This window comes from Chroococcidiopsis cubana SAG 39.79 (assembly GCF_003991895.1).
GTDB classification, from domain to species: Bacteria; Cyanobacteriota; Cyanobacteriia; order Cyanobacteriales; family Chroococcidiopsidaceae; genus Chroococcidiopsis; species Chroococcidiopsis thermalis.
Genome location: NZ_RSCK01000012.1, coordinates 1 through 57671 on the forward strand (window position 1 = coordinate 1; position 57671 = coordinate 57671).

Below are 57671 nucleotides of genomic sequence, written 5' to 3' on the forward strand. Positions count from 1 at the left end.
CTGTCGAGACTGACGTAAATCTGAGTCTTGGTTTGTATTCTACCCTGATTTCACGCTCTTTCTTTACAAAGTCCCATTAGCATCGGTTTCATTGCCCTATACGCCGCACTCAGCGAACGAGTCATACTAGATGACCAAGGAATTCAGGTGACATATCCCCTATGGGTTCCTAAGTGGTTTCGGCACGGTTGGTCTTTACCTTGGTCGGAAGTCAAAGAGTTAAAACCCCGTACTACCGGACAAGGCGGACTCGTATACTATTTCCTTAGCCAGGAAGGGAAAGCTTATTTACTCCCGATGCGGGTGGCTGGATTTGCCAAATTGGTGCGGGAAGTACAAGCAAAAACTGGAATTGACACCACAAATGTCATTCCCTTATCCCAACCTTGGATGTACTTAATTTTGTTGGTATTTACTCTGCTGTTATTATTAGTTGATGCCTGGACAGTTACCACTGCGATCGCATTAAACTAATTCAACTCTGGGGGCGAGGAGTGAGGAGTGAGGTAGCACAATTAAGACTAGAAGGAGTCAGCCTAGCTGCAACAATAGGTTCTCAGTACTTATTGCAGGATATTTCCTTTGAGGCATTTCCAGGCGATCGCATTGCAATTATCGGTGCTTCTGGAGCGGGAAAAACATCTTTGTTGCGGATTGTCAATCGCCTCAGCGAACCTACAGCCGGATCGATTTATTTAGAAGAGAAAGAATATGGTCAAATTCCCGCAATTCAGTTGCGCCAACAAGTGACGCTAGTAATGCAAGAATCAAAACTATTGGGAATGACAGTCAGAGAGGCTTTGCAATATCCTCTAGTTTTACGCAAAATGCCGCGATCGCAAATTCAGCAGCAAATTGCCTATTGGATGGAACGGCTAAATATCCCTGAAGACTGGTTAGAAAAGACGGAACTACAACTTTCAGTCGGACAAAAACAACTCGTTGCGATCGCCCGTGCTTTAGCTACCCAACCGAAAATTCTTTTACTCGACGAACCAACTTCTGCTTTGGATGCAGGTAAAGCATCTCATTTAATCGAAGTATTAATCCAACTAGCAGATAGCGGTCAAACAACAATATTAATGGTCAATCATCAACTCGAATTAGCTAAACAATTTTGTACGCAAGTGTTATTCCTGCAAGCAGGACGTTTGAGCCAAAATGCGTCCAATTCTAGTCAACTTGACTGGGACAAATTAAAAGCGAATTTAATCCAAGCTGAAACAAAAGCAACCCAAGAATGGCTCTAAAGAAAGCCCCCCTTGTTAAGGGGGGTTGGGGGGATCGTTTCAAATATCACCCCTTGTTAAGGGGGGTTGGGGGGATCTTCATCTCCACCTTGTTAAAAGAGGCTGAGAGATTATTATCAAGCTTCAAAAGTATCTTTCAACACCGTTCTTGCTGCTAAATGATTGCGCGTAGACTTAAGAATATCTGCTTCCCGCTCTAGCCGCGCCGCCGTATCTTGCATTTCTAACAGTGTTTGCTGTTCTGCTGCGACACCGTAAAGATTGCTGGCTACCCAGTAGGATAATTCTGTAGGTAAATCGGGAATATTTTCTGGTAAATCTATCTCCTGTTCTGTCAATTTAGCAGATAGCCTAACCACATCTCGCAGCAGTTGCTCTACTTCTCGTGCCAAAGGTCTAAGGTCTTTTTGTGGTGGATTGTCTTCAATCCATTCCACTAAACCAACTTTGTAAGGTTTTTCTCGCACGTATTCCAAGACCCGAAACCGCTGCTGTCCGAGAGTAGCTACTCTCATCCGGTCGTCCGGTAAACGCTGATACTGAATAATTTCAGCGCAGCATCCAACTCTAGCAGGTTGACCTTGCACGGGATCCCACAATAGTACCCCAAAGCGGCGATCGCTTTCTAGAATTGTATTCATCATAATTCGGTAGCGGAACTCAAAAATGTGTAGAGGTAGGGGGCGATTGGGAAAAAGCACTACCTCTGGCAATGGAAACAGTGGGAGTTCTCGCACCGCTATTTGAGAAGAAGATGTCATTGTCTATTCGTAAAAACGGTAACTGCGCATCCTGTTTTTACTTTAACGGATTTGTTTACAATTAGTTAACAGTTGACGGCTGACAGTTGACGAGCGACCGTCAACCGTCAGTAACTCAACGAGCATTTTACAACTCAAAAAATAGCGTTACAGCTTGACTTCAATATCTACACCCGCAGGTAAGTCGAGTTTCATTAAAGCGTCAATTGTTTTAGAAGAAGGTTGGTAAATGTCAATAATTCGGCGATGAGTGCGAGTTTCAAAATGCTCTCTAGAATCTTTATCAACGTGGGGCGATCGCAGCACGCAATAAATGCGGCGCTTTGTAGGTAAGGGAATTGGACCGATAGCTGTAGCGTTTGTCCGGTTTGCCGTATCAACAATCTTCTCGCAAGAGGTATCGAGTAAGCGGCGGTCAAAAGCTTGTAAGCGGATGCGAATTTTTTGCTGCTGAAGGGTAGCCATTTTTAGTTTTCTTGGTTCGGTTTATTCAGTAATCTCGTTGGAGTTATAAGAAACTCGTTTGGGCTGTCATTGGTCATTGGTCATTCGTCATTTGTATTTACCACCAATGACAAATGATTAGTGACAAACAACAAATTAAAGCAGAAAAGCATTATACCCCATTAGGCTTAGCTTTTCTGCTCTAAGTTAATAGCTGGTCGTTCTACTTCACAATTTTAGAAACAACACCAGCACCAATAGTACGACCGCCTTCGCGAATTGCAAAGCGCATTCCTTGTTCGATCGCGATCGCGTTGATCAATTCTACGGTCATTTTGACGCGATCGCCAGGCATCACCATCTCAGCAGCACTACCATCGTCAGCAGTAAATGCGGTAATTGTGCCAGTTACGTCAGTTGTCCGTACGTAGAACTGGGGACGATAGCCAGCGAAGAAAGGTGTCTTACGACCACCTTCTTTATCTGTCAGCACGTATACCTCAGACTCAAATTGGGTATGAGGTGTAATACTACCAGGCTTGGCAATTACCATACCCCGCTCGATATCTTCCTTCTTCAAACCCCGTAGTAGTACGCCTACGTTGTCTCCAGCCATACCTTCATCCAAGGTTTTCTGGAACATTTCTACACCAGTAACGGTGGTGCTACGAGTGCCTCTGATCCCGACTAATTCTACGGTTTCGCCAACTTTGACTTTACCGCGCTCGATTCTACCAGTTGCAACCGTACCGCGACCGGAGATCGAAAATACGTCTTCTACTGCCATCAAGAAAGGCTTATCAACATCCCGTTCTGGAGTAGGAATGTAGCTATCTACGGCATCCATCAATTCGTAGATTTTATCAACCCACTCATTGTCACCCCGCGCAGTTGTAGGAGCTTTAATCATTGTTTCCAGTGCTTGCAACCCACTGCCTTTGACGATGGGAATATCATCGCCAGGGAAGTCATAGGAACTCAAAAGTTCGCGCACTTCCAGTTCTACGAGTTCCAACAATTCTTCATCGTCTACCATGTCTACCTTATTCAGGAAAACGACGATGTTGGGAACTCCCACCTGTTTGGCTAACAGAATGTGTTCGCGAGTCTGGGGCATAGGACCGTCTGCCGCAGATACTACCAGGATCGCGCCGTCCATTTGCGCCGCACCCGTGATCATGTTCTTCACGTAGTCAGCATGTCCTGGGCAGTCTACGTGAGCGTAGTGGCGGTTTTCAGTTTCGTACTCTACGTGAGCGGTATTGATGGTGATCCCCCGTGCTTTTTCTTCTGGAGCTGCATCAATATCGTCGTATTTTCTAGCTTTTGCCTGACCCAAAGCTGCTAGGGTCATGGTGATAGCTGCCGTTAACGTGGTTTTGCCGTGATCGACGTGACCAATTGTACCAATGTTGACGTGAGGTTTAGTTCTCTCAAACTTTGCGCGTGCCATGAGTTCTCGGTTCCTTTTTTATTGAAAGCGATTAGCGATTAGCAATTAGCGATTAGCAATTAGCGATTAGAAGTCAACTAACAGCTAACAACTAACAGCTAACAACTCCATTTATGTCCCTTTGCTTTTAGCAATGATTGCTTCAGCTACGTTGCGAGGTACTTCTTCGTAATGGCTAAACTCCATTGAAAAGATACCCCGACCTTGGGTCTTCGAGCGGATATCTGTAGCATAACCAAACATTTCTGCCAGCGGAACCTTAGCAGTTACCTTGGATAAGCCTTGATCCGATCCCATGCCTTCGATTTGACCGCGACGAGAGTTAAGGTCGCCCATCACATCCCCCAGGAAGTTTTCGGGGACTTCAACTTCGACTTTCATCATTGGCTCCAGTAGCACTGGCGATGCTTTTGCTACTGCTGCTTTCATTGCCATTGAGCCAGCAATTTTGAAAGCCATTTCCGACGAGTCTACTTCGTGGTAAGAGCCATCGGTCAATGTCGCTTTGACATCAATCAGCGGATACCCAGCTAGTACGCCAGATTCGCAAGTTTCCTTCATCCCCTGTTCTACAGGTCCAATGTACTCTTTAGGTACAGAACCACCAACTATCTTAGAGACAAATTCAAACCCACTGCCTGGTTCGCCTGGTTCTAGGTCAACGACAACGTGACCGTACTGACCTTTACCACCACTCTGACGAATGAATTTCCCTTCTATTTTCGTGACGTGCTTGCGAATGGTTTCGCGGTAAGCTACTTGTGGCGCTCCCACGTTTGCTTCCACTTTAAATTCGCGGAGCATCCGGTCTACCAGAATTTCTAGGTGGAGTTCGCCCATCCCAGCAATTACGGTTTGGTTCGTTTCGGGATCGACACTAACCCTGAAAGTAGGATCTTCTTCAGAAAGGGATTGCAGCGCTTTGGACAATTTGTCCATGTCCTGCTTGGTCTTTGGCTCTACTGCTACCGAGATGACTGGCTCTGGGATAAACAGAGATTCCAAAATGACTGGCGCACTGTCGTCACACAAAGTATCGCCTGTCAAAGTGTCTTTTAATCCTAATGCCGCACCCAAGTCGCCTGCACGCAATTCTTCAACATCGATCCTGTCATCTGCTCGCAATACTACTAAGCGAGAAATTCGCTCTTTCTTGTTCTTAGTAGCGTTGAGGACGTAGCTACCTTTTTTCAGCACGCCAGAATAGACGCGCACGAAAGTCAAGCGCCCGTATGGGTCAGCCATGATTTTGAAAGCGAGTGCTGACAGCGGTGCATTGTCGTCAGCAAAGCGCTCGACTGTCTCGCCATTGACGGTTGTTCCCTGAATTGGCGGAACTTCTGTAGGTGCTGGCAGGTAATCTACAACACCGTCTAGCAAGCGCTGCACGCCTTTATTTTTGAAGGCAGAACCGCATAACACGGGGACAATCGTACCCGCAATTGTGCCTTGTCGCAGCCCTTTACGGATTTCAGCTTCATTCAGTTCTTCACCTTCTAGATACTTCTCTAGTAAGGCTTCATCGGTTTCTGCTACTGCTTCAACTAGCTTCGTGCGATACTCTTGTGCTAGCTCTTGCAGATCGGCAGGAATCTCTACTTCTTGAATATCCGTACCTTGATCGTTGCCGTAGATGTAAGCGCACATCTTGACTAGATCGATCAGACCTTTGAAGTCTGTTTCACTACCAATGGGTAGCTGAATCGGTACTGCGTTGGTGCGGAGGCGATCGCGCACCTGATTGTATACTCGGTAAAAATCTGCTCCAGTCCGATCCATCTTATTGACAAAGATGATGCGTGGCACCTTATACCGATCTGCTTGTCGCCAAACTGTCTCTGTTTGAGGCTGTACGCCACCTACGGAGCATAAGACTGTGATTACGCCATCTAATACCCGCATGGAACGTTCCACTTCAATCGTGAAGTCTACGTGACCAGGAGTGTCGATGATATTAATTTGATGGTCTCTCCAGTTGGTGGTGATCGCAGCAGCAGTAATTGTAATGCCACGCTCCCGCTCTTGAGCCATCCAGTCAGTTACCGCTGTTCCTTCGTGGACTTCACCGATCTTATGGATCATTCCAGAATAGAACAGAATTCGTTCTGTCGTTGTTGTCTTGCCCGCATCAATGTGAGCCGCAATTCCAATATTGCGGATTTTTTCCAGCGGAACGGTACGTGCCACAGCTACCTCCTTGAGTAGTTTTTGCCGCAGGTATCTCTATATTACTCTCTGTTAAGATTCTATACTTTTAGGGAAAGCCGCCACCAAAATAGGGGGATATTGCCTAGTTTTATCGCTTTTTTCGAGCAACTTTTTAGTAGCGGTAGTGAGCAAAGGCTTTGTTGGCATCAGCCATCCGGTGAGTCTCTTCCCGTTTGCGGATCGAACTACCCGTCTCATTAGCAGCATCCATCAATTCGTTCGCCAACTTCATAGACATAGAACGACCGGAACGCTGTCTAGAAAATTGGATCAACCAGCGTAATGCCAGTGCCGTTCCCCGTTCTGGTCTGACTTCCATCGGTACTTGGTAGGTTGCTCCTCCCACCCGACGAGCTTTGACTTCTACTAAAGGTGTAGCATTCCGCACGGCTTTCTCGAAAGTTTCCAGCGGATCGTTGCCAGTACGCTCTTCGATTGTTTTCATCGCATCATAAATGATTCTTGCTGCCAGCGATTTCTTGCCACTGCGCATGACGCGGCGCATCATCATACTAATCAGGCGACTGTTGTATACGGAATCGGAAGGGATGGGGCGCTTTTGCGCTACAGCACGACGGGACATAAGTTATTCTTTACGTTTAGTTTGATTGGGGTTGGCAACAACAGAACTAAGTTTTCATGGCATGGTGGCTTTGAGGTAACTAGCACAAGGCAGTTGAAACATCTAACACCGTTTATTGCGTCGCCGCGATCGCACTTTTGCTTAGCCGAAGCTTTAGCTATTATGACGACAGGTAAAGCTTACTAGTTAGATATACCGTTATTTTGCCTGCTGGCGCTGACTTTCATTCCGATTTTAGGCATCTCACCTCAAAAAAAGTAAAAATCTTATAACCGCAATGATGTCAGCAGCAGAATTACCTTACTGCTTTGGTCTCTTAGTTCCGTACTTCGAGCGTCCTTGTTTGCGGTCTTTTACTCCAGCGGTGTCCAAAGTACCGCGAATGATGTGATACCGCACGCCTGGTAGATCTTTTACCCTACCACCACGAATCATGACGACGGAGTGTTCTTGCAGGTTATGTCCGATACCGGGAATATATGCCGTAACCTCAAAACCAGAAGTTAGGCGAACCCTAGCAACTTTTCGTAGAGCTGAATTGGGCTTTTTCGGTGTGGTTGTATATACTCTTGTACAAACGCCCCGACGTTGCGGACATTGTTTCAGAGCAGGGGATTTTGTTTTCTTTTTCGCTACTTGACGTTCGTTACGAATGAGCTGCTGTATGGTTGGCATGATTTACAGCGCGTAGTTTTAGCTGCTTAAATTTAACGATCTATGATTATACCGATTTTAGTAAATTTATGTCAAACTGGTGGGATTGATAGTGGGTAATAGGTGATTGGTAGTTGACAAGAGTATTTTCACGCACCACTTCCGACTCCCTCATTCCATAGCAAAAGAGTTACCACAACCACAAGTGGCGATCGCTTGAGGATTAGAGAAGCGAAATCCTCCACCCATTAAATCTTCGGAATAATCGAGTTTTAAATTTTGAATGTAGTTTAAGCTGTCGGCATCGATCGCTACAACAATACCGTTGCAGTCTAGAAGGCAATCGCTCTGCTCTGTTGCCTCGTCAAATTTCAAATCGTAAAACAAACCAGAGCAACCCCCAGCTTGCACGCACAAACGAAAGAAAGCATCGGGGTTGCTCTGTTTAGATCGAAGTCGTTGAATTTCTTTAGCAGCAGAGGGACTAATTTGAATCATTGAACTAGGCAGTAGGGAGCAGAGAGCAGGGAGTAGGGTGATATGAAGAGTATAATACTAAACCTTAATCCCTAGCCCTTAACCCCTAGCCCCTAGAATAGTCATCTTGAAATCGGACGATATCGTCTTCGCCCAAGTATTCTCCGTTTTGTACTTCAATGAGTATCAGGGGGATTGCGCCGGGATTTTCTAAACGATGGGAGGTACACTGAGGTACGTAGGTAGATTGGTTGTTACAAAGCATAATTTCGCGATCGCCACACACAACCTTGGCAGTACCAGAAACAACAATCCAGTGTTCGCTGCGGTGGTGATGCATTTGCAGGCTGAGGCGATGCCCTGGTTTAACTTCAATTCGCTTAATTTTGTATCCGCGCCCTTCTTCTAATACCGTAAAAGAACCCCAAGGACGTAATTCCGTAGCGGCGACGCTTTTAGGAGCAACTGCGGTAGGAATCGGTAGAGTAGGCGCGTGAGCCTGGGAAGTTTCTTGAGTTTGAACCATGAATTTTTCTCCTGATAATTGTTATCCACTATTAAAAATAAAAGGAACCAAAGCAAAAGACAGTGACAGTAATAACCGCAGCAATAGCAATGCAATAGCAATAATATGTCGAGTATAGCCTTAGCCCAAGATAGCAGACTTCTTCCGAGGAGTGTCATCAGTAAACTTGCCGATTGGTATGGGCTACATCAATTCTTTACTTACTAGTCGTTAAGCTTTAAATAATCTTCATCAAAAAAGGTAGTTAGTAGTTGGTAATGGGTAATGGGTAATTGGTAGTTGACAATGATTAGCGCTGATAACTGATAGCTAGTCACTGATAACTGGTCACTGCTTTCTGCTTTCTGTTTCTAGAAAAATGCCAAACCCATTGTGAACGCGGGCTGCGGTGACAGGAGAGCGATTGACGAGTTGTCCCCCTAAGTAAAGGCTGGTGGAACTACCTCCGTCGAGATTGAGAGCATCAATACTACCCATTTGCTGCAAGAGCTTGGCAGTTTCCCATAAAGTAGAACCAGTCCCACCAACTCGGTTGTGAACTGTAGCAATGAGCAAATTACCTGTTGCCGTGACACCAATAGCGCTACGCACGGCAGTTTGGCGGCTGAAGGCATCACTGAATCCTTCTGCTTTGGCGTTAAGAACGATTTGGCGGTTTTGAACTAATAATGGTCCAGCACCGATCGCGTGAGGATATTGGGCAAACTCGCTAGGAACAGTGCCATCGGTCAAGCGTAACAGCGTACCAATAGGTAGTAGATTAGCAGTACTACCAGTCCTGAATGCAAGTAAATAGCCGTTGAGGGGAATGGGAAAGGCTGTTTTTCCGGCTAAACCGCCTGACAGATTAGCGGTAACTTGATTATTTTGGACGATCGCGATCGCTTCATTATTAGTTAAGGGCGTATAGGTAGTTCCCCAGTCAGAGGTATAACGGGAAATTCCGGCTTGAATGTAGCCGCTATTCAGATTGACGATTGGCAAACTTTGCCCCGTAGAGGCGATCGCTGTTTCTTGGCGTTGCAAGCGACCGATTTTAAATTGCCCGGCATCGTTCCAAGCGATCGCGCCTCGGTTGAGAATTGGACTAGACAGCCAGCGCCCCTCGCGACGAATTGCTCCCAAGGGTAATTTATTGTTGCGGTTGAAAAATCCAGCATTAATGGCAGCAGCAGCTGTATAACGTTGAGCGGTGGTCACAATCGGCGCAGTCCCAATCAGAGAATTTACTGCACTCCAAATTGGTCTAAGGGCTAGTCCTGTGGTGCGGGGGTTGACTTCTAACCATGTCACGGGAAAGCGATCGCGACCTAACTTAATATACTTTTGTTGCCAACGCACGCCTCTAGCCCACAAAATATTCCGTTCCACTATCGGATCGGGGCGCAAATCGATAATGATGCGGTTGGGTTGGCTGAGGGTACTGACGCGGGGGAAGATGCCTACAGGTAAATTGAGATCGATCGTGGTGAGATTGGCAGTCGTGCCTAATTTAACGAGAGGAGTCGGTGAAATCTGGCTCTGTTTTGGCAATTGGATGGCTAGATTAGCGTTTAACTGCTGGGCTAATTCAGGATTTATCGCAGCGTCGATTGCTATCTTCCATTGTTGATATGGAGGTGAGAGGGCAGAGACTGCCTGAGATGGTAATTGCTGTTTTGGATCGTCTGGGAGTTCGGCAAGCGGCACTTTTGGTTTAGTGACTGGAGGCTGTTGCGTTAGCTGCCAGGGCGTAGGGCGATCTAAATCTACTACCAAGCGATCGCCCCAAGTTTGTTTACCCTGGCGTAGTCCTGTAATCTTTGCAGCTGGCGTAGTAATCCGCAGAACGTCACCTTCGCTTTGCAGTTGCCAACCTACTTTTGCTGCTAATTGAGATAGATCTAAATAACGATACGCGCCACTGTGCCAGATGCTTGAGACGAGTGGTGGAGTATCAGGAGTCGTAAACCACCGAATCGGTTGTCGGGTTACATCCTGAGTATTCAGTAAGTCTACGCCCAGTTGCATCAATCCTACATCGCTAATTGCCGTTTGAATCCTATTTGTGGCTGGCTGCGCTTCCCACTGTCGCCAAGCTGCGGATAGAATGCGACCGTTCAAGGAGATGCGATCGCCTGCTGCAAGTAGCCCATTTGGTGTGGTGGAACGGCTGGGGGTATTTTGCGGTACGGATGATGGCGTAACAGGTGGGGTTACAGGCGCTTGAAGTTGAGCATTAGCAGCAGTGAACGTCAGCCACGGTGCTGTAGTTAGCAACCATAATAATGCTGAAGTTGGCAGCAAACAAAATTTTCGTTTCACAGCAGGAGTCAGGATCGAGCAGGAATTTGGGTGCATTAGCACAAGTAGCTATTCCTAACATAAAGATAGCTAACGGTCAATTGTATGACAGTTATCAGTTGTCAGTGTAGAGACGTTACATGTAACGTCTGTGGTAAGAATTCTTCTTAGCTTTTTACCGATCGCAGAAAAGTATCTCATCAGCGATCGGCGATCGCGAAATGACTTTAATGTCCGACGATCGATTGACGACCGATCGGGTTACTGTGAAAGGAGAGTATTTTTTAATACTTAATACTCGTAAAATTTTCTCCAAATAAACTGAGTAGCTCTTAATGATAGTTTTGTCTTTTTATCGATCGTATAAATATTTTGATAATTTAGTTTCATTAAAATACTTTTGATACACAAATTACTACGGAAACCACCGAAGCTATTTTAGTTCAACGAGGTAAGCTATTTAGCTATATTGTTCTATGCGATCGCAACTTTGTCACGCTAAATATACAAAAAGACTAACTCAAGACTGCCTTGACAGGAAGGCTATGCGAATAAAAGCTATGCCAAGCTAGGCTTTGTAGCAATCTTTTTTTTCTTCGCTAACAGACTATAAACTGCACGATTTAGCAGAAATAGCCCCTAAAATTAGAAATTCTCTTCAACAATAGAGAAAATAAAGAGGTATAGATAGTAGCTAGTAGTGCTAGACAGATTGAACTAACGTTTTGAGCGAACTACTGTTGACGAGAACGTTAAGTTTTGTATTTTCTAGTAATAGAGAAATTTTTGAGGTTGATGAAATGGAGGCAAATTCCTTCGACTTCGCTCCCAAAACTGCTACAGATAAGTACAGTCTTACCTATCGTAATATCTATCGTAACTTTAGAAGATCGTCTATCGATATTGATATTTCAAATAGTTGTGGAGCGAGTCGATCGCGCAAGCAAACTTACTTGCGCGATCGAGAAATTCTCAACAAAATTTTATCGCTTGCGATTCAATCGCTCAATCGCGAAGATTGTTTAGACAACCTACTGTTAGAAATTAGACAAGCAATCCAAACCGATCGAGTCCTCGTCTATAGTTTCGATCGCGATTGGAGTGGCACGATAGTAGCAGAATCGGTAACTGCTCAGTTTCCCAACGCCATTGGTTGCCGGATAGACGATCCTTGTTTCCGAGAAGATTACGCACGACAATATAGTGACGGACGGATACGGGCGATCGCTAATATCTATGCTGCGGATTTGACTGAGTGTCACATCAAAACTTTGGAACAACTTGCAGTTAAAGCAAGTTTAGTCGTACCAATTACAAGCGACAATGGACTGCTAGGTTTGCTAATTGCCCATCACTGCAACGCACCTCGTCACTGGCAGATAGAAGAGGTCGAGTTGTTTAGACAACTTGCCACTATAGTCAGCTCGATCCTGCAACACAAGATCTCACAACAAGAGCGGCAATCTGCTGTGGAGTATGCCCAGAGATTAAAACAAATGACTCAGGTAGTGCAGCAAGCGCGCTCATCATCCGATCTGTTTAATGCTGTCACCACAACAATGAGACAGATATTTCAAGCAGATAGAGTATTAGTTTATCGTTTTGTTACAGATGGTAGCGGCATTGTTGTAGCAGAATCAGTTGCTCCTGGTTTGCCTCAAACCCTAAATCATCCGCTCGATCGCTTTTATGGGTACGAAAGCGAGATTCAACAGAGCGATCGTCAGGGAGTACGAGCGATCGCCAACATTCATACTGCTGGACTAACGATAGATCGAATCGATGCCTTAGAACAGTTTGCCGTCAAAGCTCAATTAGTTGCACCAATTGTTAGTAACGGTAAACTGGTAGGTTCGCTCATTGCCCATCAGTGTACTGCACCCCGTACTTGGCAACCAACAGAAATCGATTTATTCAAGCAGATTGCCGTTCAAATTGGCTTGGCACTGGATCGGGTAGCGCTGCTAGAGTATCGAGCCACAGCAGCCAAGCAAGTACAGATGCGGCAACAAATAGCGTTACGGTTGCGACGATCGCTCGTACAGTCGGATATTTTGACAACTGTGACAGACGAACTCAAATCTGCTCTACAAACCGAGCGCGTGGTAGTTTATCGCTGCGATCGCGATCGCGGTAGCACAGTTATAGCTGAATCAGTCACCCCTGGCTTACCCCAAGCTTTAAATCATCGTCTTGACGATCCTTTCTGGCGGAACGATCGCACTGCATACGAGCAAATTGGTTACGCTCGTGCTGTTAACAATATTTATACAGCCGGACTCAGCGATCGCTGCATTCATAATTTAGAGCGCTTTGCCGTTAAGAGTAGCCTCATAGCACCTATCCTGATGCAAGATGAGCTATTTGGCTTGTTAGTTGCCCATCAATGCTTTGGTTTTAGGGAATGGCAGCAAACTGAAATTGACTTCTATACCCAAGTCGCGATCGATGTAGGTTTTGCTTTGGAACAAGCACAATTACATGGCAAACTAGCTCAAATCGCCCAAATTGCCATGCATCTTGATGGCTGTATTCCAACAACAGCGCAACAACCACCAACGGCAAAGTCATCATCACCGCAAACAAATTGCTTCAATTCTGAAGACAAAGAACATGATGCTACGGTTGCATTCTAGTTATCAGTTATCAGTTGATTTTGACTTTTGACTTTTGACTTTTGACTTATCCCCACACTCTACTGAAAAAGCTATGTCCACACCAGGTAAGCTAGAACTAACTGTCAAGATCGAGCGCCTACCAGATAGTGTGAGAACTATTGCTAATGGCTGGAAGCAGTTTGAAATCGATCTAGATGGTCAAATAGTTACGCTAACATTAAAACCTCATGTTTATAAAAAGCTAGAACAAGCTCAGGAGAATTATCATCAGTGGGTGGCGAAAATTATCGGACAAATGGGTGCAAAGACAGATAAAGGTTTTTTGCTAAAAGATTGCAATGTAACAGTTTATTCTCAAACTCAATCTTCGCCATCCAAGCTTAAGCAAAAGCCGCCCGATCGCCGCGATAAACCTAAAAAAGCCAATAGCAAATTTGTGGAGAAGTATCGGCTATATACTGGAGAAACCTTGAATTTGTTTCAGATTGTGTTTCGCCTGACTCAAGCTGTTTTTCCTGGGGTTTTGCCTTGGGTACTTGTTTTAAGTAGTTATGGCTTTTTAATATCTGTACTTTATAGTTTTGGCATTCCTGTATCAATACCAGAAGAGAGCGATGCAATTACGCGAGCAGTATTAATTTTCAATATTGGCTTACCTTTACTATTAGTTTTTCGTACTAATACAGCCCATGAAAAATTTTGGGAAGGGCGCAAGCTATGGGGTAGTTTAGTGAATACAGTGCGCAACTTAACTCGTGATTTGTGGATTGGTGTCAAAGAGGAGACACCACAAGACCGGGCGCAAAAAGAGTACACTCTTAGATTAATTGTGGCTTTTGCCGTGGCGATGAAACTACATTTAAGAGGCGAACACGTCACTGATGAGCTAAGTGGTTTAGTAGCAGAAACTCAGTTTTTTCGGTTGAAATACACAAACCATCCACCCCTACAAATTGCTTTTTGGATTGGAGATTATTTGCAGGAGCAACACGATCGCGATCGCTTGAATATTTATCAGTTAACGTCGCTACAAAAATTGGTAGACCAGTTAGTAGATATTTTAGGAGGCTGCGAACGCATTTTAAAAACACCACTACCTTTAATTTATCCGTTAATTTTGAAAAATTTAGTTTTTGTCTATTGCCTTGTTATTCCCTTAGAAATTGTGAAGGAGGTAAATTGGTTTACTAGCAGCATTATTACTTTTGTGAGTTTCATTTTATTAAGTATCGAACAAATTGGTTCTGAAATTGAAGAGCCTTTCGGACGCAACTCTTGCGATTTACCACTCGATATCATTTGCAATACCATACTGCATAATGTGGAAGATTTAATTGCTCTAGCTCCTCATAATGGTAGTAATAGTAGGGTACTCTAACATAGTCCGTGTAGAGACGTTACATGTAACGTCTCTACACGGTAAACTACGTAGCACACCCTAAAATCTAAAATTTAACATGAAACTATTCTGCTACCCGAGTTCGAGGTTGATAGTAGTAGTGATGGTAAGAAGTTGTAGCTTTGTAATCTTTCACCCCGTTACAAATTGCACCTAAAACTTGAGTGCGAGATAGTTTTAACTGATCGAGGGTCTGCATTAGCAGCGCACGGTCAGTTTTACCCATCCGCGTGACGATCGCAATTCCTGCGGTTAGAGGAGCCAGCAAACTCGCATCTGCTAAACCTAAAAGTGGTGGAGTGTCGTAAATCACTAAGTCATACTGCTGCCGCAACTGCTCCATGATGTTGCGCATCTTGTGAGAGGATAACAGTTTGGTAGGGTCGGGAGGAATTTGACCTGCGGTTAAGACAAACAAGTTCTCCCAGGCAGGCGATCGCTGAATTAAATCGGCAACTGGTACGTTAGTTGTTATTGCATTACTCAATCCCGTGTCATTGGATAAATGTAGAATGTGATGAATCTGCGGTAAACGTAGATCTGCATCGACTAGTAACACTCTGCGTCCCATTGCTGCTGCTGCTTGGGCTAAGTGAGTTGAGATAGTAGATTTACCGTCAGCATGGACGGAAGAACTGATGACGAGAGAGTGGATCGGTGTATCGGAACCTAAAAAGCCGATGTTAGTATACAGCGATCGGAAAGATTCTAAGAAAGGGAAATAGTGATAGCCATAAGCATTTCTGTGGGAACGCGACCTGCTGTTCTCTTGCCTCTGATTCGTTTCTCCATCTGCCAGATGCTTAGCTAGGTTTTTATGGAAAGGAATTATACCTAATATTGGTAGCTTTGTCGCTTCCTTCAACTCATCGGGTGAATGAACCACATTATCGAGCCTTTCCACGAGTAGCGCTGCTCCAATTCCAGCTAAGATACTAGCTACCATGCCTAAGATCAGGAATCGTGGAATATTAGGAAATATCGGGATAGAAGGTAACTGAGGTGGTGAAATGAGTTGCCAAGGAGTCTCTTTTTGAGCATTTTCGATTTGCAGCGATTCCCGCCTTTCTAGAAAACGGTTCAAACTTTCAGTAGCAATAACTAACTCTCGCTGTAAGTCAGTGTAACGACGTGCCAAATTTGGCATTCCGTCGATTTCTCGATTTAAGCGATCGAGTGCTTGGGCGTTCTTGGCGGCTCTGACTTGGAGTATGGAAAGTTGGCTTAATACTGACGCACGTTGATTTTCTAGTGCCTGCACTCCCTCTTTGTGTAATAGTGGCAGCAGACTTTCCCGTTTCTGTTTCAGCGACTGAATGTACGGACTATCTACTCGATAAATAGTTGCATTCTTGGCAATTTCAGTATCTATATTCTGCAACTGAGCGAGTAAACTCTGATATTGAGGAGCATCTTGCTGGGCTTGCGGTGATATTGCACGACTGGGCGTAGAGGATTCATCTATAGCCGCGATCGCTGGCGATTTTTGAGGGTGGTCAACTGTCGATTGTTGCTGCAAAGTTCCCACCCCATGACGAGCTTTTGCTTCTAGTTCTAGCGCTAACTTAGTGCCAGATTTACTTTGTAAGGCATTGTAGAGTTTTTGAGCTTCCGCTAAATCTTTTTGAATCTCTAATTTCTGAAATTCTAAAGTGCTATATTTTTCAAATAGCTGTCCTGTTTTTTCTTCGGGAGAAAATAAGCTGTATTGTTCTCTAAATCTTTGTAATTGCAATTGCAAGCTGTTGACTCGTGCTTGCAATTGAGGTAACTGAGTATTAACAAACTGAATTCCCTGGCGTAGATTTGTTTGTTGCTCCTGTAAGCTGTATTTTAAATATCCTTTAGCTAGCTGTTCTAAAACAAATTGAATTTTCTGTGGGTCGGAATCTCGATAGCTAACTTCTAAAATTTTTGTTTCTTGATAGCGAGAAACCTTCAAGCCTTCTAGTAAAGAAGCATAATTAATATCTGGATACCGCACAGAAATATTTTTAGCGATAGGAATTAGAATTTCGGGGCTACGCAAAACAATAATCTGTGTACTGTAATCCAAAGATTCTTGCCCTTTTGGGCTAGCATTCACAACTGGAACGTTCGATAATCCCGATAATTTATTTTCAGCCTTGACTGGCTCTACCAATACCGATAATTTTCCTTCATACTTGGCTGGTTGAGTTAATGTCCATACCCAGGTAGTCACGCAGCAAGCGATCGCTACACTAGCGATAATCGGCGCTCGACGACGTACAACTGCCAGAAGCTGAGACAAACTCCATTCTTCTGCCTGAGGTAACTCTGAGTAATGTGCAACATAGGATGGCAATGACATCTGCGAATACTTACCATTTCTTTCTGTTGCTAAATGCTGAGTTCGATATTGCTCTTCCATATTTATGTCGTTATTAGGCAGTTGATGAAGGAAAAAACAGGAATAGCCCTGCTGGTGAGCTTTAGCTTTCTTCTGTCACGGCTTCCACGCTCTTATTTCTAGAACGAACAACTCGTCTTTTTGCTGTTAGAAATGCTTGTTGTAATACATTTGAGTACTGTTTGGCAATAATTTCTGGCGTGAAATTGAATTGGAGATATTGCCGACCTGCCATTCCCATCTGTTTCACAAGTTCGCGATCGCTCTTTAGACGGCGAATAAACTGAACTAAACCACTGGCATCACCTGAATTAAAAGCAGCACCGCAACCGCTTTCTCTTAAGAGATGCCGTAAATAGGAATGGGTTTCGCAAATAGCAGCGACGGGACGACCAGCTGCGAGAATGCCATAGAGCTTGCTCGGGGCGACAATTCCTTCCATTTTGGGACTAATACTGACCAAAGATAAATCGCAAGCTGTTAGCGAATATGGTAAGTCTTGTTTATCTTGATAGGGCAAGAAGCGACAATTATTTAAACCTAGTTTTTTGACACATTCAAAACTAGATTGAAATTTTGCTCCTCCGCCAATAAAAACAAACTGAATTGGTTCGTCTTGCAATTGTCTAGCTGCTTCTAGAATTGTCTCTAGTTCGTGACAGCGACCCATGTTGCCAGAGTACTGCACGGTGAAAGTATTGACCAATTCGTACTTTTGCGCAAACCAATTATTTTCTTTTTCTAGCGGTACAATCCAGTTGGGATTAGCCCAATTATGAATGACTACAATTTTGTCACTCATTTCGGGAGAGTGAGATAAAACTTTCTCTCGCATGGTTGAGCTGAGAACAATTATTTTTTCTGAGTTGCGCCAAACTTTTTTATTGAGTAATCTCCACCATTTTACCAACCAATTTTTCCTAGAGAAAATATCTAGCTCAATTGCAACATCAGGATATAAATCGTACATTAAACAAACGTAAGGAATCCCAAATAATAGTTTGGCTATGTAGCCGACGATTGGTAAAAAGGCTGGTGCAGTGGTTAGAAGTAGGAGATCTCCACGGTTCTTTTTATTTAATAAGTGTAAGATAGCTCGGAAAAAGAACAGGCAACCATTAATGGCTTTGCCTCGAATCCGTGCATTCCACATTCGAGAAGTTCGCGATCGCCGAATCAGAATTTTTTCAGAGCGTTCTATACTAGGAGCTGCATTTTTTTTAAATGCATATCCTGGCTGTCCGGTAAAAACCCTTACTTGAATCCCTAGTTGTCCTAAATTCAGTGCTAGTTCTTCAATGAGTTGCCCTGTAGCAGCATAGTCTGGTGGATAAAATTGCGTAATAATATTTAAGTTGAAAGAAGGTGCGAGTTCTTTACTTTTGCTCTGAGCCGGCAAAAATATTTTGAGTTTTTCAATTTGCTCTTGCTGTACGTATTTATCTAGCATCTGAAGCTCTGCCTACCTCTGCCAATGCGATGATTTTGTTTAAACAGTGAGGAGTGCAAAGGAAAAGCACTCAATTTAAGTGAAAGGCAAAGCTACACAAAAGACTATTTAATAAAATTAAAATTCTCTCTTAACTCAAAAGGCTATTTCGCTAGGTAATGTAAGGTAGCTTTACACGATCGAACTTGAAAAAATCTAACTTTGACCTAGCTTTATGTCCAAGTGTGGTTTTACTGAGAATTCAATTAGAGTTTAACAATCTTCTTAGTTTTTTCAGTAAAAATACTGAAATTTAAGTGTCTATACTAATTCTAAATCTGCTGCAAATAACCCAAAATTTTCTAGTCGCGTCACACACCACAGACTTAGAGTATTGCGTTACGCCATCATGCTAACGCACCTTACATATATTTCAAAAAGTAAGAGCCAAAAAGATATCGAGGTGTTTATCTAGAAAATAGAAAAATTATTAATTTTTCATAGGTCGAATTTTGGCAATATTACCGAGCTGATAAATTTACCGATCGCAAATTGCTCGTTGTTTGATTGGTTGTGCGGGATTGCCCGCGTAAATTGTCATGGGCTGAAGCGATCGCCCTGCTACGCTTCCGAGACTCAACACCGCGCCTTTACCGACAGTGACACCAGGACCAATCGTCGCCCGCGCCGCAATCCAACTACTCTGCTCGATGTGAATTGGGGCTGGGATCAGCTTGAAGTCAGAAGCACTCCAGTCGTGATTGCCAGTACACAGATAAACACCCTGAGAAATACAGACATGGCTTTCAATGGCGATCGGCGCAACATTGTCGAGCCAAGCATTTTCTCCAATCCACACGCAATCACCTACAGTTAGCCGCCAAGGAAACTTTACCCGCACTCCAGGCTTAATACAGACAGAGCGACCAACTGTAGCACCAAAACTACGTAGTATCCAGACTTTTAACTGAGAGATAGGTAGCCAATGACAGCGAAATAAAGGCTCTGCGAGAAAATACCACAGGAGTTGTTTCCACACGGGAGCGCCAGGAGTGTAAGTACCGAGGGTGTAACGATCTAGATACATGTAATTCCACTATCGATCTTAAATTTCAGATTTAAGGCTAGCTCCAGTACGACCTGTAAACATCCATAACCAAGTACGACAAACATCACGACTAATATGAAACCAGGATTCAGGTTGTTGGTTTGATGGAACTGATATAGGAGTTACAGCAATCCCCTGGCTGCCAAAGACAAAGAAGGCGATCGCCTTTGCTCTTGCCATGTGAAAATCGGATGTAATTAAGTAAACATGTTGAAAATACCGTTGTTTGAAATCGGCAACTAGAGAGGTAAAGTTAGTTACGGTATCGACAGCGCGGCGATCGATATGTATTCGCGATCTAGAGCTACTCGGATCTGGAAGATTGAAGGCTTTGAGATAAGGGGAAGAAATCCAGATTTCTAAAGGTGGATGCCGTAATGCAAAGTCAACAGCGAAAGATTCGCGCCTCGGATCGCCACCTAAAGCAATAATTGCTTGGGGCAGCGGCGATCGCTCTAAAGCAATTGCTAGTCGCAGAGGAATAATCCCGAACAGTACGAATAACACAGCAGCAGTTGACAAACAGACAAAACGGTATCTCTTGTACTGAAAGCGCTGGTTTTTGCTCGAACTGGTAGTTTTTACTCTTGACATTGTTGACGTTATATTTCTGCGTGTTGCCGCTTATGGCAGCGTGACAAAATTCTCTGGGTTTGAGAAGGTTGTAGGAATTGGTTGTCGCTCGATCGCCGCCGTGTAAATCGAGATCAGATTCTGGGCGATCGCTTGCCAAGAATACTGTTGACTTGCCAACAGCCGACCATTCTCTCCTAATTGCTGCCGGAGTTCTGGAGATGATAGTAGTTGTGCGATCGCATTTGTTAAGGGTGCGATTTGACCTTCAACAACTAGCCCAGCCGAGGCTGCGGCAATTTCTGGTGAAATTTGGATGTCGGGAGTCACAACAACTGGTAGCCCTACTACCATTGCTTCTGCTACGGCAATCCCAAAATTTTCGGAGAAGGACGGCAAGACAAAAAGATCTGAGGCTTGTAGGAGGAGATCTTTATCTCGACCCACAACGAAGCCAGTGATGGATGTACGCGGAGAAAGTCCGAGGGATGATACTAACTCGGTCAAGTAGTTGAGGTACTGCGGCTCTCCCGAACCTGCCAAAATCAGATGAAAGTTGTGATTCTGAGCTGCTAGCTGGCTGAGGGCTTGAATTAACAAATCTGGGCGTTTTTTAGGGTGAAGTCGCGACAAGAATAGGACAACTGGTGTAGTGGTAGGTATACCGTAAGTTTCGTATAGCTTTTGCTTAGCATCAGGTAGTTCTACTGGGCGATCGACTCCTAAAGGCAAAGTAAAACTAGGTGTTTGAATGCCAAATTTTCTCACATCCTGGGCTTCGCCTGGAGCAGTGCAATGAATCATTTCGGCACAATTGAGATTGTGACGCTCGATCAGAAATGAATATATCTGTTTTTTTAGCCAACTTTGAGACAAAGCCCAAGGCGTTAACTGTCCCATAGTACGCATGGTGTAGGGAATTCCTTGCAACCTGGCAATTAGGGCAGCGCAAGCGGGTGCATAGGAAAAAAGATAGTGAGTTTCGATCAAATCGTAATCTCGGGCGTGTTGCCAAAGCCAACGAGTCAAAGCTGCCGAAAAAATAAACTCTTTAAGTGGTGGTGAAAAACGCGGAAAAAACCAAATTGGGACTTGCTCGTACTCAACCCGCTGATGGAGCGGCACGTCTAACAGTTCTGAACCGCGATCGTTCGTGGTGGCAATTTCGGCATCAATTCCATTTTCGCGCAAAGCTCTGACTAGATTAAGGACAACCTCAGTTGGTCCACCCAAAGCAGGATCGATCGAAGGAATAACATGTAAAACTTTCATTGACTGCTCAAATTGAATTTAATTAAGTTATTCATCGTTTGTTTAAATTGCTCGAATCCGAAAGTATCAATAACTCTCTGTCTTAAAACTTCAGGTTGATAAATAATGGGATGCGAATAAGTGCCTTGCAAAATCTGAATTAAAGTTCGGGCGATCGCGTTTGTATCGTCTGGATCGACTAATGCCCCTAGTTCTCCATGACAAAGGGCATCAATGGCTCCATCTCGATCTCCTCCTAAAGTGGGTTTGCCACAGGCTAGAGATTCTAGATATACAATGCCAAATCCCTCACCTTTACTTGGCATGGCAAAGACATCACACAAGTTATAGTGATCGCCCAGTTCGACATCGGGAATAAATCCAGCTAAGGTTACACAATCTTTTAAATCGAGTTTCGCGATTAACTGTTCGATCCGATCGCGATCGCTACCCTTACCAGCGATCAGATAACGAACGCCAGGAATCTGACAGCGAATCTCAGGCAAGGCTTGCAGAATTTGGTCGTATCCTTTGTAACGTTCGCGGCAATCTAACCGAGCGACAGTCAGAATGACTGGTTGTTCTGGTGTCAGTCCGTAACGCTCTAGTAAGTATTGCGGCTTTGGTTGAATTTTAAAGCGATCCGCATCAAAAGTGTTGGGTAAAAGCGAGACTTTTGCCGGATCGAGATTTTGCTCTTTGAGCAAGCGATCGCGTGTATAGCTACTAACAGCAAGAATGCGATCGGCATGGTGCAACGCTTTTTGTAAAGCAGGTTTGTGAATATCCCAGGCTTCTACACCGTGAGCGATCGCCCAGTAACGCATACCAGTTAGTTGTTTCAACCAATAGGCTGCAACTGTAAAATTCAGGTGAGTGGCGATCGCTAAACTCGGTCGCTGTCGCAGTCCTGCTCCACAGATCTGAGCGGCAAACCCAAATGTTCGCAATGGCAAAGGTAAAGCACCAGTACAGTGAAACTGAGTATGGCGCGATCGCGTCAGATCGGATGGCGATCGAGTGTCGTGCTTGAGAAAAACCTGGTAGTGCCAATTCGGATATAAGCTTTCTAAGGCATCGAGCAAGAAAGCCGAATAGACTTGAATGCCACCTTTAAATTCAAAAATATTCGGAAACCACAAGTGGCAGTTAGTTCGACCTGCTAATTCTGGCATAAAAGCTCCTGGACGCGACTGGCTAATTGCTGTCGATACAATCCCCAAGTTAATTGCTCGGCTTTTTGACGAGCCGCTTTTCCCATTTGGGCTAATTCTTCTGGGTGGGAATAACACCATTCCAGCTTTTCCTTTAGAGCTGCGACATCGCGAATCGGGACAATGAAGCCTTCTACCCCGTCTGTCAGAATATCTGGACCAGCAGTATTGGGTGTCGTGATGACGGGAATTCCACAAGCCATTGCCTCTAGCAGTACGAGTCCAAATCCTTCTACAAGCGAGGGAAAAACAAAGACACTTGCGGTACTGTAATATTCGTTCAACGCCGCATGAGGCAGAGATGGAATGTAGCGAAAAATATCTTGATATTGAGTCAGCCAGTTATTAGGAAACTCGTTAATCCCGATCGCTAAGAGTTCGGCATCGGGTAGGTGTAGTTCTTGCCAAGCTTGTAATAAGTAATGAAAGCCCTTGCGAGGTCCGACGCGACCGACAAACAGAGCGCGAAACAGTTTGTCAGTTTTAGTTTGCGGGTGGAAATAATCAATTGGTGCGCCGTAGGGAATGACACTAATTTTTTCTGGTTTGACACCCACATCTAACAGCGATCGCTGGGTGATGGAAGATGCGACAAATACGTGGTCTGCCAGTTGAATTTCCCGTTCCTTGCGCTCGATCTTCCAAGCAGGCTCCTTGACTGCTTGTAGTGCTGGCGCTAGTTCTGGAAAACGTTCGGCTTCTTGGGCTTGGAGATCTCGACTCATGCGATAGAAGGGAATCGGGAGATCGTACAAGCAGAGAATCCCGCGTTGTTTAGCAACTTCAAACGCGATCGCCGCACCATCTTCGTAAGCATAAACTGCATCTAGATTTTGTAAATGATGTTGGGAAACGTGGCGATCGAGAGAGGTATACACCCAATCGATCGGTCCTTGACGACCTAAGTTCAGCAAATGACTTAATTTAGTTTTGACTAATGCTAAACGTATGGCTTCTTGCCAAGGGTGCGATCGCATGGGTACATTTACAGGCGCAGTCCACGCCCTCCTGCCTAATTCCAGCGCCACGCGAGTGCTAATTTTCTGTGGTAATAAGTTTAAGTAGCGCGATAAAACTCCCTTGGGATTGTAGGCAATTGTCGTGATCGCTTCTTGGAGTAAGTTAGCTTCCCCCAAAGCTAGTGCGGCATTGCGGGCAAAGGGATTACTGGTAGGGTGAATCAGGGAGATACGCGGATGAGACATTGTGTTGTTGCAATAATTGTTGTTCTCGATACCAATTTTCTATCGACTCTAATTGAGGTAAGAGAAAGATAAAGCCACTCAAAAACCAGTAGTAAGCCAAAAAGGTAGGTTGAGTTACTAGCTGGTCGTAGATTGCAAGTGTCTGGATCAGTAATGCTGTCAATGCTAATTGACGCAAGAATGGTTTCTTTAATTGACAGAAAACCCGTAAAAGCGCTACGAGAAGACTCAATCTAAGTCCGTACCACAGAAAAAACCCAATCGGACCTAACTCCAAAACTATTCTGCCTGGTTCTTCTTCAAAGTAAGTTGGAATGGTTGCGCCGTCTGGTAAATTTAGCGATCGGCGCAGGGCTTGACTCCCCGGTTGGGTTGCTCCAGTGCCGTAGCCGTCGAGTCCTTTATATTGAATAAACTCGAAAGGTTGGGTAAAAGTTGCCGTAATGCGTGCCGTCACATCTTGATTAGAATTTGTCCGTAACAAGAAGGCATCAATTGCGGGTTTAAACCAGATAAAAGAGACTAGAGAAATACATATAGCTGGTAATAAGAATTTACTGAGCAGAGATATACTCTTTTCAGGCTGAGTGAATCCTTTAACAGTTATAAAACTAACAAAAAATAATAATAAGGCAAAAACAACGCTACGAGAGCCAGTCATACAAGAGTTAACAGTTACCAGAATTAGTTCAAAAATAGAAACCCATTTCCAGAAAGGTGATTGGGAGAGTGAGAGGAGAGAAATCAGTAAGCCAAAGCAGATTAATAGATATACTGCATAACCGTCTATGTAGGAAAATGTGCCTGTGACGCGAACAATTTGGGTTGCTCCTGCAACTCCAAATGTAGCTACTTCTTTCAATTGACTGGGAGCATATACGTTGATTGGACTAGTAGCAGGACTAAAGAACTGAGCAATACCTAAAAAACCTACAGGAATGACTAATAAAAGATGAGAACGCAAAAATTTATATAAATCTTGCTCCGATTGAAATAGAGTTGGTAGTATCCACATTAAAGGAATATAAAAGATATATCCTCTGAGTCCAAAAAGACCTACTAGTGGAGAACCTAAACTGGGATTAAAGACTTGCAATACACACCATATGCTTGCAAAAATAATTAGGATAGAAATAGGGCGATTTTGAAGTGAAAATCTTCTCGTTGAGAAGACATAGTATTGCAGGTAAGCTCCCAAAAGCACTAAGTCTTTTAAAAAATAAATTGTGTCGCTTGCTTGAGGTAAAACCCATTTACGCAATGCACCCTCAATCACAAGAATGAAGAACACAGCTTTAACAGAGTTACGCCAATTTAATGCCGAGATCCCAAAAATAGATAAAATAGCGATCGCAGCAATTACCAATTTCACGCGATAGTCCTCTTAAGAATATGTAAATATACCTTGATAATTTGCTTTGATGTATTGAGCAAAGTCATCCTAGTTTTGTGCATACATTACCCAATACCTGTGTGACAAAGTTCTGAGCCTGAACTGATAAATTGTGAGACTGATACCAGGTGTAGGCATGACTCGCGATCGCCTGCGCCTCGACAAAATCTGTTATTTCTGTAAGGCGATCGCTGAGAACCCAGTAATGTTTTCCCGGTTCTATGCCATCTTGTAATGATGTATAAACTCTAGGACTCACAGTTAACATTCCATGAGCGCAGTAAGCTGCAAATATACCAGATTTGGCTAAATATTCTAGATGGTAATTAAAGAATCCTGCGAAGGAGTTCAAAAGAATATGACTAATTTCAGCAGCAGCTAGTTTACCTGTTTCCACTATTGGAATACCTTGAATTGAAGATAGTTCTAAATCTGTTGGCGCTCCGATATCCAAGATTTCTTGAATGTCGAATAACCGACACGCTTGACTAATTTCTTTTAAAGATTGACGATAAGCTCTTTTGCGAATGCTAGGACTACCGAACAATACTAAGCGTCGAGAACGCTCTAGCAGGGGTGGTACTTGCTTTGGTTCGCCTACATTAGAAAAGACGGGTAGTGTGGGAATTTGAGTCTGTTTTCCCTGACTTAACTGATATAGAATCTCCGCATAATTTTGATTACTTGTCAAGCAGCGATCGCTCAGTTTTGCTAAACGAGTTGCTAAATTTCTTTGCTGTCCAGATAACCAAAAAGAACTCGTCCAGGGTAAATTTCCAGAAGCATAAACTTCATGGAACATCGTTACTAAATTTGAGTTAGGAGTATTTCTTTTCCAAAGTTCTAAGCCTTCAACTAACCAAACCGGACACCCTCGCTTGGCATAACCGTAGCCGACGTAATGTAATAAGACTATAGTTGGTTTGCTCGCTAATAAGGATAGTAAAGCTGTGGTGGAACGCTCGTCTACTGAATTAATTAGAAAATCTTCAATTTGAGTATTTCCAGTCCAAGCAGCATCACCAATCGCAAAATGAGTTTTGAGATTGAAATCATTGTAAAGCTGCCGTGCCAGATTTAATGCATAATCTCCCAAGCCATCTATTGCTGGAGGTAGTCGTGGAACAATCTGAATGATATCCATTAAAGTAGCTGCACTAATTTAAACTATGCTATACGAGTCAATAAAATAGCAACTCCAGTGTGAATTTTTTTACGCAAGACTAAGGGCAAAGATTGCGTCAAGTTTTCACAAGTATCAACCCAACTAGGAGTAAGAAAATTTAATAATTTTCCTAGTTTGATATGACCGTTAGTTAATGGATTTGTAAAAATTCTTGTCTCGTGAATCGATAATCCAGCTTGATGAACTATGCTTTCTATCTCATCTAAATGTAATAAAAAGATATGACCGTCTGAATTAGGCTGAAATTGGATTGCTTCAAACTCGCTGGGATCGGGACAATCCGAAAATTTAGGTAGACGATTTTGAAAATATTCGCCATTTGGCGTACTCATGACTATGTGACCTCCAGGCTTCACCATCTGAGCTATTTTCTTCAGAAATAGATCGGGATGAGCAACGTGTTCGATAACTTCAGTAATTAAAATTACATCAAATTCAGCATCAAACCCTAATGTGAAAACATTTCCTGGTTTGTAGCGAATAGTGCCATATTCCCATTTTAGTTTGACGTAATCAACTAATTCTTCTCGTAAATCGTTCCAGGTAACTTCATAGCCGAGTTCTGCCAAAGCCAAACTAAAGTTTCCCTGTGCAGCAGCTACATCTAAAACTTTTGCTCCTGGTCGAGCAACTTTCTGAACTAGCTCTAAAGTATGTTTATATCGATGGGCGTATGCATAACTATATCCGCGATAGCTAGTCTCCCCATACATTTCTAGTAAATCGTATGAATAACTTTGCTTCCAGCTTTCTAACCAGTGATTTTGAAGGGTAATAGTTTTCATATCTCAAACAGTTTTGTTTTTAGTTATTATTAAGTGTTTTCACGTTTGCGAATCTATACTGCCAAAGTAGTACGCTTATCTGTAAGTGGGCAAAATGTTCTAAAAAAGCTTCGTTAATTCCATTTAAATTAAATCTTAAAATTGCCGGAACCGTCTGATTGACAAAACTCCGTAGAGCAAACAAGAAATAATACACGGAATTAATATTTACCAATTCTTCTGCATGAATTGATAAGTAAATAAATGTTGATTCTCGATGTTGTTTAATTTTGTTCCATCCTCCCTTTGCTCTCCAGGGATGGCATACAGAAGCAGCTGGCACAAAAGAAAACTTATATCCATTCTTTAAAAGTCTTAATCTGAAATCTACATCTTCCATTGCAGCGTAGGGAAATCGTTCGTCAAAACCAGATAGAGACTCAAAGAGTTGCTTTTGTACGGCAAAATTACATGACCATAAATAACCACCTGTCTCGTTAATAGGTGAGGTTTCGGCAAGGCTTTGTCTTGGGCGATCGACATAAGTTCGCCCCTCAAAAACGAGATAAGATTGTTGAGTTATCTTAGCTTGGGCATAGGCTGCTAACCACTGAGGATCTGGCAGACAATCATCATCTGTAAAAACTAGCCACTCACCACAGGCGTATTTTGCCCCATTATTACGGTTAGCAGCTGGACCTTTACGGGAACCAGCTACCCATTTTGCCCAAGGATAAAACTCGCGAATCATCTGCTGTGCAGTTGTTTGGAAACCATCATCGGTAACAATGACTTCATACTGCTCAAATGGTAAAGTTTGAATATCAGGTGCTAGACAATGTAGACATTTTGCTAGTAAGTCATTGCGCTGGTATGTAGGTATAATGATAGAAAATAAAGGCATCGAATTCATGCTTTTACTAAGACTTGTAAGGCACGGTTATACTAATTTTGAGCTACACTCTATAATTACAGTCAGAAGCTAAAAATTTGTTGCCTGAAGATTTTTTGTTTTGAGTATGCGATCGCGTCTGATATTTTGACTAAATATCTGCTTCACGTATGACTGAAGTGTCTCAGTCACTATGGTTTTATCAAAATTATCATTTAAAACATTGAAAGCCACTTCTACTATTTTTTTATGTAAGGCTTTATTTTGGATTGTATCTATTAAAAAGCTCTCGATTTCATTAACTCTATTTGTTTCACAGACGAGTCCACAATTCCATTTTTTCAGAAATTGATTGCAAGCAGAGTAATCTGGACCGCAGGCTAAAATTGGTTTACCAGCAGCCATGTAGTCAGTCAATTTAGTTTGCACTGACGAGCGAGTCATGTGTGCGTATTCAGGTAAAAATGATGAAGCCACAAGTAGTAGATCGGCACGCTGGAGATAGCTATTGAGTTCTTGATAGGGAATTATATCGCCATACGTTACTTCCCACTGCTGCCATTTTTCTCTGTATGGATTCCAGAAGCATTTGTCTGTATGTACCACGAGTTCAATATCTTTTCCATCACATCTGAGTTGAAAAATTGCTTCAGCGATCGCTGCCAATGCATCATAGTGCATTGACCAAATGGAGCCAGCATAGACAACTTTAAATGTACCTTCATGAGTTCTTGCTGTATCAGGTGGCTGTTTGTCTGATAAGTCAACAGGGTTATGAACGATTAGCGAACTTTGAGGTTTTATCTGATAGCGATTTGATAGTTCAGTTTGTAATTGTTCGCTAATCATTAACCAACCATCTGCCTGTTTTAAAAGTTGATTAGCCGTTTTTTGAACGCTGTTCGACAACCATCGCGAGTTATCGATCGCTATCCAATCATCCATGAAGTAAATTAAGGATGGACAGTGAAAGTGTTGAGTTAACTTATAACCCATTAGCAAACATAAAGACGTAACTGGACAAATTAAAATAATTTCTGGATCGAATTCCTCTAGTTTTTGTAAATTTGAAATTGGAAACCAGTCGAGTAGTTGTAGATTTATCCAATTGATTAAAGAATTAAGAGATTTTCCTAATCGATTGTGTACTATGGGTAAACGATGTCCAGCAAAGGAAAGTACTTGGCGATCGAATGGCGAACTTGTCGGGTTAGACTCTAATTCGTGTTCGGGACAAAATAACATCAGTAATTCAGCAGGGTAGTTATCAAATAAATTGACAAGAGTTCGATTAACTCCCTTGCCTTCTTGACTTAAAGTCGCTTCAGTAACTAATAAAATGCGCGGTAGATTGTCAACCATAATCCGAGCTATGCAACCTCTTGAAGTCTTGTTGTCCAAGTTGTAACAATTTCTGAAAATATCAATTTCAAGGGTTTTGTAATAGACCAATTAGAGTAGTGATTCTGCATTTTACGGAGATCGCTGTAGTAGCAAATATGATCTCCTTCGCGATTTTTATCTACATACTCGTACTGCATCTGTTTATGAGTTAGCGAAGCCACAAGCTCGAAAGCTTCTAAAATAGAGCAAGTATTATCCTTGCCACCACCTAAGTTATACACTTCACCACAACGGGGTGCTTGGATAAACTCTTCAATGAAACGAGCAACATCGTAGGAGTGAATATTATCTCGTACTTGTTTTCCCTTATATCCGAAAACTTTGTACGTGCGATTTTCTAAATTACATTTCACTAAGTAACTGAGAAATCCGTGCAGTTCTACACCACTATGGTTCGGTCCTGTCAAACATCCACCACGCAGGCAGCAAGTTTTGAGTCCAAAATATCGACCGTACTCTTGAACCATGACATCAGCGGCAACTTTAGAAGCACCAAAAAGAGAATGCTTCGATTGGTCAATGCGGAACGATTCAGGAATACCATACTGATAAGTTGGCTCGGCATATTCCCATCGGGTTTCTAACTCTATCATGGCAATCTCATTCGGTGCATCTCCGTACACTTTGTTAGTAGATAAATGTACGAAAGGAGCTTCCGGCACAAATTGGCGCGTTGCCTCCAACAGATTTAGCGTTCCTACTGCATTGGTATCAAAGTCATCGAAAGGAATTGCCGCTGCTCGGTCGTGACTGGGTTGTGCTGCTGTATGCACGATCGCCTCTGGTCTGAGGCTTTCAATCAGATCCAAAACTCGTTGGCGATCGCGAATATCTATTTCATGATGCACGAAGCCTTTAATCAGAGATTCCAAGCGCTGTTGATTCCAGCGAGTATCTCCTTGAGGTCCAAAGAAAACAGCTCTTTGATTGTTATCAACACCATGAATTGCCCAACCTTGACTCGCAAAATGTAGGCAAACTTCAGATCCAATAAGTCCCGACGATCCAGTTACCAATAATTTCTTCATTCAAAATTATGCCTTTTTGCTCTTTAAGAGACCTTTGGTTTCTAATATAAAAAAGCCTCAGTTTCACCTTGAAACAAGGAGAATAATTTAATATTTTTCAGTTATTTCAACTACTTATAGCCATCCAAATTAATTTGTGAATGTTTCTTGTGTAGAGACGTTAAATGTAACTTCTCTACACAAGCTATATTTACTAAAGCTATATACATTGAAGTCGTAGAGATTGAAAATCTCGCAGAGATATATACTTCAGATGTAAGTGACTTACGTATTGAACGAAATCGTTGATTTAGTCCTTACTCGCTCGATTTACGAATAAACTGTAATTCTTTCTTTTCCGCGTGTCCAACCGCAATTTTACTGATAATTCTATCTGGCGCGATCGCAACCGTAAATCTACTTAAGTAAATGTACGGCAACTGAATTGTATATATCTCAATAAAGTCCTAGCCTACAGAATTGCTGCACGATCGCTGCATCGAAGTACAAGTTAGTAGCGATCGTAGCTAGTGCATTTAGCATCCATATATTAAATTAATGACCTCATAGTCTAGTAGGGTGTGTTATCGCGTCGCGTAACGCACCCTACGTATATTTCTACGCTTCCATAATGTTACGTCTTTTCCCTCAATCCCTTTATACAATCGAACTCGTACAACCTACCAAGCTACTTTCTTTACAGTTTATTTAACATTTAGCTTTGCTTCTTCACCATTTTTTGCTTTACAAGTCAGTTTTTTAGTATTTAATGTAACTATCACTAGCAGTAAAAACACTGAAGGTAAAAATGATATTTTTCTATTTTAGATAAAAAATATACCTCTATAATTTCAAGCTATTGACTTCCATGAGGAAGGGGTTGCAATCTTCTCAATACATTTATCTCTGTATAGTTTGCATGAAGTTTATTTACGCGATCGCCGAATCATTAATAGGGCTTTCTTAGCACAGTTAGACGAAATCAAAACGAATATTTTGCAAGCGCAAAGATAAGGTTTCTGAATTAAGAAATTACATTTGCGATTGTGGCAAGAAGCATTATGTATCGATTGCCAAAAAATAATTTAGTACCGTCGCTTACTCCTTGAAACATAGAGATTTCAAGTCAAAGATGAGGAGGTTGTAAGTACTGAATTATTTTCAACGATATCTCCATTAGCTTTAAGTTTAAATTCTGCAAGCGACCTAGCATTAAATGCCTGCTAAGTAGGCAAGCTTTGCCGTGGGAACTAAGAAAAAACAGACGAACAATTCTGTTTAACCTATTTATTTCTATTCATATTTGTAATTTGGTAAGGATTCCAATGAAACGACAACTCAAGTATTTCACATTATCTCTATGCACATTTCTCCTGAGCGCAGGTCAAGCATCTGTACTCATGACAACACTACCCTTGCCAGGGTTACAAACATCAGCTGCTGTTGCTGCGCCATCACCTAACGCAGAACCCGGTGGACCGATCCTAGTCATTACAACGACTTCCGACCCTTTCAGCAAATACTACACCGAGATTCTGCGAAATGAAGGGCTGAATACATTCAGCGTCAGCGATATTTCTTCAGTTTCCTCAGAGATGCTTGCTAACTACGACGTAGTTATCCTTGCCAAAATGACTCTTAGTCCTGCTCAAGTAACGATGTTGAGTAACTGGGCAGCTAGTGGAGGTAATTTGATTGCAATGCGTCCTGACAAGCAGCTTAGTAATTTGCTTGGTATTACTGATGCAACCTCCACACTCTCAAACGGTTACTTACGCGTAGACACGTCAAAAGCCCCTGGTAGTGGCATCGTTAACCAAACTATCCAGTTCCACGACACTGCCGATCGCTACACTCTCAACGGTGCTACCAGTATCGCCAATCTTTATACAAATGCAACGACTGCAACTTCTAACCCAGCAATAACTTTGCGTAGTGTTGGTAGTAGTGGTGGTCAGGTTGCTGCATTTACCTACGACTTAGCGCGTTCGATCGTCTACACTCGGCAAGGAAATCCCGCTTGGGCTGGACAAGAGCGCGATGGGATGCCACTGATTCGCTCCAGTGACTTGTTTTTTGGTGCTGCCAGCAACGATCCTCAACCAGACTGGATCGATTTAAACAAGGTTGCTATTCCACAAGCCGACGAACAACAGCGCTTGCTAGCAAACTTGATCCTGACGATGAACCTAGATAAAAAACCCCTACCCCGTTTCTGGTATTTTCCGCATGGTAAGAAAGCAGTTGTGCTGATGACTGGTGACGACCATGCCAACGGAGGGACAATAGCTCGATTCAACCAATACAAAGCTATGAGTCCAGCTGGTTGCTCTGTAGAAGATTGGGAATGCGTTCGCGGCACTTCATATATCTTTCTCAATACACCAATAACTAATGCGCAGGCAAGTGCTTTCACTGCTGATGGTTTTGAAGTAGGGTTACACGTCAACACTAACTGTGCGAATTATACGCCTACCTCACTTGAGACTTTCTACGCACAGCAGCATAGGACATTCAGTAACCTTTTTCCGAGCGTGCCTGTCTCACCAACCCAACGACATCACTGTATTGCTTGGAGTGACTGGGCTAGCGGGTTCAAAGTAGAGCTGAATCATGGAATAAGGCTCGATACTAACTACTACTTCTGGCCGCCTAATTGGGTAGGCAATCGCCCAGGATTTATGACTGGTAGTGGTATGCCGATGCGCGTTGCAGATCTAGACGGGACATTTATTGACGTATATCAAGCAGCTACACAGATGACCGATGAGTCGGGACAGCAATATCCTTTCACAGTCGATACTCTACTCGATCGCGCCCTTGGAGCAGAGGGATACTATGGTGTCTTTACTGTCAACGCCCATACTGATAGCAACATCTCAGCCGTTTCTGATGCAGTAGTTGCCTCAGCACAAGCCCGTGGTGTACCGATTGTTTCTGCTCGTCAAATGTTGACCTGGCTTGATGGTCGTAACAGTTCCTCATTTAGCGGGTTGGTATGGAATAACAATACTTTAAGCTTTGCGATCGCCCCAGGTACAGGTGCAAGAGGATTGCAAGCAATGATTCCATTGAGAGCGGCTGCTGGAACAGTTGCCAGCATTACGCTTAATGGTACTCCAGTGAGTTACACAACCCAGCAGATCAAAGGTATTGAGTACGCCTTATTCTCAGCTGCTAGTGGAAATTACGTTGCTACGTATACTACAGACACGACTCCACCCAGTATTAATTCTACTTCTCCCAGCAACGGCGAAACAAACGTCAGCCTTGGATCGAGTTTCACAGCTACCTTTAGCGAGGCAATCGACCCAGCAACAATTAATGCAGATACTTTTGCATTACGAGATTCCACCAATGCGATCGTACCCGCTAGCGTCACCTACAACGCCGCGACCCGCACCGCTACATTGCAACCCAGCAGTTCGCTGCTGGCGGGGAAAACATATACTGCTACCGTTATGGGTGGGACGAGTCAAGTTCGCGTTCAAGATTTAGCAAATAACTCTCTAGCTGCTAGCTTTACTTGGTCTTTCACCACCACAACATCGAGTTCATACAGGCTATGGAATGACACGGCAACGCCTACCACAGCATCTGCTCCTGACGCTCAAGCTGTGGAATTAGGAGTCAAGTTCAAGTCCGATCTCAACGGTTATATCACTGGCATCCGCTTCTACAAAGGCAGTGGCAATACCGGGACGCACGTTGGCAACCTCTGGACGAGTACGGGACAGCTACTAGCAACAGCAACATTTAGCAACGAAACTGCTAGCGGTTGGCAACAAGTTAACTTTTCTCAACCAGTAGCAATTAACGCCAACACCGTATACGTCGCCTCCTACCACACCAGCAGCGGTCGTTACGCCATCAACGAAGGCTATTTTGCTACTGCTAGCGTCGATAATCCACCATTACGTTTTCTGCGCGATGGCGAGAGTGGCGGGAATGGAGTCTATAAGTACGGTACAACTGGCTTCCCCATCAACACCTATCGCGCTAGCAACTACTGGGTTGATGTCACCTTTACCACCAATGCTACCAATCCCACTCCACCAGTTACAGATACAACTGCGCCCAGTGTCAGTGCGACTTCTCCTGGCAACAGCGCGACTAATGTGAGTACTAGCACGAGCATCGCTGCAACTTTTAGCGAAGCGCTCGACCCGGCAACGATAAATCCCAATACTTTTGTGTTGCAGGATGCCAATAACGCGCTCGTCCCTGCCACTGTCACCTACGATGCCGCTAGCCGCACCGCTACACTGCAACCGAGCAATCTACTGGCAACTGGTGCAACCTATCGCGCTACCCTCAGAGGTGGGACAACTCAACCACGGGTACAAGACCTAGCAGGTAACGCCTTAGCAACAAACTCTACTTGGTCTTTCACCACCGCAGCCGCAGCATCGACTTCTGCTTATAGTATTTGGAGTTCTAATGCAATGCCTATTGTGGTAGCCGACTCCGATACCGCAGCCGTGGAACTCGGCATTAAGTTTAGAACAGATGTCAGCGGCTATATCACTGGCATTCGATTCTACAAGAGTACTGGAAATACGGGCGTACATACTGGTAAGTTGTGGACTAGCAGCGGACAACAACTAGCAACGGCAACATTTACCAACGAAACTGCTTCAGGTTGGCAGCAAGTCAACTTCGATCGCCCCGTAGCAATTAGCGCCAATACTGTCTATGTTGCTTCTTATCACACCAATGTCGGGCGCTACTCTAGTGATGAGAATTACTTTGCTGTTTCTGGCGCTGACAATGGACCGTTACACTTTCTAGTCAATGGAGCCAGCGGCGGCAATGGAGTTTACAAATACGGCTCCAGTGGTTTCCCCAACCAAACATATAAGGCAAGTAACTACTGGGTTGATGTTGTTTTTACTCCCAATAACTAAATCCTATCTGGGCAGTTATCGTTTCACGCTTTTCTAATCCAGAGTAATTCTCGATTGCGTGCGTGACATTTGTAGGGGCGCACGGCTGTGCGCCCCTACAAACCGTTTGTTTTACCCAATTAAAAACTGCTATCAAAACTTCCTTTCAAGCGATCGCATTCCTCCTTGAGTAAATGCGATCGCTTTTACTTTGCAATAACAAACTTGCCAGATTTCAGAATGTAGTTAACTGTTACAGTTGCAGGAATTCTTGGATAGCAGACCAACGAGCCTCAAAAGTATGGCACGCTTGCATTAAGGTGAGGGCATTGCTGCGGAGGCGATCGAGTTCGCCAGGGATACTATAAAGGCGTACTAGTGCTTCTGCCATTAAGTCGGGGCGATATCGAGGTACGAGGATACTATTGAAGTTGTCTTGGATCGTTTCGCGGTTGCCAATAATGTCAAACGCAATGACAATACATCCAGTGGCGAGGGTTTCAATTACAGTTCTAGGACAGCCTTCTCCCCACAAGAGATCCTTACCAATATTCATACTGAGGAAAACTTCGCAAGAACGCATCCCAGCAAGAACCTCTGCTTCAATGCCCTGAATTCGCTGAAATTCTAAGTCGAGACCCTTCGCTCGAATGGCTTCTTGTATAACTGTGAGATAGGCTTCTGTGTGAGAACCTTCAACCATGTAGCCAATGCGACGAGGTTGCCGTTGCTCTGGAGTCGGAAACCAAAGGGTGCGATCGATCAAATTAGGCAAAAGGGTACAGGCACGCTGGAAGTGAGCCATGTGCCAAGCCTGAATCGTGCGGGAAATAGCAGCTACACCTTTAAGTTTGCCTTGATACAGCTCTGCCAAGGCAGCAAAATCTTGATGCTCGGTAATTGCTAGCTCCATATCCCAAAAGTAAATCTGCTGGCTGGGTTGTATGAAAGCTTTAGCACCTGCAAGGGAAGTCACGCAGCGTACATTCTGAGCCGACTTAAGTTTCTCCTGATATTCAGCTATGGAAAGATGAGGTTGACTATCGAGCAACCAAGGTTCGTAGCTACCGTCATAGGTAACCATGTAAGCTTCGTAGCCTTTTTGACGCAGCAGTTTCACTAGCAGATCGAGTTCTTTAGTGCCACCACAAAATTTTAAGTTGCCTTGGAAACTAGCATCGATACAATAGGAAGCAAAAATAATCGGTTTGCTCACTGGAGTTGCCAGTTGTTGGATTGGTGACTCGTCTGAGATATAAGGGATAGTATTTTCTGGAGCCTTGACAATACCAAGTTTCATTCCAAGACGTTTCATGTTGGCATGAATGCCAGTGAAGCGAAGGAGATTGCTGACTTGATGAATTAATCCGCCACGTAAATCCTCAAAGAAATAGGGGATGGAACGGGCAATTGCAAGTTTGATCCGAGTACTGCCATTACGAGTACGCCAATATGTCCACATAATTTAGGAAAAATTTTTATCTTCAGGGTTTAGAAATTTGAATGGGAAGATATTGGCAAAGCTACTTTTTAATTGAAATACTCCATTTTTGTAAGCGGCGGTAGTAGTGCCAGTAAAACCATTCCGGTAGTAAGACGTTAAGTCGTCCAAAACCATGCTGCTTGACGAGTTCAACCCAACTATAGAAACGCTGCTTTAAAGGCATTAGTCTCAGGCGAGATTGAATGATTTCTTCAATTTCAATGTCTCTTGAGCTAAAAACTTTTTGCAAAAAAACATCTGGCTCGCCGACAAACATTCGATCTGTCGTTGGAAGTGATGTTACAGTTAACCCAGGCACAGTTGTTGCACGACAGTACACATCTTCTAAGTAGCGCTGCCAATGACTCCCCACGTGTCTCTCTATAATTGTTTGTCGAGTAGCTTCCCCAAGAGATAGCCGAAATTCTTCATCTTCAACCAAGCGGGATAGCACTGTCGTGTACTCTGGAAGATTGCGTGCAAGGATCAGCTTGTCAGTCAAACCTGGTGCATCAGCACTCAGTATTTTGGACGCATGAGAGTAGGGATAGCGGCTGACCAGAGGCGTACCATAGCTTCCTGCTTCCAATAGCGATGTAATCGAGACGAAAGGAAATGAATCAACATAAATATCGGCAGCTTGGTAGAATACGGCAGTATCTTCGCGCTGCCCGAAAACTTTAATTCTCCCCTGCGATCGCTGGATAGCTGCCGACCATTCCTCGGGATCGACTGGACCAATTACGATTAGAATCGCTCGGTCGTATTTTTCCAATAATGGGACGTGTGCATCCGCAAAGCTAACCCCATCAATCGTTCTGTACTTAAGCGACCTAGCGATAGAGAGCAAGACAATGCTGTCTTCAGCAAAACCAAGTTGTCGTTTAGCCTCCGCGCGGGAAAGCATTCTTTGGATGGGATTTAAAATAATCGGTAGGATAGCGGTGCGATCGCTCGCTATGCCTCTACGCTCTTGTGATAGATGCATACCAGATTCGCGAAGATTAGCTACCACATCGCTGATACTCACTCCTTGCCAAAAGCAGTGATCGCCGTAATCTACAAAGACAATTGGTGGAGATTGTTCTCTATTTGCAAATGCAATTGTTGGAATCACGTCGTAACTCCATATATGCAGTACGACCAGATCCGCTGATGCAGCAATTTCGCATAGTCTTTTCGCCCAAGAGACAAGGTTGCCGATGCTCTTGTCTAGCACGTATATTCTACCCTGGCTATTATTTACGGCATCCTTCAAAAATTTAGGAACCTCGTGCAGTCCCTGCCGCGTTAATACAAGCGAGTGGGAACGCTCGGTATCTTGCCCAATCCAGCGCCAAAGCATTCTAGAATGTCCGCCAATGCCCATGACAGCAGTGGAAACATGCAATATGTTTCTTGGTGCTTTATTGCATGAGAAATTTTTATTCAGAGTAACGTCGATCGGTATAGTTTGTCGTCCGATTGTCAAGAGAATTTGCTCTAGCTCAGGGCTAACAAAAAGACCGCAGTGTTGCTCAGTGGCATATAAGGCTGCAATCTCTGCATACACTGCTGCTGCGTGATATTCACCCCTTTGGACAAAGTCTCTCGCTTGAGCAACTAGGTTGCGAAATACCTCGAAATTTTGTGGAATCAGGCGGCTACCTTCTTCTTGCCAAAGATTGAGTGTATCGCTAGCTATCCTCTCCATACAATACTCTTTGCGATCTCCTGCTATTCTTTCCTATAATTACAATCAAGCCTGACAAGCAGTTTTCAAAACCGCGATCGCCCGATCTTGTTCCGACTCAGTCATCTGATGAAAAAGTGGCAAAACAATAGTCCGATCTTGAGCTTGTTCGCTTTCGATGAGGCGATCGCCACCACAAGACCAAGCCTCAATTTGATATGCCGCTTCGCGGTGAGCGCACATAATCCCGCGTCGCGTGGAAATGCCAGCATCAAGCATCATCTGCATGACTTGTACCTGGTTGCATTCCTTTGGCAGACGGACACAGTAACCCTGCCAATTACTTTGCGCCCAAACTGGCTCTGTTGGTAATTTCAATCCCCGCACAGCCGCCAGCTTTTCTCGATATTGCTCTGCCAACAACCGACGGCGTGCGACGATCTCCGGCAAGCGCTTGAGCTGTTCCCGTCCCACTGCTGCTTGGATATCAGTCATCCGGTAGTTGTAGCCCAACATCGGGTAAGTCTCGAAAATCACTTGTTTCGCACCGTGGCGCACCGTGTCAGAAACACTCATGCCATGTTGTCGCCACAGACGAAACTGTTTGTCCCATTTAGGATTGCTGGTGGTTAGCATTCCACCATCACCGGTCGTAATTACCTTGCGGGGATGGAAGGAAAAACAGGCAATATCGCCGTGGGGTTTGCCGATTTTTTCCCACTGTCCTTCCCAGAGAATTTCACTACCAATGGCGCAGGCTGCATCTTCAATAACTGGCAAATTGTAGCGCCGCGCAACCTCCACAATCGCTTTGAGGTCGCAAGGCATTCCCATTTGGTGGACGACCAGAATCGCGCGGGTGCGATCGCTCACGACTGCTTCGATTAAAGTGGGATTAATGTTGTAAGTGTGCGGCTCGATATCGACAAATACGGGGATCGCGCCGCAATAGCGAATGCTATTCGCAGTGGCAATATAAGAATGACTGACGGTAATTACCTCATCCCCAGGCTGCACGCCTACGGCTAACAGAGCTAGATGCAATGCCGTGGTGCAATTAGAAACCGCACAAGCAGACTTTGCCCCTACATAAGTTGCAAATTCCTGCTCGAAAGCGGCGACTTCGGGTCCTTGCGTTACCCAACCGGACATAATCGCTTGCTTAGCGGCATCTGCCTCGGCTTCACCCATCCAAGGTTTGGCAATTGGAATATTCTGCATCTGCTCAGACATGGCATATTTCCTTTGCTTGTTTTTCATCGCGCCACCATTTGACTAGCTGATGCAACCCCTCTTCCAGTGAAACCTTTGCCTCAAAACCCAGCAATTCTCTTGCTTTGCTCGGATCTGCTAGTCGGCGCTGTACGGGGTTGACTTTGCGTTCTGCACCATACTCTGGCTGCAAATCCGATCCCATCACTCTAGCCAAACTGTAAGCAAGGTCGTTCAAACTGCTTTCTACACCGCTAGCAATGTTAAAGACTTCATCCGTCACATTGGCTTGGGCAGCTAAAATGTTGGCTCTGGCAATATCTTCGATATAGACGAAATCCATTGTCTGCTCGCCATCACCAAAAATCAGTGGTGGCTGACCTGCGGCAATGCGTTCCATCCAGCGAATCAGTACCTCGGTGTAAACACCATAAATATCCATGCGCGGACCGTAAACGTTGAAGTAGCGTAATGCTACGTAATCCAACCCGTACATGTCGTAGAAGCTGCGTAACAGTCCTTCGTTAAATGTCTTGGCTGCACCGTAAATCGTGCGGTTGTTGTAGGGATGGTGCGCTTCTGTGGTAGGAAATGCTTCTGCCATGCCATAGATTGAAGCTGAGGAGGCGGCGACTACCTTTTTGACTCCAGCATTCACCGCCGCTTCTAGGACGTTGAAAGTCCCATTGGCAAGAACTTCCATTGCTAGGCGCGGTTCTTGAGCGCATTGCGTGATGCGAATCGCTGCCTGGTGGAAGACGAGATCGACACCTTGCATCACATCGGCAAGCAGTTGGCGATCGCGAATGTCACCTTCGACAATCTTCACCGAACCACGCTCTAGTGACGATCGCAGATTTTGCCGATCGCCGCGCGTAAAGTTATCAAGCACGACGATTTCAGCTACTCCCTGCTCAACTAATAAGTCAGCAATGTGAGAACCTACTAAACCAGCTCCGCCCGTAATTAGTACTTTGTCAACCTGCATTTTGCTAAAAACCTAGTAGAGTACTTGTGAGATTGCAACTTTAACTCGGAAGCGATCGCAGTGTAGTCCGACCGTCTCGTCTAATGGCGATCTCTGCTCGTAAATAACTTTGTTGTATTCAATCAGAAACTCCAGCACCAGCCAGCTACATTGCTAAACTCCGTAGCTACTTGCATGTTTTGCTAAGTCTTCTGATGATTCGTATCCATCACGCCAGCGAACAAAACGAGCTGGAACGCCAGTAACAATTGCAAATGGTGGTACGTTCTTGGTAACAACTGCGCTTGCACCAACAATGCTACCTTTGCCAATTGTGACTCCAGGCAAAACAACCGCATTCATACCAATATCGGCTCCAGCTTCAATTTTGACTGATTTGATTTCTAGGTCTGTTTGAATAATGGGAACGTCAACGGGTAATCCAGTATGGGTTGAACCTAGAACTTTTGCACCTGGTCCCCACCCAACATTGTCTTCAATTATTAAGTCACGCGCATCAAAATAGCTTTGGGGACCGATCCAAACTTGGTTACCAATTACGCACCTACCATCAAATCGTCCTTGAATGTAACTTTGCGATCCAATAAACACGCGATCGCCAATCTCAAACGTTTCTAAATGTTTGAAGCCTACTCCACTACCAATCCGAACTCCATGTCCAAATCGCTGCGCTACCGCTCGCCAAATAGCTCGTCGCATCAGTCCATCAAAATCTCCATCGCCGATCGCAAAGCGCGAGTGCAGCTCAAGCAATCCCTTTTGTCCATACTGGTTGAGGAGATATTCTGCCAATCCAATTTCAAAATCAGGATCTGGCTGAAAGTCTTTCAAGCCATGAACGGCTTGGACAGTTCTTATCCTATCTAGTTCAAACATTGTCTTCCTCAACTATTTCCTTACTAGCTCTAGGATCGCGGCAAACATAGTACAGACGACCTGTATTGTATAAGTTTTGCCGTTCGCGAAAATTGTCAAGTATCAGACATATTCAGCAATCACCGCATTGATAATTTGGGTTTGTGAATCTGCGCTCAATTCTGCATACATTGGTAATGACAACACTTCCTTTGATGCCGCTTCTGAGTGAGGAAACGCGCCAGCTCGATAACCCAGGTCGGCATAAGCTGGTTGCAGGTGTACGGGAATGGGGTAGTGAATGCCTGTTTGAATCCCTTTCTCTTGCAGCTTTTGTTGTAAAGTGTCCCGTTGCTGCGATCGCACGGCATAGACATGGTAAACGTGATGGCTGTAAGGCATCGCCGTCGGAGTTTTCACACCTGCATTTGCTAGCGGTTTGTCATATCGTGCGGCGTGCGCTCTGCGTGCCTCTGTCCAGGCATCTAAATGGTGTAACTTCACCCGCAAGATCGCTCCCTGGATGCCATCCATGCGGTAGTTGTATCCCTTAAAGACATGGTGATACTTGCGTTCTTGTCCCCAGTCGCGCAGCATCCGCATTTTGCGCTCGTATTCGGGATTGTTGGTGACGACCATACCACCTTCACCACATGCCCCTAAGTTCTTCCCGGGATAAAAGCTGAAACAACCAATGTCGCCAAGACTACCAACTCGCTGTCCTTTGTACTCGGCTCTGTGTGCCTGTGCTGCATCTTCAATCACTACGAGACCGTGACGGCGAGCGATGTCGAGAATCGGTTCCATGTCTGCTGGTTGACCGTACAGATGCACTGGTAGGATCGCTTTGGTGCGCTCGGTGATTGCCGCTTCAATCTGGGTTACGTCCATCGTGTATGACACGGGATCGATATCGACGAAGACAGGTTTAGCTCCGGTGTAACAAATGGCGGCTGTGGTAGCAACGAAAGTAAAAGGCACGGTAATCACTTCGTCACCCGCACCAATTCCAGCGGCTAATAATGCCAGGTGGAGAGCGCTAGTGCCTGTATTGACAGCAATACCAGAATCGGCATTACAGTAATGAGCAAATTCTTCTTCGAGAGCAACAACTTCGCTGCCTAGCACAAATTGCGTACTTTCTAGAGCTTTGATGACAGCCGTATCGATTTCGTCTTTAATGCTCAAGTACTGTGCTTTTAGGTCTACAAATGGAATCATACTGCTACCTCCGTTGTGTTTAATTCAATTAATCGCCCTTGCCGCTTGATGGACTGAGTAGCAGCCTCCAGAATTTTCACGACTCGCAATCCTGCTTCCCCATCAGAGATCGGGCGATCGCCTTGCTGAATACAATCAATAAAGTGCATTCCTTCTGTCCGTATTGCCTCTGTCATATCCAGGTGCGGAGCCCACATATCTCCTGCACGGTAGCCAATGAGCATTTGATATACGCTTTCGGCAGAGTTGCTATTGAGGGTAATTCCCTTGTCGTAAATCTTCACCTTCTCGCTCGGTTCTAAGTCATCGTAGACAATCATGCGCTGACTACCACCAATTAACGTACGGCGAACTTTGACTGGTGCTAACCAATTGACGTGGAGATGAGCCATTAAGTTGTTTTCAAAAAATAACGTTAAGTAGGCAATATTTTCTGGTTCTCTGGGGACGTGGCTGATCCCTGTGGCAGAGACAGCATAAGGTTTGTATGGCAGTAGATAGTCCATAATCGAAAGGTCGTGAACTGCCAGATCCCACAATACGTTCACGTCATGCTGAAACAGTCCAAGGTTAACGCGCACCGAATCGTAGTAATAAATCTCGCCTACAACCTTAGTTGTAATCAGATCGTGCATCTTGCGAACAGCACCCGTGTAAACAAAGGTGTGATCTACCATCAACACTAGGTTGCGCCGTTGAGCTTCCTCAATTAACCTCATTGCCTGTTCGGAAGAGGTCGTCATCGGTTTCTCTACCAGGACGTGCTTGCCAGCTTGCAATGCGGCTAGAGCTAAATCGAAGTGAGTGGAAACTGGTGTGGCGATCGCCACGGCATCGATCTTTGGATCTTTTAATATGTCTCGATAATCGGTCGTGACTTTCAAGGTAGGATACCGTGTCTGCGCTTTTGCCAGCAATTCTGGTTTAAAATCACTCACAGTTCTTACCTGCGCTCCTGGGATTTCAGAGAAATTTCTCACCAAGTTAGGACCCCAGTAACCATAGCCAATTACACCTATAGAGATCGCATCTTTCATTATTGTTACCTAACCAATTTTTCAACTAATTAACAAGTGCTGTAATTCACGTATAGTCAAAATGACTTTTTTTCTCGTCGCGATCGCATACAACTTTGAAGTAGAATCAAACTCATAATTCGTCCAAGATAGTTACTATATTTTTTCGCATTCCAAATCACTCAAGCGATCGGCATCTATTGCAGTCAGTAGTGTTCTAGCGCGATCGGTTTTCTTTAAAATGGCATATCCATTTCTGAGAAAAAGATTTTGAGCAACTATGGTATAGCCCGATTGTGCTAGCAATCTATGGAGTAAGTTGTGATTAGATAAGGAGTTGATACTGTCAATTACAACAAACTTAGCTCCATAAATCTCATCGAATTCAGTAGAGATATCAAATTTAAGATTACCAACTAATACCATGTCAAAATAGTTAACTTGCTTTTCTTGCTTAATAGTTTTAATGGTATTTTTAGCAGGTTTTATAGCATTTGAACTTTCATTATTTTGACGTAAGGCATTCAATAAAAGTTTGCGATCGTTTTTATTTGACTTTTTTTGAAAAATAGCAAACCTTGAAGGTTCTTCCGTATCAAATGTATTTTCTCGATCGATTAAAACATTATAAAATTCAATTGGAGAGTCATGTAAATATCGCCTCTGTAATTTTTGAAATTTTGTCGTATGTAAATCGACACAAAATATTTTTATTTTATTCAGATTTTCTTGTATTCCTGCAAACAAAATCTCAGTTATTTTTAATTTAGTAAATGCACCGATCGCTAAAAACGTTTTGATGTTCTCCTCCTGTATCAGTTTTTTAATTACAGAGACAAACTCGTCATTTTGAAATCTTGATAAACGATAAGGTAGAAAATAGCCAAGCGATTTTTCTACAACGTTTAATAATCGAACTCTTTTTGGTCTTAACTTAAACTTTAGTTTTGATATCAGCCGTCTAGCAAATCGAAAATCAATATAATTTTGAGTAGGTAATAAATTATTATACTTTCTCAGTTTCAGTCTAAGAAAGAGATTCAATGAATTATTAAAAATACATCTGAGCTTCAACGATTCTTCTTTAAAAAATCGCTCTTTTGAACCAGGTACATTATTCAGTTTTGCTGCAAAAGTCAACTGCTGGCAAGCTGTTAGCATGGTACAAACATTAGTAACCCAGTCGCTAAAGCTCCACTTCGGTAATTGGTGAACGCTAATTCGATAGTTTGACAAATTATTGTCAGGTATGGCAATTTGTTTCTCTGAATTATTTAAAACCTCAATTGCCCAACGCACGCGATCTAGTTCGGGATGGTTAAGGGAGGGAAACTGATTAACACGTTCTTTCGCCTCGCTTAGCTTTCCTTGGCAAAGGAGGATAATAATCAGGTAAGCCCACTCTACTGGATCGGGTTCTGAAGCTTTGTTTAAAATTAGTATGCATTCAATTGGTTGTAGAATCCACGAGAGTGCCTGCTGAGCATTTCCTTTATAAAGGCTACATATTGCCAAACGTAATTTTGGTTCAGGTAGCATTTGGATTAAAGAATTTAGGCAGCACAAATATAGAGATTCTGCTTCATCATATTGACCCGTCCAGAGCTTTTCATCTCCTTGGTATAAAAGAATTTTATCTAATGTGTTACTAATAATATGAGCATTTTTGATTCCTGAATTTTCCTCTACAAGAGTCAGCGAACCGAAGGGATTATTTTGAACGATCTTTTGACCAGGCTTAATTATTTTATTTAGATTAAACCATTGAAAGATTTGATCTCGCTGTTTGAAGGTATGGTGAGAGTGAACTAGTTGATAGCCTGCATTAGTAATTCTTTCAAGTTCTTCTAGGTTTTGAAATAGGTAATCAATTTTATCTAACACATCAGTTTCGTCAGCAAAGACACAATTTTGCATATCGACGAAACCAGCAGCTTCTAAAGCTGGAGTTTTTTCTGTAATTAGACAAGATTTACATGCGGGAATTTCAAAATGTTTGCGCACAACCTCTTTAACTATTGTGCCGCAAGCTGGTACAAACCAAGAGGCATTGATCGTGCGTGCGTACTGCTGACCGTAAAGCATTCGGAATGCTGTTTTCTCTTCATATCCAAAGTGCGGACTGATCAAGGATGGATAAGCTTGAGATACAACCTTCAAAATTTGTTGTCGCCAAGGATAAAAAGAACTGTTACTGCCTGTAAAAAGCACTGGTATAGTTTTAGGACATTCATAGTCTCGATATAAATTGGGGTCGATAAAATTAGACCATGTAAATATGCGATCGCCAAGTTCGGGCATATACTCAGCAGAACGTACAGATAGACTGAATAATGTTTGTATACCCCAATTATCTATATCAGAAATAAAAGCGGATCGAGCCTCACAAAAACAATCTGCATGATAAAAACCCAATTTAGGTATTTCTGGATAAACAGAAGTATTTTGAATATTTAGACGAGTATATCCCCAAGCCGATATGCCAATTTCAAAAAGCGTAACTTCCGGTTGATACCGATCGCAAATTTCTTGGTAGTCGCAGTCTTCATTAATTACAGTGACATCAAAGAATTCAGCTAAACAATTAACTTGTTGTTGATAGTGCAACCGCACAAATTTAGCTATATGTTCGTATCTTCTTTGAAAATATACGAGTTTCGGTTTATTTGCTAACTCGGTAATAGCATTCATTAAAAGTGTCTCTCTAAAATTTTTTTAGGCGATCGCGCTACCTTGATACAGCTAAAATATCAACTGTCAAGCACCAATTCTAAGTTTTGAGAGCGATCGCGCACGTCACCGATGATACGCGCAGGTACTCCGGCTACAATTGCATAGTTAGGAACATCACGAGTTACTACTGCACCAGCTCCAACTATCGCTTTTTCTCCAATAGTTACGCCTGGTAGAATAGTGGCATTACTGCCAACAGAAGCACGGCATTTTACTAAAGTCTTGACTACACTCCAATCAGCTTCAGTTTGCAAGCTTCCATCTTCATTTGTGGCTTGCGGATAAAGGTCATTAGTAAACATGACTCCATGACCGATAAACACCTCATCTTCGATCGCAACACCTTCACAGAGAAAACTGTTAGATGAAATTTTACACCGACTCCCTATAACAGTATTTTTCTGAATCTCTACAAAAGTACCAATTTTAGTATCGTCACCAATTGTGCAACCATAAAGATTCACAAGTTGAGGATGAAAAATACTCACATTTTTGCCAAACTTTACATCATCTTTGACTGGCATTTCTTATCTACCTATCGCTCTCAATATAGAATCAATTCTTTTCCACACTGTGCCAAACTGCTTCTTCTAAATACATGCACTCATGAGATTGCCATTGACACTCTTCCCGTTCAATACCGTGCATAGTGACTTCAAAAGGACAAATATTAGAGATATTTTCTAATACGGTATTGCTACGAATTTCAGACAACCATGTAGTTATAGTATACGAACCCATGTATAACTTAAACTTTGGGATTTCACATCGCACAATAAAATCTCCTGGCTCTCGGCGAAAAGGAGCTTTAGCATCGTAAAACCAGAAAATACAAATAGATTGTTGCAACTCATTAACTACATTAAAAGAGAACCACAAAGTTTCATGGGGTTGAGTGATATGTAATGCAAACTCGAACGTAATGAATTTACCCCAGCAGTGAATTCCTTGTTCTTCAGAAGTATGCACCCGCGCCCAGGCTATATAGTTGTTTATTTTGTTTGCAGGAGCTTGGTAATAAGGAAGTTTTTCAGAATCATTTTTTTGCTCAGATAGATATAACCGTACTGCTTTATCGCTGTGACCGTCAAATTGAATATTTCCTTGGGAAAGTAGTATGCAACGCTTAGTTAGTTGGGCAATAGCTTGCATACTATGGCTGACGAATAAAACTGTGCGTCCTTCTTTATTTGACACATCGCCCATCTTCCCCAAACATTTCTTTTGAAATGCTGAATCGCCTACTGCTAAAACTTCATCCACAATCAAAATTTCTGGTTCCAAGTGAGCAGCAACAGAGAAAGCAAGGCGAACGTACATTCCAGAAGAATAACGCTTGACAGGAGTATCTAAAAACTTTTCAATTTCAGCAAAGGCAACAATTTCATCAAACTTTTTCTTAATCTCGGCTCTACTCATGCCTAAAATAGAACCGTTGAGATAAATATTTTCTCGTCCAGTTAGTTCGGGGTGAAATCCCGTTCCTACTTCTAGCAAGCTTGCTACTCGCCCTTTAGCAATTATATTTCCTCTAGTAGGTTCAGTAATACGACTCAAAAGTTTTAATAGTGTCGATTTTCCTGCACCATTGCGTCCGATGACACCAATAGCCTCACCTTGTTTAATCTCAAAAGAAACGTCTTTTAATGCCCAAAATTCTTCGCGAGTTGGATTATAAGTGTGGCGATCGCGAGGTTTTAAAAAGCGACTTTGAAAAGCTTTAGCTTGCTCGGTCAGCGTATCTCTGAGTGTGGTGTAACGTTCTTGCTTTTGATGACCGAGAATGTATTTCTTGCTTAGATTTTCGACGCGAATTACTGAATCTGCCATACTTTAAAATTCTGACTTAAATTACGTCTGCAAACGATCGCTCTACCTTGCGAAAATACCAAATGCTACTAGCAAATAGTAAAACGACTAATCCGACAGACAACATGAATCCTTGCCAATAGAGTTGAGTTTCTCCACCAAGAATTGCCCAACGAAAACCATCAATAACACCCACCATTGGGTTAAGTGAATAAACCAAACGCCATTGTTCGGGTACGATACTGCTACTAAATCCAACCGGAGAAATATACAAACCGAACTGAACGATGAACGGCACGATAAAGCGAAAATCGCGGTATTTAACATTCAATGCTGATAGCCATAATCCGCCGCCGATAGCAGCGACAAAAGCGATCGCCATAAATAATGGCAGTGTTAAAATTCGCCAGGAAGGAATAAAGTTATACCATGCCATCAGACCTAACAAAATCATGCCTGAAACTAGAAAATCTACAAAACTGACAACAACTGCACTAGCAGGCACAATTAAACGGGGGAAGTAAACCTTGGAAATCAAATTAGCATTAGAAATGAGGCTATTGCTACATTCTGCAAGAGCGCTAGCAAAAAATTGCCAAGGTAACATAGCTGCAAACACCATAATTGGATATGGTGCGCCCTCAGCAGGTAGTTTTGCGAGTTTGCCAAATACGACTGTAAAGACAATCATGGTTAAAAATGGGCGTACTAATGCCCACGCAATACCAATCGCAGTCTGCTTGTAACGCACTAAAATGTCTCGCCAAGCCAAAAAGTAAAATAACTCGCGGTAGCGCCATAAATCTTTCCAGTACTGGTGTTCTGTTCTACCAGCTGCAATAATTAATTCAGATTGACCGTGGTTTGTCACAAGTAGTCAGAGTAATTACTTAGTAAATGTTTAATGTAAGCTTGTATGAAAGGCAGGCTAGAAGCCTACCCATAAACGATTGATGTTCTTTTCGATCGCAACTTCTGAAGTTGTTCTCTAAAAAACTAGGGGCGGGCATTAGCTTTTGGAGAATTAGCTTTCGTCAAAGCTTCTGCTAGTTGTAATAGGGCTGCTTTTACCGCTTGCAATTGTGGCGCAGCAACTTGCAAAAAGTTTCCATTCCCACTATTAACTAAAGCATTGTAGGCTTCTATAGCCCCTACTAATTTACCTGGAGAAATGACATTTCCAGCAGTTAGCCCTTGCAAACTTTTGACAAACCCTGCCGCTAATTTTGAATCTGCGCCTGCCGCAACTAAAGTGTTTTGGAATTGAGTGACAGCCAAGGTAGGATTTCCAGTTTCAGTCAGTATGCTTGCTAGTGCTTGCTGCGTCTCTTGGGGAATACCAGCGATCGCTCCTTTTGCCAGTAAACCGTTAAGCGCAGCAGCAGCCCGATCGATCGCAACTTGAGCAGCAGGATTAAAACCGCCATTCCTCCCAGGAACAAAAGCACCACTAACAATATCACCAGTAGTGATAATAAAGTCTGTGACATCTGACTGGTTGTTCTTCTGAGCTAGAGCGGGTAACGAACCAACTAGCAGAAACGACCCTAAAGCTAAACTAATACAGAGCTGGCGTTGAACATTCATGATTTTGATTCCCTTCGTCACGACTTAAAAACGACCGACATAACCGACACCAAGAACAAATCGGACACCATCACCAGCATTGCCAGTGACATCGGCAAGAGATGGAGTAATGACTATAGGTAGACTTCGGAAAGGTACGACAGATACACCTAAGTTCAGATCTTGACCCGTCCAGTCTGCGATGAGGGAAAGTTGTTCAGTTGCTTGCAAGCCCATGCTGCCAAAAACATTAACCGTATCGTTACCATCTTCTACGTCCTCTTCGGAACGGAAGCGACCACCACCTAGACCTACTGAGGTCGTAATCTTACTAAAAGGCTTTGCTGCATCCTCTGTGAGACTGAAAACTTTACTGACTACGCCGTAAAGACTGCTACCACCGTCAGTCTCGCCCCAAATAATTGCATTTTCTACCCCAACTGCAATTCCAAAGTTTGCTGGTAGGAGGCGATGTAGTTTGAAACTAATAGTCCCATCCCCGAAAGTATTTCCATACAGATCGACAGTTGTAGCCGCAATTTCTAGACCGACAGCTCTACTTGCATCGCCTAAACCAAATCCAAATGAAGCCGCTCCATCTGATTTGCTAGTATCGCGCGCTCTACCTTGAAAGCTCGTACCGAAGAAGGCACTACCCCAACCCGCACCAAATGCCGTGGGCGAACCAACACTCGATCCGCCACCTGGTACTGACGGTCTGATCAAAGCTGTTAACGGTGTCGCTTCGATGCGATACTGCTGACGCAGTTTTGCGACTTGCTCGGGTGTCAGTGGCTGTGGTTCTGGTGCGGATGCTGCTGGAGTTGCTGGCTGCAAACCAACGATATATTCAGATGCCGGATCTTCAGCTCTCAGTTGCGGCATTTCACCCTGGCTAGCTAAAGCTTGGTAGATAAATGCTGCGACATCTGCACGGGTTGCCGTTTGATTTGGACGCAATACATCTTTACTGGGATAGTTTACGACCAAGCGATTTGCTGTTGCCGCTGTTACTGGACTACGGGCAAAGTCGGGAATTTCTGCTGCGTCTTGATATGAAGTATCGAGCAGGGTGGAAGATTCTGCTTTTGCAGTCAAGTTCAGTCCGTTGGCTAGAGCTACCAACACTTGGACGCGGGGAATGTTTTGCTCCGGTAAAAAAGTGTTGTTGGGATATCCAGCCAGAAAACCTGTTTGGTAAGCTGTCTGAATTACATCCTTTGCCCAGTAATATTCCGGTACATCTACGAAAGCGATCGCGTTGCGGTTAGATTGTTGTGGAAATGCTTTACTGACAATTGCGGCAAACTGAGCGCGAGTTACTGGTTCGTCTGGGCGAAAACTACCATCGGGAAAACCTTGAATAATACCTCGCGAGACTAATCCGGCAATAAAGCTCTGCGCCCAGCTACCCTGAATATCATTTAAAGTCGATGCTTGCGCTAAATCGGAGGCTTTAAACTTTTGATTATGCAACACCTGTTCTAATGCAGTTGCCCTATTTTGCTGCACTGCCATAGCGCGATCGCCTAACTGTTTTTGGGCGATTGGTCTAGGATTGGCATTGGCTTTGTAGCTCAACTCGCAACAAGCAAGAGTCGCTAAGAGAATAGTGGTTGTAGCAGCTTTAATAATACACATTACAAGTAGCTCAATGACCTAGAGAAAGTTACCAACTTCAAGACAGACGTATCCGCAGGAATTACCTTGAGTTAGTAACTCCTCACACACCTTTGAGGCATAATTTACTGATGAAATGAGCCTAATTTTTCAGATAAGTTGTCTATCTAGAAGAAGTTAAAAGTTAGCCTGAACTAACTCAACTTCAAACGAAGTTTAGCCGCCTTTTTCCGTATCCCCATGCGTGGTTTCACGGAATTAACTTTTGGTTTACGGAGCGATCGCAGTTACTATCAGTAGATCCACAGGATGAGCTTCATATATACGTAGGGGCGTACAACATCTATTGCACGCCCCTACATACGTAAGTGAAGAATAACTTTTCTGCGTGCCTCCTACCTGCTTCAGCGATTGTAAGGTTTTACGCTACTCCAACAGCAATACAGTTCAGATAAGAAGATCCCCCCCAACCCCCCTTAACAAGGGGGGCTAGGGGGGATATTTGAGGATCGAGCGCTTTTAACTAAACCGTATTGACTCCAACAACGCCGCAGCGATTCAAATTCAGTAATCATTTCAAATCCAGCTTTGACGTAATCTTGTCCCGTCCATTTTGCCGCTCGTGCTAACCCTCGTTGTACCAACGTTTGTCGCAAAATTGGGTCATCGTAGAGTGACTTAATCGCCAAAGCAACCTGCCGTTCGTCTCGCTGATCGACTAGTAAAGCGGCATTTCCCAGCTGCTCTAAAGCACCTGACACGTTGGCAGCCACAACCGGACAACCTAAAGCAAATGCTTCCAAAGGAGGTATGTTATCAGGTCCGCAAAAAGACATGAAAGCTAGAGCAAATGCATGGCGATACAGGGGAACTATATCAGCTTGCGGTACAAACCCTAAAAAGTGAACTTGGCTCGATAAGTCGAGATCGGCAACAACTTGCTGAATATATTGCTTGTTGCCCTTTTCCGAGCCAACAAATACTACGGGAAAAATTAAATTGTATTGCGATCGCAGCCATTTAACCGCCATCAACAAGGCAACATGGTTTTTGTGCGCCCAAAACTGTGCGGGATAAAATAGGTAATTTTCCGGTATATTGTACTTTTCTAGTATGTAGCGATCGTCGTTATGCGGAGCATTTAACGCCCATTCAGGTGTGGGAAAAGGCAAGATCTTAATTCGGTCAGATGGCACTTGATAAAATCGTTCGACTTCGGCTCTACCTGCCTCTGTACCAGTCACGATAATGGAAGCACACCTCAGTACTTTTGCGTAAAACTGTTCTCGCTCGTCCCATTGTCCTTGGGTACTGAGTTCAGGAAAGCACGGCTGTACGCGATGTTGTAGATCCCAAAGTGTAGTAATGTAAGGAATTTCGACTGTGCGAGTACTTGGTTCTAAATACCAAACTAGATCGACTTCTTTACCCAATATCGCGACTAAAATTACGTCTTTAAATACGCTGTTAAGTTCGAGTAGGTTTTTTGATTGCCGTAGTCTTTTAAATAGTTCTTTGATAAGTTTTAGCGATTGAGACAGTAATAGTTTTTTGACGCTGTGATGCAGCGATCTATATTCAATATGTTGTCCTAATAAAGGTGCTTGAGATAATTTTTTTGTCCCAGCTATATACAATAAAAGTATGACCGCTTGTCCCACCAAATTCAGCGATCGCTCGAAATACTTCGTTTTCAAACGTAAAGCCTCCCCCAATTTGAGGAGTAAAATTTGATAAAAAAATTTCAACCCTCATTTAATCTCCTATAACGCAAGAAATGCTGTAAATGAAAATCAAATATAGGGTAGGCAATGCCCACCCTACTATCTAATTAATTTGGCAAAAATTATGGCGATCGCAAAATTTCTTTGACGACCTCGACGACTCGTTCCATCTGTTCGTCAGTTAAAGCTATACCACTAGGAATGTAGAAGCCGCGCCGAGCGATATTTTCTGATACTGGATGCGACTCTTTAGCAAACAATCCCATTTTGTGAAAAACAGGTTGTTCGTGCATAGACCAAAAGAAGGGACGGCTACCAACTTGATGATGGTGCAAGCGCCTCATTGCCTCTTTAGCATCAAATGGAACTTCATCTTTTAGGACTAATGCATAGACCCAGTAAATATTATCGGCATAGTCAGTCTGGGGGATTGGCAATTGTAAGCCAGGTATATCTGATAATAACTCGGTGTAACGTTGTCCCATCCGGCGTTTACGGGCAATGAATTCGTCCAATCTTTCGAGTTGCGCTACACCCAAAGCAGCTTGAATGTTACTCATCCGCAGGTTCCAGCCGAGTTCTTCATGGATGAAACGCTGCTGGGGTTGAAAACATAGATTTCGTAGAGAACAACAACGTTCAGCTAGGCGATCGTCATCGGTGAGAATCATTCCACCTTCGCCTGTAGTAATGTGTTTGTTCGGATAAAAACTAACGGTACTAATATTACCAAAACTACCGCAGGGACGATTTTTATAAGTTTGTCCGTGCATCTCGGCTGCATCTTCGATAATTTGCAACTTATACTTTGCCGCTAAAGCAAGTATTGGCTCCATATCTACAGGTAATCCATAAATATGAACCACCATGATTGCTTTGGTTTTGGGTGTGATTTTAGCCTCAATCTGGCTCACATCCATATTCCAGGTATGAGAATCGCAATCTACAACAACGGGTATAGCACCAGCACGAACAATTGCTGCCGCGCAGGAAATAATCGTGAAAGTAGGTAGAATGACTTCATCACCCGCACCAATACCTAGTGCTAATACAGCAGCGTCCAAAGCTACGGAGCCATTACTAACAGCAATGCCATATTTACGTCCTACTCTTGCCGCAAATTGTTCTTCAAATTGTTTAATAAATGGTCCTTCTGAAGAAATCCAACCAGTATCAATACATTGATTCAGATACTTTTTTTCATTACCATATAATAGTGGTTCGTTGACAGGAATATAATCAAGCATATGTTTGTCATTCGTCATTTGTCATTTGTTACTGATTATTAACAAGGAGTAAGCGATCGTCAGCTAGCTGAGCTTGTTCTGTTTGAATTCCGACAAATCGAGTTTTATCTAGATCGCCTACGTAGGGTCCTTGTTTGACTTCAAACATTTCGATTTCTTCTAATACTTCAAAGCCATGCCCACCTGCAATTAAAAGAATCACGTCGCCTGCTTCGAGGATATAACTTTCTAAATATTGCTGAGACTCATTATAAAAATCTACTCGTAGTTTACCTTTTTTGATCAAAAGTACTTCTTGGGTATACTGCACTTCCCGTTTGACTGGATTGTGGACGTGAGGCGGAATAATTTTTCCAACAGGATGACGCATATAAGCTAATTGCTGAGAAAAATCACCTAGAGTAAAAAAATGAATTCCAGGTGCTTGAAATTTATGAGAAACAATCATCGCTATTAATATATTTTCGGACTTAATTTCTCGGATCATACTGCTGTTCTAAATAAAATATATGGTTGATATAATTGCGATCGCGCTCAGCTATAGCAATGTCATTTGTAATGCACGCAACTCACGCTGCTGTGAAGATAGTCAAAGATAGCCATCGACCGTCTAGCACGATCGCGAAATCTGCCTGAAGTCAACACAAATTGCTATGTATATTTGAAAAATTCCCATGCCAAAGCGATCGCTTGCATGAAGAGATAGTTTTTCCAGTAGATACCCTTAATTCAGTTGATGTAAGGTATTGTTTGTACTAAGTAATAATAGTTACTCTGCCGCAGCTTAGAGCTGCATACAATCTAACCAAATAATTTCATACAAGTAAAATTACAGAAATACGTTTCTTTTAGGTGCTGTCACTTACCGTATATTTAGTTCGATCTTGTCACCAAAGCATAGAGTATTTTCTGTTTCCTCGCATCGGAATGAATGTTTAACTTATGTGTAAATCTTATCACGCTCAACTAGCGAATGTCATCCTCGCTGACATAATTGATACTATATTAGATTTTAAGTAATTAGCCATAACTATACCGAACGAGCGAGAAAACTCAACGATATACATCTATCACCAACTACCAACTACTAACTACCAATTACCAATTACCATTTAACAAATCAAGATTCTGCTGTACTATTTGTTGAACTTTGAGCGTAACAGTATTCACAGTGTTAGCACGATCGCGTTGATATTCGGTAAAGAAATCTTTAAGATTAATCGGCTCTCCAATTTTAATTCTGGCGTGACGATATCCTTTAGCTGGGGGTTTATCGATATCAAATACTTCTCGTTCTAGGCGAGTGAGAGTGTCTAAAAATCTTTCTGGTGTAGGATTTTCAGCTACGTAGCCATCGTAAATCGCATCAAAGTTTAACAAGCGTTTAATTGATTTTTCAATTAAACTATATTTATTAGCGCGATCGCCTGTTGCAGTTTCGGTTTCTGCTGTTGCTTCTGACTCTAGTGTGTCTACTTGAGTTTTTAGTACATATTCAACTCTATAGGTTCGTTCTCGCACTGGTTCTTTAGGATTAGAAGAAATGCCTAGCTGTTGTTCGCAGGATTCTAAAATATGCATCCGTAGCAGAGAAATGCGATCGTTCCAGGTTAGTTCGTCTTTAGTAGGTGAATAAATCTCATATTCTCGTTCCATACGGACTAAAACATGTTGTGCGATCGCTTGCAGGCGATCGTAATCTTTGAGACTAGATTCTATACTTAATGCTTGTTCTAAACGGTTGAGAGTTTGACGAATAACTCTCTGCATATCTTGTGTATAGCGGTATTTAATACTAACTGGTAGAGCATATAGATCGGGTATTTCTCCTTGCTTAGCTAGCTTACTCATAGCCTGAAAAGCAATTTGGATAGCACCAGCACGGAAAGGCATAACCGTATCGTTTTGAAAAGAGCATCCTCCTTCTGGAAATATGACTAAACGACAATTCGGTTGAATTAATATGTCTATTGTTTTTGCAATACTGGGGCGATCGACTAAACCACGCCGGATAGAATAGACTCCTAATCTTTGAAAAATTCCAGTCATAAATCCTTGAAATAATTCATATGCTGATAAGTAGTAAAATTTTTGGTTTACCTTACCAGAAAGAGCAAAGATTGCAATTGGATCTTGAAATGTGGGATGATTTGGCAATAAAAGTAATCTTCGCTCGTTTAAAGCCTGAATTTTTTCGATGGATTCGCGATCGATACGTAATTCAAATTGAAAAAAATAGGGGATAACAACTGGAGCAATAACTTGAGCAAAGTTAATCAAACAAGTATTAGGTAAAGGAGGATAAAAGTAATTTTTCATTTTTTACTGCAATGAATTTAGCGATTCATTTCCGTATATTTAATTGTATATATATTTAAAATCAAAAAGGTGGGCAATGCCCACCTACAAAAGCTCGCTCGGCAATTATCAATTATCCGATCGCAAAATTCACTAGTTTTCCAGGTACGACGATGACCTTTTTAATTTCCTTGCCTTCAACATATCGCTGCGCGGGTTCCGATTCTCGTGCTAGCTTTTCTTGCATTTGTCGATCGGCTTGAGCGGGAACTTGAATTGTGCCTCTAGTTTTACCATTAATCTGAATTACTAATGTCATTTCATCTGCTACCAAAGCATCTGGATCGGCTTTCAACCACGACTGTTTGTGAACCGATTCCTGGTTTGCGATCGCGTGCCATAATTCATCGGCAATGTGAGGCGCAAATGGAGCCAACAAGAGAATTAATGTTTTAATTCCTTCCGCATACACTGGAGAATCTTTGCACGTTGCATCAGCCAGGGCATTACTGAGTTTCATTAATTCAGAAACGGCTGTATTAAATTGGTAGTCGCCTTCTAAATCTTCGGTAATTGCTTGAATTGCCGTATGAATCGCCCGTCGCAAATCTTTTTCAATTTTTGATTTTGGATTTTTGATGGATGTTTCTTTTACTGTTGGTTGTTGGGCAAACTCGGTGACTAATTGCCATACCCGATTCAAAAAGCGAAATTGCCCTTGAACATCTGCTTCGTCCCACTCCAAATCTTTCTCTGGGGGTGCTTTAAACAAAATAAACATTCTAGCGGTGTCTACCCCATACTTGGCTATCACCTCTTCTGGAGCAACACCATTACCCTTAGATTTGGACATGGTAGCGTAAACAAGTTTTAGCGGTTCGCCCGTTT

45 protein-coding genes and 1 pseudogene (1 of these 46 running past the window's edge) are annotated in these 57671 nt (G+C 43.2%); 6 read left to right on the forward strand and 40 right to left on the reverse strand.

Annotated features, from left to right (window positions below; genetic code table 11):
• Window positions 1–75 precede the first annotated feature (75 nt).
• Together DSM107010_RS10220 and DSM107010_RS10225 are read left to right on the forward strand one after the other, a co-directional pair.
• A pseudogene (locus DSM107010_RS10220) lies at window positions 76–474 on the forward strand (hypothetical protein); the annotation flags it as partial.
• Between the two features lie 20 nt (window positions 475–494).
• A complete protein-coding gene (locus DSM107010_RS10225; protein WP_127022891.1) occupies window positions 495–1250 on the forward strand; it encodes an ABC transporter ATP-binding protein in 756 nt (251 codons plus the stop codon).
• A 116-nt stretch (window positions 1251–1366) separates the two neighbouring features.
• On the opposite strand, the gene DSM107010_RS10230 is transcribed toward DSM107010_RS10225, so the two are convergent.
• The 9 genes from DSM107010_RS10230 to DSM107010_RS10270 all read right to left on the reverse strand — a co-directional run bounded on the left by DSM107010_RS10230 (window position 1367) and on the right by DSM107010_RS10270 (window position 10660).
• Entirely contained in the window at window positions 1367–2011 is a 645-nt protein-coding gene (locus tag DSM107010_RS10230) for an LON peptidase substrate-binding domain-containing protein (RefSeq protein WP_015156705.1), read from the reverse strand.
• 147 nt (window positions 2012–2158) lie between these two features.
• On the reverse strand, window positions 2159–2476 hold the full coding sequence (gene rpsJ, locus DSM107010_RS10235) for a 30S ribosomal protein S10 (RefSeq protein WP_015156706.1): 318 nt from the start codon (window positions 2474–2476) through the stop codon (window positions 2159–2161).
• A gap of 202 nt (window positions 2477–2678) precedes the next feature.
• A complete protein-coding gene (gene tuf / locus DSM107010_RS10240; RefSeq protein WP_015156707.1) occupies window positions 2679–3908 on the reverse strand; it encodes an elongation factor Tu in 1230 nt (409 codons plus the stop codon).
• 111 nt (window positions 3909–4019) lie between these two features.
• Entirely contained in the window at window positions 4020–6095 is a 2076-nt protein-coding gene (gene fusA, locus DSM107010_RS10245; RefSeq protein WP_015156708.1) for an elongation factor G, read from the reverse strand.
• 133 nt (window positions 6096–6228) lie between these two features.
• Window positions 6229–6699 (reverse strand): 30S ribosomal protein S7, encoded by a 471-nt coding sequence (rpsG, locus tag DSM107010_RS10250; protein ID WP_015156709.1) that lies wholly within the window; start codon window positions 6697–6699, stop codon window positions 6229–6231.
• 300 nt (window positions 6700–6999) lie between these two features.
• Window positions 7000–7374 (reverse strand): 30S ribosomal protein S12, encoded by a 375-nt coding sequence (gene rpsL, locus DSM107010_RS10255; protein WP_015156710.1) that lies wholly within the window; start codon window positions 7372–7374, stop codon window positions 7000–7002.
• Window positions 7375–7524: 150 nt separating this feature from the next.
• On the reverse strand, window positions 7525–7851 hold the full coding sequence (locus DSM107010_RS10260; protein WP_106167496.1) for a HesB/IscA family protein: 327 nt from the start codon (window positions 7849–7851) through the stop codon (window positions 7525–7527).
• Between the two features lie 85 nt (window positions 7852–7936).
• Window positions 7937–8356 carry a phosphomannose isomerase type II C-terminal cupin domain gene (locus tag DSM107010_RS10265; protein ID WP_015156712.1) on the reverse strand — a complete coding sequence of 140 codons (420 nt, stop codon included), beginning with the start codon at window positions 8354–8356 and terminating at the stop codon, window positions 7937–7939.
• A gap of 327 nt (window positions 8357–8683) precedes the next feature.
• Complete coding sequence (locus tag DSM107010_RS10270; protein WP_241994180.1) at window positions 8684–10660, reverse strand: phosphodiester glycosidase family protein; 1977 nt, start codon at window positions 10658–10660, stop codon at window positions 8684–8686.
• Window positions 10661–10790: 130 nt separating this feature from the next.
• Between DSM107010_RS10270 and DSM107010_RS38310 the strand changes: the two genes are divergently transcribed.
• The 3 genes from DSM107010_RS38310 to DSM107010_RS10280 all read left to right on the forward strand — a co-directional run bounded on the left by DSM107010_RS38310 (window position 10791) and on the right by DSM107010_RS10280 (window position 14635).
• A complete protein-coding gene (locus DSM107010_RS38310; protein ID WP_158265858.1) occupies window positions 10791–10934 on the forward strand; it encodes a hypothetical protein in 144 nt (47 codons plus the stop codon).
• A gap of 430 nt (window positions 10935–11364) precedes the next feature.
• Window positions 11365–13275, forward strand: a complete 1911-nt coding sequence (locus DSM107010_RS10275) for a GAF domain-containing protein (protein WP_106167498.1) — start codon at window positions 11365–11367, stop codon at window positions 13273–13275.
• Between the two features lie 73 nt (window positions 13276–13348).
• Window positions 13349–14635, forward strand: a complete 1287-nt coding sequence (locus DSM107010_RS10280; RefSeq protein WP_106167499.1) for a bestrophin family protein — start codon at window positions 13349–13351, stop codon at window positions 14633–14635.
• Window positions 14636–14720: 85 nt separating this feature from the next.
• Here the strand turns inward: DSM107010_RS10280 and DSM107010_RS10285 are convergent, their stop codons facing one another.
• The 13 genes from DSM107010_RS10285 to DSM107010_RS10345 all read right to left on the reverse strand — a co-directional run bounded on the left by DSM107010_RS10285 (window position 14721) and on the right by DSM107010_RS10345 (window position 30474).
• Window positions 14721–17048, reverse strand: coding sequence for a GumC family protein (locus DSM107010_RS10285; RefSeq protein ID WP_127022897.1), 2328 nt, complete (start codon window positions 17046–17048; stop codon window positions 14721–14723).
• A gap of 61 nt (window positions 17049–17109) precedes the next feature.
• Complete coding sequence (locus tag DSM107010_RS10290) at window positions 17110–18477, reverse strand: glycosyltransferase family 4 protein (RefSeq protein ID WP_106170728.1); 1368 nt, start codon at window positions 18475–18477, stop codon at window positions 17110–17112.
• A gap of 517 nt (window positions 18478–18994) precedes the next feature.
• Window positions 18995–19543 carry a WcaF family extracellular polysaccharide biosynthesis acetyltransferase gene (locus DSM107010_RS10295; RefSeq protein WP_127022900.1) on the reverse strand — a complete coding sequence of 183 codons (549 nt, stop codon included), beginning with the start codon at window positions 19541–19543 and terminating at the stop codon, window positions 18995–18997.
• Between the two features lie 18 nt (window positions 19544–19561).
• A complete protein-coding gene (locus DSM107010_RS10300) occupies window positions 19562–20158 on the reverse strand; it encodes a YdcF family protein (protein WP_181246316.1) in 597 nt (198 codons plus the stop codon).
• Between the two features lie 30 nt (window positions 20159–20188).
• The gene (locus DSM107010_RS10305; RefSeq protein ID WP_106166834.1) at window positions 20189–21409 is read right to left on the reverse strand and encodes a glycosyltransferase; all 1221 of its coding nucleotides are present in this window, start codon (window positions 21407–21409) and stop codon (window positions 20189–20191) included.
• Window positions 21406–22563 (reverse strand): glycosyltransferase, encoded by a 1158-nt coding sequence (locus DSM107010_RS10310; protein ID WP_106166833.1) that lies wholly within the window; start codon window positions 22561–22563, stop codon window positions 21406–21408. The genes DSM107010_RS10305 and DSM107010_RS10310 overlap by 4 nt, the downstream gene beginning before the upstream one ends.
• Complete coding sequence (locus DSM107010_RS10315) at window positions 22551–23807, reverse strand: glycosyltransferase family 4 protein (protein ID WP_015156722.1); 1257 nt, start codon at window positions 23805–23807, stop codon at window positions 22551–22553. The genes DSM107010_RS10310 and DSM107010_RS10315 overlap by 13 nt, the downstream gene beginning before the upstream one ends.
• On the reverse strand, window positions 23767–25179 hold the full coding sequence (locus DSM107010_RS10320) for a hypothetical protein (RefSeq protein WP_106166832.1): 1413 nt from the start codon (window positions 25177–25179) through the stop codon (window positions 23767–23769). Before DSM107010_RS10320 ends, DSM107010_RS10315 begins: the two co-directional genes overlap by 41 nt.
• Before the next feature lie 64 nt (window positions 25180–25243).
• Window positions 25244–26344 (reverse strand): hypothetical protein, encoded by a 1101-nt coding sequence (locus tag DSM107010_RS10325; protein ID WP_106166831.1) that lies wholly within the window; start codon window positions 26342–26344, stop codon window positions 25244–25246.
• A 23-nt stretch (window positions 26345–26367) separates the two neighbouring features.
• Window positions 26368–27171, reverse strand: coding sequence for a class I SAM-dependent methyltransferase (locus tag DSM107010_RS10330; protein WP_106166830.1), 804 nt, complete (start codon window positions 27169–27171; stop codon window positions 26368–26370).
• Window positions 27172–27190: 19 nt separating this feature from the next.
• Window positions 27191–28063: a glycosyltransferase family 2 protein gene (locus DSM107010_RS10335; RefSeq protein ID WP_106166829.1), complete on the reverse strand. Its 873-nt coding sequence runs from the start codon at window positions 28061–28063 to the stop codon at window positions 27191–27193.
• A 69-nt stretch (window positions 28064–28132) separates the two neighbouring features.
• On the reverse strand, window positions 28133–29404 hold the full coding sequence (locus tag DSM107010_RS10340; RefSeq protein ID WP_127022903.1) for a glycosyltransferase: 1272 nt from the start codon (window positions 29402–29404) through the stop codon (window positions 28133–28135).
• Between the two features lie 8 nt (window positions 29405–29412).
• Entirely contained in the window at window positions 29413–30474 is a 1062-nt protein-coding gene (locus DSM107010_RS10345) for an NAD-dependent epimerase/dehydratase family protein (protein ID WP_106166828.1), read from the reverse strand.
• Between the two features lie 1304 nt (window positions 30475–31778).
• On the opposite strand from DSM107010_RS10345, the gene DSM107010_RS10350 reads away from it, so the two are divergent.
• A complete protein-coding gene (locus tag DSM107010_RS10350) occupies window positions 31779–35360 on the forward strand; it encodes a DUF4082 domain-containing protein (RefSeq protein WP_106166827.1) in 3582 nt (1193 codons plus the stop codon).
• 232 nt (window positions 35361–35592) lie between these two features.
• Here the strand turns inward: DSM107010_RS10350 and DSM107010_RS10355 are convergent, their stop codons facing one another.
• The 18 genes from DSM107010_RS10355 to leuS form a co-directional block, all read right to left on the reverse strand.
• Complete coding sequence (locus tag DSM107010_RS10355; RefSeq protein ID WP_127022906.1) at window positions 35593–36801, reverse strand: glycosyltransferase; 1209 nt, start codon at window positions 36799–36801, stop codon at window positions 35593–35595.
• A gap of 61 nt (window positions 36802–36862) precedes the next feature.
• A complete protein-coding gene (locus DSM107010_RS10360) occupies window positions 36863–38515 on the reverse strand; it encodes a glycosyltransferase (protein WP_106166825.1) in 1653 nt (550 codons plus the stop codon).
• Window positions 38516–38560: 45 nt separating this feature from the next.
• Window positions 38561–39727 carry a DegT/DnrJ/EryC1/StrS family aminotransferase gene (locus tag DSM107010_RS10365; protein ID WP_127022909.1) on the reverse strand — a complete coding sequence of 389 codons (1167 nt, stop codon included), beginning with the start codon at window positions 39725–39727 and terminating at the stop codon, window positions 38561–38563.
• On the reverse strand, window positions 39720–40694 hold the full coding sequence (locus DSM107010_RS10370) for an SDR family NAD(P)-dependent oxidoreductase (RefSeq protein ID WP_106166771.1): 975 nt from the start codon (window positions 40692–40694) through the stop codon (window positions 39720–39722). Before DSM107010_RS10370 ends, DSM107010_RS10365 begins: the two co-directional genes overlap by 8 nt.
• 153 nt (window positions 40695–40847) lie before the next feature.
• Complete coding sequence (locus DSM107010_RS10375; RefSeq protein WP_106166770.1) at window positions 40848–41570, reverse strand: acyltransferase; 723 nt, start codon at window positions 41568–41570, stop codon at window positions 40848–40850.
• Window positions 41571–41672: 102 nt separating this feature from the next.
• Window positions 41673–42770: a DegT/DnrJ/EryC1/StrS family aminotransferase gene (locus DSM107010_RS10380; protein ID WP_106166769.1), complete on the reverse strand. Its 1098-nt coding sequence runs from the start codon at window positions 42768–42770 to the stop codon at window positions 41673–41675.
• A complete protein-coding gene (locus DSM107010_RS10385; protein WP_106166768.1) occupies window positions 42767–43807 on the reverse strand; it encodes a Gfo/Idh/MocA family protein in 1041 nt (346 codons plus the stop codon). Before DSM107010_RS10385 ends, DSM107010_RS10380 begins: the two co-directional genes overlap by 4 nt.
• Before the next feature lie 135 nt (window positions 43808–43942).
• Window positions 43943–46477 carry a glycosyltransferase family protein gene (locus tag DSM107010_RS10390; RefSeq protein ID WP_106166767.1) on the reverse strand — a complete coding sequence of 845 codons (2535 nt, stop codon included), beginning with the start codon at window positions 46475–46477 and terminating at the stop codon, window positions 43943–43945.
• 59 nt (window positions 46478–46536) lie between these two features.
• Window positions 46537–47043, reverse strand: coding sequence for an acyltransferase (locus DSM107010_RS10395; RefSeq protein ID WP_106166766.1), 507 nt, complete (start codon window positions 47041–47043; stop codon window positions 46537–46539).
• Between the two features lie 31 nt (window positions 47044–47074).
• On the reverse strand, window positions 47075–48349 hold the full coding sequence (locus tag DSM107010_RS10400; protein WP_106166765.1) for an ABC transporter ATP-binding protein: 1275 nt from the start codon (window positions 48347–48349) through the stop codon (window positions 47075–47077).
• Window positions 48350–48365: 16 nt separating this feature from the next.
• On the reverse strand, window positions 48366–49199 hold the full coding sequence (locus DSM107010_RS10405) for an ABC transporter permease (protein ID WP_015156745.1): 834 nt from the start codon (window positions 49197–49199) through the stop codon (window positions 48366–48368).
• 125 nt (window positions 49200–49324) lie between these two features.
• Window positions 49325–49915, reverse strand: coding sequence for a hypothetical protein (locus DSM107010_RS10410; protein WP_106166764.1), 591 nt, complete (start codon window positions 49913–49915; stop codon window positions 49325–49327).
• 24 nt (window positions 49916–49939) lie between these two features.
• Window positions 49940–51535 (reverse strand): S-layer homology domain-containing protein, encoded by a 1596-nt coding sequence (locus DSM107010_RS10415; protein WP_015156747.1) that lies wholly within the window; start codon window positions 51533–51535, stop codon window positions 49940–49942.
• Between the two features lie 455 nt (window positions 51536–51990).
• Window positions 51991–53211, reverse strand: coding sequence for a glycosyltransferase family 4 protein (locus DSM107010_RS10420; RefSeq protein WP_158631765.1), 1221 nt, complete (start codon window positions 53209–53211; stop codon window positions 51991–51993).
• A 149-nt stretch (window positions 53212–53360) separates the two neighbouring features.
• Window positions 53361–54485 (reverse strand): DegT/DnrJ/EryC1/StrS family aminotransferase, encoded by a 1125-nt coding sequence (locus DSM107010_RS10425; protein WP_127022932.1) that lies wholly within the window; start codon window positions 54483–54485, stop codon window positions 53361–53363.
• Between the two features lie 28 nt (window positions 54486–54513).
• On the reverse strand, window positions 54514–54972 hold the full coding sequence (locus tag DSM107010_RS10430) for a cupin domain-containing protein (protein ID WP_106166761.1): 459 nt from the start codon (window positions 54970–54972) through the stop codon (window positions 54514–54516).
• Window positions 54973–55583: 611 nt separating this feature from the next.
• Entirely contained in the window at window positions 55584–56804 is a 1221-nt protein-coding gene (locus tag DSM107010_RS10435) for a 1-acyl-sn-glycerol-3-phosphate acyltransferase (RefSeq protein ID WP_015156751.1), read from the reverse strand.
• Between the two features lie 112 nt (window positions 56805–56916).
• Window positions 56917–57671, reverse strand: the end of a protein-coding gene (gene leuS, locus DSM107010_RS10440) for a leucine--tRNA ligase (protein ID WP_106166760.1). It continues 1855 nt past the right edge of the window; 755 of the gene's 2610 nt are visible here — the last part of the coding sequence; its start codon lies beyond the right edge, outside the window — the gene reads right to left on this strand; its stop codon occupies window positions 56917–56919.

Bases quoted from the DNA above. Each gene is read 5' to 3' on its own strand.
- DSM107010_RS10340 (WP_127022903.1), bottom strand. From the start codon at position 29,404: ATGGTTGACAATCTACCGCGCATTTTATTAGTTACTGAAGCGACTTTA.
- DSM107010_RS10395 (WP_106166766.1), bottom strand. From the start codon at position 47,043: ATGCCAGTCAAAGATGATGTAAAGTTTGGCAAAAATGTGAGTATTTTT.
- DSM107010_RS10300 (WP_181246316.1), bottom strand. From the start codon at position 20,158: ATGTCAAGAGTAAAAACTACCAGTTCGAGCAAAAACCAGCGCTTTCAG.
- DSM107010_RS10335 (WP_106166829.1), bottom strand. From the start codon at position 28,063: ATGAATTCGATGCCTTTATTTTCTATCATTATACCTACATACCAGCGC.
- DSM107010_RS10310 (WP_106166833.1), bottom strand. From the start codon at position 22,563: ATGCCAGAATTAGCAGGTCGAACTAACTGCCACTTGTGGTTTCCGAAT.
- DSM107010_RS10390 (WP_106166767.1), bottom strand. From the start codon at position 46,477: ATGAATGCTATTACCGAGTTAGCAAATAAACCGAAACTCGTATATTTT.
- DSM107010_RS10290 (WP_106170728.1), bottom strand. From the start codon at position 18,477: ATGCTAGATAAATACGTACAGCAAGAGCAAATTGAAAAACTCAAAATA.
- rpsG (WP_015156709.1), bottom strand. From the start codon at position 6,699: ATGTCCCGTCGTGCTGTAGCGCAAAAGCGCCCCATCCCTTCCGATTCC.
- DSM107010_RS10280 (WP_106167499.1), top strand. From the start codon at position 13,349: ATGTCCACACCAGGTAAGCTAGAACTAACTGTCAAGATCGAGCGCCTA.
- DSM107010_RS10360 (WP_106166825.1), bottom strand. From the start codon at position 38,515: ATGGAGAGGATAGCTAGCGATACACTCAATCTTTGGCAAGAAGAAGGT.
- DSM107010_RS10425 (WP_127022932.1), bottom strand. From the start codon at position 54,485: ATGCTTGATTATATTCCTGTCAACGAACCACTATTATATGGTAATGAA.
- DSM107010_RS10345 (WP_106166828.1), bottom strand. From the start codon at position 30,474: ATGAAGAAATTATTGGTAACTGGATCGTCGGGACTTATTGGATCTGAA.
- DSM107010_RS10350 (WP_106166827.1), top strand. From the start codon at position 31,779: ATGAAACGACAACTCAAGTATTTCACATTATCTCTATGCACATTTCTC.
- DSM107010_RS10325 (WP_106166831.1), bottom strand. From the start codon at position 26,344: ATGGATATCATTCAGATTGTTCCACGACTACCTCCAGCAATAGATGGC.
- DSM107010_RS10355 (WP_127022906.1), bottom strand. From the start codon at position 36,801: ATGTGGACATATTGGCGTACTCGTAATGGCAGTACTCGGATCAAACTT.
- DSM107010_RS10400 (WP_106166765.1), bottom strand. From the start codon at position 48,349: ATGGCAGATTCAGTAATTCGCGTCGAAAATCTAAGCAAGAAATACATT.
- DSM107010_RS10315 (WP_015156722.1), bottom strand. From the start codon at position 23,807: ATGTCTCATCCGCGTATCTCCCTGATTCACCCTACCAGTAATCCCTTT.
- DSM107010_RS10410 (WP_106166764.1), bottom strand. From the start codon at position 49,915: ATGAATGTTCAACGCCAGCTCTGTATTAGTTTAGCTTTAGGGTCGTTT.
- rpsL (WP_015156710.1), bottom strand. From the start codon at position 7,374: ATGCCAACCATACAGCAGCTCATTCGTAACGAACGTCAAGTAGCGAAA.
- DSM107010_RS10435 (WP_015156751.1), bottom strand. From the start codon at position 56,804: ATGAAAAATTACTTTTATCCTCCTTTACCTAATACTTGTTTGATTAAC.
- DSM107010_RS10375 (WP_106166770.1), bottom strand. From the start codon at position 41,570: ATGTTTGAACTAGATAGGATAAGAACTGTCCAAGCCGTTCATGGCTTG.
- DSM107010_RS10370 (WP_106166771.1), bottom strand. From the start codon at position 40,694: ATGCAGGTTGACAAAGTACTAATTACGGGCGGAGCTGGTTTAGTAGGT.
- DSM107010_RS10415 (WP_015156747.1), bottom strand. From the start codon at position 51,535: ATGTGTATTATTAAAGCTGCTACAACCACTATTCTCTTAGCGACTCTT.
- DSM107010_RS10430 (WP_106166761.1), bottom strand. From the start codon at position 54,972: ATGATCCGAGAAATTAAGTCCGAAAATATATTAATAGCGATGATTGTT.
- DSM107010_RS10230 (WP_015156705.1), bottom strand. From the start codon at position 2,011: ATGACATCTTCTTCTCAAATAGCGGTGCGAGAACTCCCACTGTTTCCA.
- DSM107010_RS10305 (WP_106166834.1), bottom strand. From the start codon at position 21,409: ATGAAAGTTTTACATGTTATTCCTTCGATCGATCCTGCTTTGGGTGGA.
- DSM107010_RS10295 (WP_127022900.1), bottom strand. From the start codon at position 19,543: ATGTATCTAGATCGTTACACCCTCGGTACTTACACTCCTGGCGCTCCC.
- DSM107010_RS10265 (WP_015156712.1), bottom strand. From the start codon at position 8,356: ATGGTTCAAACTCAAGAAACTTCCCAGGCTCACGCGCCTACTCTACCG.
- DSM107010_RS10380 (WP_106166769.1), bottom strand. From the start codon at position 42,770: ATGATTCCATTTGTAGACCTAAAAGCACAGTACTTGAGCATTAAAGAC.
- DSM107010_RS10285 (WP_127022897.1), bottom strand. From the start codon at position 17,048: ATGGAAGAGCAATATCGAACTCAGCATTTAGCAACAGAAAGAAATGGT.
- DSM107010_RS10365 (WP_127022909.1), bottom strand. From the start codon at position 39,727: ATGTCTGAGCAGATGCAGAATATTCCAATTGCCAAACCTTGGATGGGT.
- rpsJ (WP_015156706.1), bottom strand. From the start codon at position 2,476: ATGGCTACCCTTCAGCAGCAAAAAATTCGCATCCGCTTACAAGCTTTT.
- DSM107010_RS10385 (WP_106166768.1), bottom strand. From the start codon at position 43,807: ATGAAAGATGCGATCTCTATAGGTGTAATTGGCTATGGTTACTGGGGT.
- DSM107010_RS10260 (WP_106167496.1), bottom strand. From the start codon at position 7,851: ATGATTCAAATTAGTCCCTCTGCTGCTAAAGAAATTCAACGACTTCGA.
- tuf (WP_015156707.1), bottom strand. From the start codon at position 3,908: ATGGCACGCGCAAAGTTTGAGAGAACTAAACCTCACGTCAACATTGGT.
- DSM107010_RS10330 (WP_106166830.1), bottom strand. From the start codon at position 27,171: ATGAAAACTATTACCCTTCAAAATCACTGGTTAGAAAGCTGGAAGCAA.